This is a genomic window from Methylomonas koyamae, assembly GCF_019669905.1.
In the GTDB taxonomy this organism is placed as follows: domain Bacteria; phylum Pseudomonadota; class Gammaproteobacteria; order Methylococcales; family Methylomonadaceae; genus Methylomonas; species Methylomonas koyamae.
On the sequence record NZ_AP019777.1, the window covers coordinates 4298442 to 4356112 of the forward strand.

At 58.4% G+C, this 57671-nt stretch carries 52 protein-coding genes (2 of these 52 cut by a window edge); 17 read left to right on the forward strand and 35 right to left on the reverse strand.

Going from position 1 to position 57671, the window contains the following annotated elements; all coding sequences use genetic code 11:
* Positions 1-258 carry the 5' end (the start) of an agmatine deiminase family protein gene (locus MKFW12EY_RS19415; protein ID WP_054763530.1) on the reverse strand. The gene continues 774 nt to the left of window position 1, outside the view, so the window shows 258 of its 1032 coding nt (coding positions 1-258); it begins with the start codon at positions 256-258; the stop codon falls past the left edge of the window.
* 332 nt (positions 259-590) lie between these two features.
* Here MKFW12EY_RS19415 and MKFW12EY_RS19420 point away from each other — a divergent pair, with 332 nt between their 5' ends.
* The 5 genes from MKFW12EY_RS19420 (at position 591) to MKFW12EY_RS19440 (ending at position 8751) form a co-directional block, all read left to right on the forward strand.
* Positions 591-2627, forward strand: coding sequence for a TOL_0244 family TonB-dependent receptor (locus tag MKFW12EY_RS19420; protein WP_245006359.1), 2037 nt, complete (start codon positions 591-593; stop codon positions 2625-2627).
* A gap of 25 nt (positions 2628-2652) precedes the next feature.
* Positions 2653-3747, forward strand: coding sequence for a lipocalin family protein (locus MKFW12EY_RS19425; RefSeq protein ID WP_054763531.1), 1095 nt, complete (start codon positions 2653-2655; stop codon positions 3745-3747).
* Positions 3748-3938: 191 nt separating this feature from the next.
* Positions 3939-4823 (forward strand): YfiR family protein, encoded by an 885-nt coding sequence (locus MKFW12EY_RS19430; RefSeq protein WP_221053601.1) that lies wholly within the window; start codon positions 3939-3941, stop codon positions 4821-4823.
* Between the two features lie 4 nt (positions 4824-4827).
* The gene (locus tag MKFW12EY_RS19435) at positions 4828-7836 is read left to right on the forward strand and encodes a response regulator (protein ID WP_221053602.1); all 3009 of its coding nucleotides are present in this window, start codon (positions 4828-4830) and stop codon (positions 7834-7836) included.
* Between the two features lie 9 nt (positions 7837-7845).
* Positions 7846-8751: a diguanylate cyclase gene (locus MKFW12EY_RS19440; RefSeq protein ID WP_054763231.1), complete on the forward strand. Its 906-nt coding sequence runs from the start codon at positions 7846-7848 to the stop codon at positions 8749-8751.
* 45 nt (positions 8752-8796) lie between these two features.
* Here the strand turns inward: MKFW12EY_RS19440 and yccX are convergent, their stop codons facing one another.
* From yccX to gltA, 3 genes are all read right to left on the reverse strand, one after another.
* Positions 8797-9069, reverse strand: coding sequence for an acylphosphatase (gene yccX / locus MKFW12EY_RS19445; RefSeq protein WP_054763230.1), 273 nt, complete (start codon positions 9067-9069; stop codon positions 8797-8799).
* Positions 9066-11261, reverse strand: a complete 2196-nt coding sequence (gene rlmKL, locus MKFW12EY_RS19450; RefSeq protein WP_221053603.1) for a bifunctional 23S rRNA (guanine(2069)-N(7))-methyltransferase RlmK/23S rRNA (guanine(2445)-N(2))-methyltransferase RlmL — start codon at positions 11259-11261, stop codon at positions 9066-9068. The genes yccX and rlmKL overlap by 4 nt, the downstream gene beginning before the upstream one ends.
* Positions 11262-11377: 116 nt before the next feature.
* The gene (gltA, locus tag MKFW12EY_RS19455; RefSeq protein ID WP_064022903.1) at positions 11378-12673 is read right to left on the reverse strand and encodes a citrate synthase; all 1296 of its coding nucleotides are present in this window, start codon (positions 12671-12673) and stop codon (positions 11378-11380) included.
* 179 nt (positions 12674-12852) lie between these two features.
* Between gltA and MKFW12EY_RS19460 the strand changes: the two genes are divergently transcribed.
* Positions 12853-16842 (forward strand): hypothetical protein, encoded by a 3990-nt coding sequence (locus tag MKFW12EY_RS19460; protein WP_245006360.1) that lies wholly within the window; start codon positions 12853-12855, stop codon positions 16840-16842.
* Between the two features lie 21 nt (positions 16843-16863).
* On the opposite strand, the gene MKFW12EY_RS19465 is transcribed toward MKFW12EY_RS19460, so the two are convergent.
* The 6 genes from MKFW12EY_RS19465 to MKFW12EY_RS19490 all read right to left on the reverse strand — a co-directional run bounded on the left by MKFW12EY_RS19465 (position 16864) and on the right by MKFW12EY_RS19490 (position 24706).
* Positions 16864-18333 carry a methyl-accepting chemotaxis protein gene (locus tag MKFW12EY_RS19465; RefSeq protein WP_064022905.1) on the reverse strand — a complete coding sequence of 490 codons (1470 nt, stop codon included), beginning with the start codon at positions 18331-18333 and terminating at the stop codon, positions 16864-16866.
* 3 nt (positions 18334-18336) lie between these two features.
* Complete coding sequence (locus MKFW12EY_RS19470; protein ID WP_054762204.1) at positions 18337-18876, reverse strand: PAS domain-containing protein; 540 nt, start codon at positions 18874-18876, stop codon at positions 18337-18339.
* A 138-nt stretch (positions 18877-19014) separates the two neighbouring features.
* Positions 19015-19809: a response regulator gene (locus tag MKFW12EY_RS19475; protein ID WP_064022906.1), complete on the reverse strand. Its 795-nt coding sequence runs from the start codon at positions 19807-19809 to the stop codon at positions 19015-19017.
* A gap of 3 nt (positions 19810-19812) precedes the next feature.
* Positions 19813-21240, reverse strand: coding sequence for an HDOD domain-containing protein (locus MKFW12EY_RS19480; protein WP_221053605.1), 1428 nt, complete (start codon positions 21238-21240; stop codon positions 19813-19815).
* A gap of 4 nt (positions 21241-21244) precedes the next feature.
* Positions 21245-24052, reverse strand: a complete 2808-nt coding sequence (locus MKFW12EY_RS19485) for a valine--tRNA ligase (RefSeq protein ID WP_054762202.1) — start codon at positions 24050-24052, stop codon at positions 21245-21247.
* 225 nt (positions 24053-24277) lie between these two features.
* Positions 24278-24706 (reverse strand): host attachment protein, encoded by a 429-nt coding sequence (locus tag MKFW12EY_RS19490; RefSeq protein ID WP_054762209.1) that lies wholly within the window; start codon positions 24704-24706, stop codon positions 24278-24280.
* 435 nt (positions 24707-25141) lie between these two features.
* On the opposite strand from MKFW12EY_RS19490, the gene MKFW12EY_RS19495 reads away from it, so the two are divergent.
* Both MKFW12EY_RS19495 and MKFW12EY_RS19500 read left to right on the forward strand, forming a co-directional pair.
* Positions 25142-25495: a hypothetical protein gene (locus MKFW12EY_RS19495; RefSeq protein WP_054762200.1), complete on the forward strand. Its 354-nt coding sequence runs from the start codon at positions 25142-25144 to the stop codon at positions 25493-25495.
* A 53-nt stretch (positions 25496-25548) separates the two neighbouring features.
* Positions 25549-26100: an MOSC domain-containing protein gene (locus tag MKFW12EY_RS19500; RefSeq protein ID WP_221053606.1), complete on the forward strand. Its 552-nt coding sequence runs from the start codon at positions 25549-25551 to the stop codon at positions 26098-26100.
* Here the strand turns inward: MKFW12EY_RS19500 and MKFW12EY_RS19505 are convergent, their stop codons facing one another.
* From MKFW12EY_RS19505 to MKFW12EY_RS19520, 4 genes are all read right to left on the reverse strand, one after another.
* Positions 26101-26862 (reverse strand): hypothetical protein, encoded by a 762-nt coding sequence (locus tag MKFW12EY_RS19505; RefSeq protein WP_064022911.1) that lies wholly within the window; start codon positions 26860-26862, stop codon positions 26101-26103.
* A gap of 6 nt (positions 26863-26868) precedes the next feature.
* Positions 26869-27294, reverse strand: coding sequence for a YqaA family protein (locus MKFW12EY_RS19510; protein WP_054762196.1), 426 nt, complete (start codon positions 27292-27294; stop codon positions 26869-26871).
* A 60-nt stretch (positions 27295-27354) separates the two neighbouring features.
* On the reverse strand, positions 27355-28254 hold the full coding sequence (locus tag MKFW12EY_RS19515; RefSeq protein ID WP_064027663.1) for a cupredoxin domain-containing protein: 900 nt from the start codon (positions 28252-28254) through the stop codon (positions 27355-27357).
* 118 nt (positions 28255-28372) lie between these two features.
* The gene (locus MKFW12EY_RS19520; RefSeq protein ID WP_054762194.1) at positions 28373-28966 is read right to left on the reverse strand and encodes a hypothetical protein; all 594 of its coding nucleotides are present in this window, start codon (positions 28964-28966) and stop codon (positions 28373-28375) included.
* A 310-nt stretch (positions 28967-29276) separates the two neighbouring features.
* Here MKFW12EY_RS19520 and pgi point away from each other — a divergent pair, with 310 nt between their 5' ends.
* Entirely contained in the window at positions 29277-30914 is a 1638-nt protein-coding gene (gene pgi, locus MKFW12EY_RS19525; protein ID WP_054762192.1) for a glucose-6-phosphate isomerase, read from the forward strand.
* Positions 30915-31186: 272 nt separating this feature from the next.
* Positions 31187-31357 (forward strand): hypothetical protein, encoded by a 171-nt coding sequence (locus tag MKFW12EY_RS19530; protein WP_157199411.1) that lies wholly within the window; start codon positions 31187-31189, stop codon positions 31355-31357.
* Between the two features lie 91 nt (positions 31358-31448).
* Here MKFW12EY_RS19530 and MKFW12EY_RS19535 read toward each other — a convergent pair whose 3' ends face one another.
* The 5 genes from MKFW12EY_RS19535 to MKFW12EY_RS19555 all read right to left on the reverse strand — a co-directional run bounded on the left by MKFW12EY_RS19535 (position 31449) and on the right by MKFW12EY_RS19555 (position 34832).
* Complete coding sequence (locus MKFW12EY_RS19535) at positions 31449-32285, reverse strand: alpha/beta fold hydrolase (protein WP_221053607.1); 837 nt, start codon at positions 32283-32285, stop codon at positions 31449-31451.
* 114 nt (positions 32286-32399) lie between these two features.
* On the reverse strand, positions 32400-32708 hold the full coding sequence (locus MKFW12EY_RS19540; protein ID WP_064022917.1) for a hypothetical protein: 309 nt from the start codon (positions 32706-32708) through the stop codon (positions 32400-32402).
* A 40-nt stretch (positions 32709-32748) separates the two neighbouring features.
* Complete coding sequence (locus tag MKFW12EY_RS19545; RefSeq protein WP_054762189.1) at positions 32749-33309, reverse strand: hypothetical protein; 561 nt, start codon at positions 33307-33309, stop codon at positions 32749-32751.
* 43 nt (positions 33310-33352) lie between these two features.
* Positions 33353-34069, reverse strand: coding sequence for an Lcl domain-containing protein (locus MKFW12EY_RS19550; RefSeq protein WP_221053608.1), 717 nt, complete (start codon positions 34067-34069; stop codon positions 33353-33355).
* Positions 34070-34100: 31 nt separating this feature from the next.
* Positions 34101-34832 (reverse strand): Lcl C-terminal domain-containing protein, encoded by a 732-nt coding sequence (locus MKFW12EY_RS19555; RefSeq protein ID WP_054762182.1) that lies wholly within the window; start codon positions 34830-34832, stop codon positions 34101-34103.
* 332 nt (positions 34833-35164) lie between these two features.
* On the opposite strand from MKFW12EY_RS19555, the gene MKFW12EY_RS19560 reads away from it, so the two are divergent.
* Positions 35165-35806 carry a LuxR C-terminal-related transcriptional regulator gene (locus MKFW12EY_RS19560; protein ID WP_082409854.1) on the forward strand — a complete coding sequence of 214 codons (642 nt, stop codon included), beginning with the start codon at positions 35165-35167 and terminating at the stop codon, positions 35804-35806.
* On the forward strand, positions 35806-37623 hold the full coding sequence (locus MKFW12EY_RS19565) for a hybrid sensor histidine kinase/response regulator (RefSeq protein ID WP_221053609.1): 1818 nt from the start codon (positions 35806-35808) through the stop codon (positions 37621-37623). The genes MKFW12EY_RS19560 and MKFW12EY_RS19565 overlap by 1 nt, the downstream gene beginning before the upstream one ends.
* A 426-nt stretch (positions 37624-38049) precedes the next feature.
* Here MKFW12EY_RS19565 and MKFW12EY_RS19570 read toward each other — a convergent pair whose 3' ends face one another.
* From MKFW12EY_RS19570 to MKFW12EY_RS19585, 4 genes are all read right to left on the reverse strand, one after another.
* Entirely contained in the window at positions 38050-38490 is a 441-nt protein-coding gene (locus MKFW12EY_RS19570) for a hypothetical protein (RefSeq protein ID WP_221053610.1), read from the reverse strand.
* 89 nt (positions 38491-38579) lie between these two features.
* Positions 38580-39677, reverse strand: coding sequence for an IS5 family transposase (locus tag MKFW12EY_RS19575; protein WP_221053058.1), 1098 nt, complete (start codon positions 39675-39677; stop codon positions 38580-38582).
* An 82-nt stretch (positions 39678-39759) separates the two neighbouring features.
* Complete coding sequence (locus MKFW12EY_RS19580) at positions 39760-40290, reverse strand: hypothetical protein (RefSeq protein WP_221053611.1); 531 nt, start codon at positions 40288-40290, stop codon at positions 39760-39762.
* 11 nt (positions 40291-40301) lie between these two features.
* On the reverse strand, positions 40302-40496 hold the full coding sequence (locus MKFW12EY_RS19585) for a hypothetical protein (RefSeq protein ID WP_221053612.1): 195 nt from the start codon (positions 40494-40496) through the stop codon (positions 40302-40304).
* A gap of 280 nt (positions 40497-40776) precedes the next feature.
* Here MKFW12EY_RS19585 and MKFW12EY_RS19590 point away from each other — a divergent pair, with 280 nt between their 5' ends.
* Positions 40777-41874 (forward strand): IS5 family transposase, encoded by a 1098-nt coding sequence (locus tag MKFW12EY_RS19590; RefSeq protein ID WP_221053058.1) that lies wholly within the window; start codon positions 40777-40779, stop codon positions 41872-41874.
* 433 nt (positions 41875-42307) lie between these two features.
* Here MKFW12EY_RS19590 and MKFW12EY_RS19595 read toward each other — a convergent pair whose 3' ends face one another.
* From MKFW12EY_RS19595 to MKFW12EY_RS19620, 7 genes are all read right to left on the reverse strand, one after another.
* Positions 42308-42880: a DUF2452 domain-containing protein gene (locus MKFW12EY_RS19595; protein ID WP_054763329.1), complete on the reverse strand. Its 573-nt coding sequence runs from the start codon at positions 42878-42880 to the stop codon at positions 42308-42310.
* Positions 42881-43209: 329 nt separating this feature from the next.
* Positions 43210-44784 carry a cryptochrome/photolyase family protein gene (locus MKFW12EY_RS19600; protein ID WP_425334031.1) on the reverse strand — a complete coding sequence of 525 codons (1575 nt, stop codon included), beginning with the start codon at positions 44782-44784 and terminating at the stop codon, positions 43210-43212.
* Positions 44736-44885 (reverse strand): DUF2256 domain-containing protein, encoded by a 150-nt coding sequence (locus MKFW12EY_RS23330; RefSeq protein WP_425334032.1) that lies wholly within the window; start codon positions 44883-44885, stop codon positions 44736-44738. The genes MKFW12EY_RS19600 and MKFW12EY_RS23330 overlap by 49 nt, the downstream gene beginning before the upstream one ends.
* Positions 44885-46408 carry an FAD-binding domain-containing protein gene (locus tag MKFW12EY_RS19605; RefSeq protein ID WP_221053614.1) on the reverse strand — a complete coding sequence of 508 codons (1524 nt, stop codon included), beginning with the start codon at positions 46406-46408 and terminating at the stop codon, positions 44885-44887. Before MKFW12EY_RS19605 ends, MKFW12EY_RS23330 begins: the two co-directional genes overlap by 1 nt.
* A 3-nt stretch (positions 46409-46411) precedes the next feature.
* Positions 46412-46648 (reverse strand): TIGR02450 family Trp-rich protein, encoded by a 237-nt coding sequence (locus MKFW12EY_RS19610; RefSeq protein WP_054763330.1) that lies wholly within the window; start codon positions 46646-46648, stop codon positions 46412-46414.
* A 267-nt stretch (positions 46649-46915) separates the two neighbouring features.
* A complete protein-coding gene (locus MKFW12EY_RS19615; protein WP_221053615.1) occupies positions 46916-48049 on the reverse strand; it encodes a S1C family serine protease in 1134 nt (377 codons plus the stop codon).
* Positions 48050-48468: 419 nt separating this feature from the next.
* Positions 48469-48939, reverse strand: coding sequence for a hypothetical protein (locus tag MKFW12EY_RS19620; protein WP_054763331.1), 471 nt, complete (start codon positions 48937-48939; stop codon positions 48469-48471).
* 358 nt (positions 48940-49297) lie between these two features.
* Here MKFW12EY_RS19620 and MKFW12EY_RS19625 point away from each other — a divergent pair, with 358 nt between their 5' ends.
* The gene (locus MKFW12EY_RS19625) at positions 49298-49564 is read left to right on the forward strand and encodes a hypothetical protein (protein WP_054763332.1); all 267 of its coding nucleotides are present in this window, start codon (positions 49298-49300) and stop codon (positions 49562-49564) included.
* A 94-nt stretch (positions 49565-49658) separates the two neighbouring features.
* On the opposite strand, the gene tadA is transcribed toward MKFW12EY_RS19625, so the two are convergent.
* From tadA to MKFW12EY_RS19645, 4 genes are all read right to left on the reverse strand, one after another.
* A complete protein-coding gene (gene tadA, locus MKFW12EY_RS19630; RefSeq protein WP_054763333.1) occupies positions 49659-50126 on the reverse strand; it encodes a tRNA adenosine(34) deaminase TadA in 468 nt (155 codons plus the stop codon).
* A gap of 1 nt (position 50127) precedes the next feature.
* A complete protein-coding gene (locus tag MKFW12EY_RS19635; RefSeq protein WP_064042828.1) occupies positions 50128-51096 on the reverse strand; it encodes an L-threonylcarbamoyladenylate synthase in 969 nt (322 codons plus the stop codon).
* Positions 51097-51241: 145 nt separating this feature from the next.
* Complete coding sequence (gene oadA, locus MKFW12EY_RS19640; RefSeq protein WP_221053616.1) at positions 51242-53065, reverse strand: sodium-extruding oxaloacetate decarboxylase subunit alpha; 1824 nt, start codon at positions 53063-53065, stop codon at positions 51242-51244.
* A gap of 15 nt (positions 53066-53080) precedes the next feature.
* Positions 53081-54499, reverse strand: a complete 1419-nt coding sequence (locus MKFW12EY_RS19645) for an acetyl-CoA carboxylase biotin carboxylase subunit (protein ID WP_054763438.1) — start codon at positions 54497-54499, stop codon at positions 53081-53083.
* 366 nt (positions 54500-54865) lie between these two features.
* On the opposite strand from MKFW12EY_RS19645, the gene MKFW12EY_RS19650 reads away from it, so the two are divergent.
* The 3 genes from MKFW12EY_RS19650 (at position 54866) to MKFW12EY_RS19660 (ending at position 57595) form a co-directional block, all read left to right on the forward strand.
* Positions 54866-55273, forward strand: coding sequence for a hypothetical protein (locus MKFW12EY_RS19650; protein WP_054763437.1), 408 nt, complete (start codon positions 54866-54868; stop codon positions 55271-55273).
* 252 nt (positions 55274-55525) lie between these two features.
* On the forward strand, positions 55526-56620 hold the full coding sequence (locus MKFW12EY_RS19655) for a GNAT family N-acetyltransferase (protein ID WP_221053617.1): 1095 nt from the start codon (positions 55526-55528) through the stop codon (positions 56618-56620).
* 36 nt (positions 56621-56656) lie between these two features.
* Positions 56657-57595, forward strand: a complete 939-nt coding sequence (locus MKFW12EY_RS19660; RefSeq protein WP_054763435.1) for a glycosyltransferase family A protein — start codon at positions 56657-56659, stop codon at positions 57593-57595.
* An 18-nt stretch (positions 57596-57613) separates the two neighbouring features.
* Here MKFW12EY_RS19660 and MKFW12EY_RS19665 read toward each other — a convergent pair whose 3' ends face one another.
* Positions 57614-57671, reverse strand: partial view of an arylesterase gene (locus tag MKFW12EY_RS19665; RefSeq protein WP_054763434.1) — the end only. The gene runs 545 nt beyond the window's last position; the window shows 58 of its 603 coding nt (coding positions 546-603); its start codon lies beyond the right edge, outside the window; its stop codon occupies positions 57614-57616.

The window sequence follows — 57671 nt, forward strand, 5'->3', positions numbered from 1 at the left end:
CGTATCCCGCAACCAGATGTCGTTGTAGTCCGCTTGTACATAATGAATTTGCGGATTGTGCGGCAATTGCGTCTGGATGTGCTGCTGGTGCTCGCCGTCCTTGCACAAAATCACCAATGGCTGAAACCGGCTGATCGCGGTGGCGGCCGCGTGGTAGCAATCCTCGACCGCGGACAAATTGCTGAAATCGCCGCTGCGGTGCGGCCAAGCGATGATAACCGCCGCTTGCGGTTCCCATTCGGCAGGAAAGCGAATCATGGAGTACTCCCGGATAAATGACTGAAAAAACGCGGCATTGTACCAACAGGCGGCGGTTAAGACTTGTCCGGCATGTTTTTATTCGCGAGCCGAACAGGCTAGGTAGGCATAGAGCCGCAGCGGGAACCGCCAATTGCGCCCAGCCTTATCGGCCGCGGCGCTCTAGCCCGACCGAAAACCGAGCACTAACCCTTGCTTTTTAAAAATTCCCGCCATACTTAGTCCGGCCGGCTGCGTAGCGAGACGCGGCCGAGCTTTGACCGTAACGCCGCCACCTTAGACCAAGATACCGATGCCGATTCGCCGCCAGCCAGATTAAGCCACCCGCACACATGAAACCTTACCCGCCGTTTCCATTCCGCCAATTCGTGCCGGCGACGCCCGGTATGCGCCGCATTTTTTTCGGACTGGCTCTCGGCGTCAATTGCGCGACGGCAGCGGAGCCGCTACCGGCACTGGAAGACTTGTCGATCAACGAACTGATGCAAATGGAAGTGTCGTCGGCGTCCAGAAAAACCCAAACCGTATCCGACACGGCGGCGGCGGCTTTCGTCATCAGCCAGGACGACATTCGCCGCTCCGGCGTAACCTCGATTCCGGATGCGCTGCGCTTGGCGCCGGGTCTGGAAGTCGCGCAAATCAACGCCAGCCTGTGGTCGGTTACCGCACGCGGCTTCAACGGCCGCTACGCCAACAAACTGCTGGTGTTGATGGACGGCCGCTCGGTCTATACCCCGCTGTTCTCCGGCGTGTTCTGGGACTTGCAGGACACGATGATGGAAGACATCGAACGCATCGAAGTCATCCGCGGCCCCGGTGCCGTGATGTGGGGCGCCAACGCGGTGAACGGCGTGATCAACATCATCACCAAAAAAGCCAAGGACACCCAGGGCAACCTGTTCGTGGCCGGCGGCGGCAACCAGGAAACCGGCTTCGCCGGCTACCGCCACGGCGGCCGGGTCGGCGACGACGGCAGTTACCGGGTCTATGCCAGAACCTTCGAGCGCAACACCTTTGTCAACAACAGCGGCGAACGCCTGCACGACGACTGGCGCTCGGTCCAGGGCGGTTTCCGGATCGACAACCGCATCTCCAACGACCACCGCTACACCGTGCAAGGCGACGTCTACCGCAAAAACGTCGGCAATACGGTGCCGGCGCAAACCGTAGCACCGCCGTTCAACAGGCCGTTCGATACCGACGACCATGCCGAAGGCGCCAACTTGCTGGCGCGCTGGGAGGGCAATCTCAGCGACGGCTCCGAGTTTACGCTGCAAGCTTATTACGACCGGGTCAATTTCAGCGCGGCGACCTTGTCCGACAGCCAGGACATGTTCGACATCGATTTCCAGCACCGGCTGCACCCCAATGCCGACCATGACCTGATGTGGGGTGCCAGCTACCGCTTCATCCATAGCGCGACCAGCGGCAGCGCGGCAATCTCGTTCAACCCCACCAGCCTGGGCTACCACAACGGCAGCGCCTTCGTGCAGGACGACATCACGCTGATCGACGACACGCTGCGTTTGACCCTGGGCACAAAACTGGAAGAAAGCCACTTCGGCAACACCCAGGTTCAGCCCAATGCCCGCTTGATGTGGACGCCGGACCCGAAACATTCGGTCTGGGCCTCGGTGTCGCGGGCGGCACGCACGCCGTCGCGCGGCGAAACCCAGGCCAATATCGCCTTGGGCGGCGTTCCGACCGGCTTCCCGGCGCCCTTCGATCAGATTCAGGTCATGGCACAACCCAATCCCGATTTGCGAGCTGAAAAGGTGTTTGCCGCCGAAATCGGCTACAGAACGCAGTGGACCGACAAGTTCTCCACCGATATTACCGCGTTCAGCAACCATTACACCGACCTGATCATGTTCCGCCAAGGTTCGCTCAATTTCGCCACGCTGACCCAACCCCTGATCTGGTACAACAACAGCCGCGAAGTCACGACCCGCGGCATCGAGATTGCCGGCGAATGGCAAGCCCTGGATTGGATGCGCTTCACCGGCAATTACAGCCACCTGAAAATCGAACGGCCTTACGACAGCGACAATCCCGATATCGCCGGCCTCAGTCCGCGCCACCGCGGCTCGCTGCGCTGGCAGATGGACTTGCCGGAACGAGTCAAACTCGATCTGACTTTGCGCCACGTCGGCAAACTGGCCGCAGTCGGCCAGCAAGTGCCGGCTTACACCACGTTCGACGCCCGTCTGGCCTACGAACCGGTTTCAGGGCTGGAGCTGGCGTTCGTTGCCCAAAATCTGTTCTCGCCGCGGCATCCGGAATTCCAAGATTCGGCGGCCATTTCCCTGCCCGGAGCGGCGGCGGAAATCCCGCGCTCGATCTACGGCAAACTCAGTTGGCGTTTTTGATTTTCCCCCTATGCGAGTACCCACCATGCAAGCGTTCTTGAAAAAATACCTACCCTGGATCGTCGCCGGCATCGTATTGCTGGTGGGCTGGCTGTGGCCGAACTGGCTACCCTGGCTACTGTTGGCGTTGAGCATCGCCGCCTGGCTGTTTCTGCCCCGCCGCGGCTTGATCGGTCCGGTCGAATTGCCGGCCGACGACGCCTTTTTACCGACCGAACAGGTGCAATGGTGGTATTGGACCGGACATTTATTCAGCGAAGACGGCCGCCGTTTCGGTTTCGAGGTGGTGTTCTTCTCCTTCGACAGCCTGGTGATATTCCGCGACCAACTGGTACAGGCCGCCGTGACCGACGTCGACGGTCAAAAATTCAGTTTCGAAGAATTCGTCGAATTCCACTTACCGCAGCGCACGCCGAACGGCTTCAACCTGACCTCGGGCAAAGACAATAAAGTCACCGCGGTCGGCGGCGGCGGTAACGACCGCCTGCACGCCGAAGTCGACGGCTATGTGCTGGATCTGGAACTGAAATCGACGCAGGCGCCGGCCTTGCATTACGGCGGCGACGCCCACCCGTACCGTTTTGGCGGTTACACCTATTACTATTCGCGGCCGAAAATGGCGACCACCGGCACCATCAGCGTCGGCGGCCAGACCTTTAAGGTCAGCGGCAACAGCTGGTTCGACCGCCAATACGGCGAGCTTTACCAAGCCATTCAGCAAGGCTGGCAATGGTTCGCGATCGAACTGGCGGACAACCGGCAAATCATGCTGTTCGACTTCAAGGGCAGCGACAGCAACGTCGAAAAATCCGGCTCGATTACCGACGCTCAAGGCCAAACCGTGACCTTGGCCGCGCACGAATTCGAGGTCAAAGTGCTGGGCGAATGGACCAGTCCACACACCGGTTGCACCTACCCGTCCGGCTGGGAAGTCAGCGTGCGCGGCGAGACTTTTACGGTGGAACCGCTGGTCAAGGACCAGGAACTGCGCGCCCAGCACAAGCTGTGGGTAGGTCCGGTCTATTGGGAAGGCGCCTGCGCCGTCACCGGCACCAGCGCTGGCCAAGCCTATGTGGAATTGAACGGCTTTTGCCGCTGCCCCAACAAAGGCCTGGGGTAAAAACAGCCGCCGCACACCGCGGCGGCTAGTTCAACGCTCCGGCAGACCGCACCAGAGAATATGGCGACCGCGGCGACAAGCTGTTACCTTAGCCAGCGGAATAACAACCATTCGAGCCTGGATGGCCGTTGACCGAGCCCAGCTCGGCGCCCGCCGCCGGCACACCGATCCCCCGTTGCACAATACGATACATGACGCCAACCGCTCCTGACGCACCGTCGACCTCGGCCGCCCGTACTTTGCGCGGCCGGGCGCTTTGCCGTCTGCGAGCCGGCCTGGCCGACGCGGCGACGCTGGTTTCGGCAGTGCCGCGGTTGGCGCCGATTCACCCGCTCCGTTGGCTGGAGGCGACTGCGAACACGTCGCTTCCACGCGCCGTGCTCAAGCTATGCCGGCGGCGGAACGCTCCGCCCCGGCTTCGCCCAGAACCAGCCGCGGCGCCGCATCGCCGCTGGCCCTACCCGCGCCAACCCGCCATCTGCCTGCGCCGCCAACCGGACAAATCCATCCGACCGTTAACGGAACGGGCCAGCATTCGCCACCAGTTTTTCGCCGCACTTTATCTAATCGCCTTATTCGCGGCAGCCGGCCGGCAAGCCCAGGCCGCCGACGGCCTGTCCGAAGCCCAGATCAAGGCCGCCTATCTGTACAACTTCGCCAAATTCGTGGAATGGCCGGATACCGCCGCGCCGGCATCGACCGCTATCAATCTGTGCGTGATCGGCAACAACGTATTGGACGGCGCGCTACAAGCCCTGGACGGGCGCAAGGCCGGCGAGCGCAGCCTGAAAGTCACGCCGCACAGCCCTGCCGACACGTCGTTGGCTGAGTGCCATTTGCTCTACGTCGGCGTTTCCGAACAACAGCGGATGGTGCCGATACTGAAAAACCTGGGCAATGCGCCGGTACTGACACTATCGGATATCGCCGATTTCGCCGAAAAAGGCGGCGGCATCGCCTTGCTGTTCCGCGACAACAAAGTCGTGTTCGAAGTCAATCTGGAATCGATCCGCAATGCCGGCCTGCGGCTTCCCGGCCAGTTGTTGAACATCGCCACCCATGTCTACGGGAGATAGACCGATGCGCGTTTTACCCGACTTTCCGAATTGGTCTTTACGCCGCAAACTGCTCTCTATCATCATGCTGAGCTGCGCGGCCTGCCTGTTGGTCAGCTTGTCGGCGATGGCGGTCAGCTCGGCGGTCAGCCGCTACCGCAACGCCTTGCAGGACATCATCGGCCTGGCCGACGTGCTGGCCGAAAACGGCCAGGCCGCGCTGGTCTTCTCCGACCAAAACGAAGCCCGCCGCCTGCTGAACTCGCTGCAAGAACACCAGGAAATCGCCGCGGCCTGGATGGTCGCGGCCGACGGCTCGGTACTGGCCAACTGGAACCGCAACGGCCGGCCGTCAGCACCGCCGCGCGATTCGCGTTCACCGGTACGGGAACTGCGCACCGATTTCTGGCGGCGCAGCGCCGAGCTGTACGCGCCGGTAATCCGCAACACCGAATACGTCGGTTACGTGCTGATGCAAGCCGATTTCACCGATCACTGGAACAGCCAACTCGCCGATCTCGGCAAAGGCCTCGCCGCCGCCGCCCTGGCCTTGACCGTGGTATCGCTGCTGGCATTGCGCCTGCAACGCATCGTCTCCGGCCCGGTCGAGCAATTGGCGGCCACCGCGCGTCTGATCGCTCACGAGCAGAATTACGCGTTGCGCGTACCGCAACGCCATCGCGACGAAATCGGCGAGCTGGTCAACGCCTTCAACAGCATGCTGGAAGAGATTCAGCGCCGCGACCAAACCCTGACCGGACACCGCGACCGGCTGGAGCACGAAGTGGCGCAGCGCACCGCCGAGCTACTGCAAGCCAAGGAGCTGGCGGAGGCGGCCTCCCGCTCCAAAGGCCTGTTCCTGGCCAACATGAGCCATGAAATCCGCACGCCGATGAACGCGATCATCGGCCTGTCGGACTTGGCCTTGAACAGCAACCCGCCGGCCAAACTGCGCGATTATTTGCGCAAGATCCACACCTCCTCGCTGGCGTTGCTGGCGATTACCAACGACATTCTGGACTACTCGAAAATCGAAGCCGGCCGCATGGCCTTGATCGCGGAAACGTTCAATCTGGAGGAAGTACTGGAAAACGTACTGAATCTATTCATCGTCCGCGCCGAGGAAAAGCAACTGGAGGTCGTGCTGGAACTGGACCCGGCCGTGCCGCTGCTGTTGGAAGGCGACGCCTTGCGCTTGAGCCAGATTCTGAACAACCTGGTTGGCAACGCCGTCAAGTTCACCCAACGCGGCGAAATCCACATCAAAGTCGCGCTGCGCGCCAAACAGGACGGCCTGGCCGAGCTGCTGTTTTCAGTGCGCGACACCGGCATCGGCATGACCGCCGAACAAGTCGCCAACCTGTTTCAGGCCTTCACCCAGGCCGACGGCTCCATCACCCGCCGTTTCGGCGGCACCGGCCTGGGTTTGACCATCAGCAAGCGCCTGGTGGAAATGATGGGCGGCGACCTGCATGTGGAAAGCGCAATCGGCCAGGGCAGCCTGTTCGAATTCGGCTTGCAGCTGCCGTTTGCGGTTGAAAAGCAAAGCCGGCAACGGCCGGAGCAACTGGCCGGCATGCGGGTACTGGTGGTCGACGACCTGGACATCTCCCGGCAAATGCTACGCGACATTCTGCAAAACTGGGGCTTCGAAGTGGCCGAGGCCGCCAACGGCGCCGACGCGTTGGCCCTGCTCAGCCGAGCCAACCAAGCCGGCCAGGACTTCGAACTGGTCTTGCTGGACTGGAAAATGCCGGGGCTGGACGGCATTCAAGTCACTCGCGCCATCAAAGACATGGTGCGGCAGGCGGAAATCCGCCACGCGCCGGTCGTGATCATGGTCACCGCCTTCAGCCGGGAAAGTTTGCTTCACGCCGCCGGCGACACCCCGCCCGACGACGTGCTGGTCAAACCGGTGCTGCCGTCGATGCTGCTGGATTCTGTCACCCGGCTGCAGGGCGGCATGCCCAGCGCCGCGGCCGAACCCAGCCGGCCGCAACTGGCGGAAATGGCCGCGCCGATCCGCGGCGCCCGCATCCTGCTGGTGGAGGACAACGAAATCAACCAGATGGTGACCTGCGAATATCTGACCAACGCCGGCTTGAACGTGAGCGTGGCCAACAACGGCCGCGAGGGTCTGGAGGCCATGCGCCGCGAACGTTTCGACGCCGTATTGATGGACCTGCAAATGCCGGAAATGAGCGGCATTGAGGCGACGCGGCTGATTCGGACCGAGAAAAGCCGCGACGAGCTGCCGATCATCGCCATGACCGCAGCGGTGCAGGAACCCGACCGCAACCAATGTTACGCCGCCGGCATGAACGACCACGTCGGCAAGCCGGTTCTGCCGCAAACCTTGCTTGCCGCCTTGGTGCGCTGCATCCGGCCCCACGAATCGCAGCCGCCGGCCGCTTTGCCGCCAGCCTTCGCTATCGGCGCCGGGCCTAACGCGCTGCCCGGATTCGATTGGGACTACATCGCCGCCGCGATTGCCGATGCCGGTAAACTGCAGTTATTGCTCGACCGCTTTGCCGAAAAGTTTACCGATGCCGACGCCAAGCTGCGTCGCCATCTGTTGGCCGGCGAACTGCAACCCGGCGCGCAATGGCTGCACTACCTGAAAGGCGCCGCCGGCGCGATCGGCGCGGCGGAACTGAGCGGCATCGCCGGCCGCCTGGAGGCGGAGTTGCTGCAAGGCACTTGGTCGTCGGCCGATTTGGAAGCCTTGAGCGGGAAGCTGGCACAAACCCTGCACGCCATCGCCGCCTACAGCCGGCCGTTGCCAGGCACCGGCGAAACCGAAGCGGCCGATTGGCCGGCTGCCGCGAGCTTGGCCGAGCAATTGGCGGCGCTGTTGGACGGCAGCGACTACGTGCCGCGCGAAATAACCGAACAATTGCGTCAGGCGGTAGCGGGAGCCGATGCGCGGCGGCTGGTGCAATTGATCGAAAAATATGTCGGCGATATCAATTATCGCCAAGCGCGCGTGACACTGCAGGAACTGGAAACTACCATCAAACGCCACTTGCCTTGAACCGCCGCCATGAAGACCGATCCGCCGAAACCGCTGATATTGATCGTCGACGATACGCCCACCAACATTCAAGTCTTGGCGGAAAATCTGATCCGGGATTACCGGATCAAAGTCGCCGCCAGCGGTGCGGCGGCGCTGGAGGCTATTGCCGCGCAAGGCGCGCCGGATTTGATCCTGTTGGACGTGATGATGCCGGAAATGGACGGCTACGAAGTCTGCCGCCACCTGAAAGCCGATCCGCAAACCAGCTCGATTCCGGTGATCTTCGTCACCGCGCTGAACGATGCCAGCGACGAGGAACGCGGCCTGAACCTGGGAGCGCTGGATTACATCACCAAACCGTTTTATCTGCCGGTGGTCAAGGCCCGCATCCGCAACCACATCCGCTTGAAACAGGCCACCGACATGCTGGAAGCGATGGCCTGGATCGACGCCTTAACCGGCATTCCCAACCGGCGCCGTTTCGACCAAACGCTGGATAGCGAATGGAAGCGGGCGCAACGCAACCAAACCCCGCTGGCTGCGATTTTGGCCGACATCGATTATTTCAAGGCTTACAACGACCGCCACGGCCACGGCGCCGGCGACGAATGCCTGAAACGAGTCGCCGGCCACATGGCCGCCGCGGCCAGCCGGCCGGGCGATTTGGCTGCCCGATACGGCGGCGAGGAATTCGTCATCCTGCTGCCGGAAACCGACACCGCCGGCGCTCTAAGCATCGCCGAGCAACTGCGCGCCAATATCGAAGCCCAACACATCCCGCACCGCAATTCCACCGTGTCGGACTCGATCACGGTCAGCCTGGGCGCAGCGGCCTTGGTCCCACAGCCCGGCCAAGCCTCGACGGAACTGCTCGATGCGGCCGACCGGCAGTTATATTCGGCCAAAGGCGCCGGCCGCAACTGCGCCAGATGAGCCGCGGTCTGCCGCGGCCGGGTGCGTTAGCGACCGCGCGCAGCCTCAACGAATTTCGAAACCGGCAAAATGCTCATCGGTATGGTGCGCGGTAACCGCTACGTCGCTGACTTTGGCCAGCACCGGCCCCTTGTGGCACCAGGCTACCAGTTTTTGCAAATCTTCCGGGTGGCCGCCGGCGACGATTTCGACCGTGCCGTCAGGCAAATTGCGGACGAAGCCGGACAGATTCAGTTTGACGGCCTGTTTTTGGGTGTAGGCGCGAAAATACACGCCCTGCACCCGGCCCTTGACGATGATGTGCAGGCATTCCTTCATCGCGTGATTCTCCAGCAATAATGAATTTTCTGGTCGCGGGCGAAGTCCTCGGGGATGGTCGCCGCGCTAATGTCTTCGAAATTCAAGCCGACCAAGGCTTCGCGGTCCAATTTGAAGCGGCGGAAGTTGGTCGAGAAATACAGCACGCCGCCCGGCGCCAGTAACGCGGCGGCATTTTTCAACAAAACCACGTGATCGCTTTGAATGTCGAAGGCCTCGTCCATTTTCTTGGAATTGGAAAACGTCGGCGGATCCAGAAAGATCAGGTCGAATTGCGGCTTGTTTTTCAACGCCGCCTGCTCGGCCAGCCATTTCGGGCAGTCGGCGCGCACCAGTTTGTGATCGCCGCGGATGCCGTTGAGTTCGAAATTGCGCTTGGCCCAGTCCAGATAGGTGTTGGACATATCGACGGTAACCGACGAGGCCGCGCCGCCGACCGCCGCGTGCACCGTCACGCTACCGGTGTAGGCAAACAGATTCAGAAAGCGCTTGCCCCTGGCTTCTTGCTGAATGCGTAAGCGCATCGGCCGATGATCCAGAAACAGGCCGGTATCCAGATAGTCCTCGAAATTGACCCAGAACTTGCAGTCGCCTTCCTCGATCACGTGGAAGCGGCCGGAGTCGCCTTGCTTTTCGTATTGGTCGGCCGCTTTTTGCTTGCGGCGGATTTTCAGAAACACTTGGTTGGCCGGAGTTTCCAACACTTTTGGTATCTCCGCCATCGCTCCGGCCAGGCGTTGATTGGCCTTGGCCGGGTCTATGGTTTTCGGCGATTCGTATTCCTGGACGTTGACCCAGGTTTTCTCGCCTTGGTAAACATCGACCGCGACCGCGTATTCCGGCAGGTCGGCGTCGTACAGCCGGTAACAATGCACGTCATTTTGTTTGGCCCATTTGGCCAGTTTCTTCAGATTCTTGCGCAAGCGGTTGCCGAACATCTCGGCTTGCGGGTCGACTTGTTCGGCTTGGGCGCGGCGCCAGATCGATTCGGCACGCTCCTGTTGCGACTTGGCCTTGGGCTCGAAGAAGGCCTTTTCCTCGATGTTAAAACGCAGCAATTTGCATTCCAACGCGCCGTTGAACAAGGTGATCGGCTTCTGCGAACGGATGCCCAATCTAAAACCCAGCTCGGGGTCGCTGATGATCATCGCCGCCTGCCAACCGGCGAAGCGCTGTTTCAACACCTCGCCGAAGCGCCGGTACAGCGCGGCGGTTTCTTGCTCGTCGCCCAGGCGTTCGCCGTAGGGTGGGTTACAGGCAATCAAACCTTTCGGCCAGCTTTCCGCCGCCGACGCGTCGGCGATGTCGCGTTTTTCGACATGAATCTTGCCGGAAAATCCGGCGTTTTCGACGTGCTGCACGGCGGTGGCGACGGTGCGCCGGTCCTGGTCGAAACCGACGATAACCGGCATTTTGTTTAGCCCGGCTTCCCGGCGTTGGTGGGCCTCGTCGAGCAAACTTTGCCACAAACCGGCATCGTGTTTTTTCCAGCCCAGAAAGCCGAAATAATCGCGCTGCAAGCCCGGTGCGATGTCGGCGGCGATCAACGCGCCTTCCAACAGCATCGTCCCCGAACCGCACATCGGATCGAGCAAACTGCCGCCTTGCTCGGCGATCTTGGGCCAGCCGGCGCGCAACAATATCGCCGCCGCCAGGTTTTCCTTGATCGGCGCGGCGATGCTGACGTCGCGGAAGCCGCGTTTGTGCAAACTCTCGCCGGACAAATCGAGACTGAGTTGCGCCAGGTCGTTATGCAGATAAACGTTGACGCGGATGCTGGGCCGTTCGGTGTCGACGCTGGGGCGCTTGTTGAACTTGGCGCGCATCTGATCGACGATGGCGTCCTTGACCTTTTGCGCGCCGAAATGGGTGTTGTTGACGGCCGGACTGTTCTTGCTGCTGAACGACACCGCCAGACTGGCGTCGGGCTGGATGTGCTCGAACCAGTTGATGCGTTTGACGCCGTCGTATAAATCCTGCTGGGATTTGACCTCGAAACTGCTCAAGGGTAGAAACACCCGGTTGGCGACCCTGGACCACAAACACACCCGGTAGGCCAGCGCCAGATCGCCGTCGAAGGCCACGCCAGCCAGTTTTTCCTTGACGTTTTGGCCGCCGAGGCCGCGGATTTCGTTGGCGAGGATGCCTTCCAGCGCCTTGGGCGCGGTGGCGTAAAGAGGGTATTGCGTCATGATGGGCGACCGAAACAAGTTGGCCGGCTAGGATACTAAAACTGCCGCCGCCGCGGCGGCATTTTTTAGCCGAACGGCGATCCGCCGCGGGCGAATCGCCGAGCTGGGTAAAGGGCTTATCGGGCGGAGATCGGTTTGACGTCGCGCGTGGTCACGCCGCGGTAAAGCTGGCGCGGCCGGCCGATCTTCAGTTCCGGGTCGGAGATCATTTCGTCCCATTGCGCGATCCAGCCCACCGAACGGGCCAGCGCGAAAATCGCCGTGAACATTTCGGTCGGAATCCCCAGCGCCCGCAACACGATGCCGGAGTAAAAATCCACGTTCGGATACAGTTTCTTCTCGACGAAATACGAGTCTTCCAGCGCGATCCGCTCCAATTCCATCGCCAACTTGAACAAACGGTCGTCGTTCAGGTTCAACTCGTCCAGCACTTCGTGGCAGGTTTGCCGCATCAACTTGGCGCGCGGATCGTAGTTTTTGTAGACCCGATGGCCGAAGCCCATCAGGCGGAACGGATCGTTTTTATCCTTGGCTTTGGCCACATACTCGCCGATGCGCGATACGTCGCCGATTTCTTCCAGCATGTTCAGCACCGCTTCGTTGGCGCCGCCGTGCGCCGCGCCCCAGAGGCAGGCGATGCCGGCCGCGACACAAGCATAAGGATTGGCGCCGCTGGAACCGGCCAGACGTACCGTCGAGGTCGAAGCGTTCTGTTCGTGGTCGGCGTGCAGAATCAGAATCCGGTCCAGCGCCCGCATCAGTACCGGGTTGGCCAGATAATCCTCGCCAGGGTCGCCGTGCATCATGCGCATGAAGTTTTCGGCGTAGCCCAGTTTGCGTTTGGGGTAAATGAACGGCATGCCGATGCTGTACTTGTAACACATCGCTACCATGGTCGGCATTTTGGCAATCAGCCGAATCGCCGAGATATAGCGGTCTTCCTTGCAGGTGATATCCATCACGTCGTGGTAGAACGCCGACAGCGCCCCGACCACACCCACCAATACCGCCATCGGGTGGGCGTCGCGGCGAAATCCGCTATAAAATTTGGCCAACTGCTCGTGGACCATCACGTGCTGGCTGATGGTCGTGACGAAACCCTTCATTTCCGCACCGTTGGGCAGGTCGCCGTTCAGCAGCAGATAACACACTTCCAGAAAATCGCATTTTTCGGCCAGTTGTTCGATAGGATAGCCGCGGTAGAGCAGCACGCCGGCATCGCCGTCGATGAAGGTGATTTTAGAGGTACAACTGGCGGTGGAAGTAAAGCCGGGGTCGTAAGTAAAGCAGCCGGTTTGCGCATACAAGGAGCGGATGTCGATGACCGACGGCCCCATGGTGCCAGCAGTAACCGGCAGTTCGACGGCCTGTTCCTGGCCATCGCGTTTTAACGTCACTTTTTGATCAGTCATGTCAAAGTTCTCCGGTGATAACTAGCGTTTGAGACGGGGATATGAGGCCTATTCTATTGCAAACAGCGAATAAACACAGCCTAAGATCGGGATTGTTTACAAATCGATTTCGATATTAGGAGTTACCGATTTACTAAAGCCGGACCGATTCCGGGGAGGACACCATGGCGCGTTGGATAATGATGGTTATGCTTTTGGCTTGGCACGGCTGGCAACCAGCCTCGGCCTGGGAACTCGAGGACGCGCCGGAAGCGCTAAAACCCTGGCTGGGCTGGGTGCTGCACGACCAGCCGCAACACGGCTGCCCGTTTTATTTCAACGACTTTCAGAACAAGCAGTGCGCCTGGCCCGGTGCATTAGTGCTGAATTTGCAAGACAACCGCGGCAATTTCGAGAGCGAATGGACGCTGTACCGCAAAGGTTGGATCGAGCTGCCAGGCGACGAACGTCAGTGGCCGCAAGCCGTGACGGTGGACAAACAAGCCTATCCGGTTGCGTTGAAAAACGGCAAACCGGCGCTGGAACTAGCGGCGGGGCATTACCGGATCGGCGGCCAATTTTCCTGGGAGCGGTTGCCGGAGCAACTGGCGCTGCCGCAGGCCTCGGGCTTGGTTCGGCTGACGATCGACGGCCGGCCGGTGACTTATCCGCGCATCGAACAAAACGCGGTCTGGCTGGCCGACCGGACTGCGGCCAACGCCGGCGACCGCGAGAACCGGCTCGAATTGCAAGTGTTTCGCCAAATCATCGACGAATCGCCGCTACAGGTCGTCACCCGTCTGGAGCTTGAGGTCTCCGGTACGGCGCGCGAAGCCGAGTTGACCCACGCCCTATTGCCGGGCTTTATCCCGGTGAATCTGGATAGCCCGCTGCCGGCCCGATTGGACGGCGCCGGCCGCTTATTGGTCCAGGTCCGCCCCGGCCATTGGCTGATCGAGGTCCATGGCCGCCATCCGCAGTATTTGACGCAACTGGACCTGGCAATAAAAGACGCCGACTGGCCGCAGGAAGAACTGTGGACATTTCAAGCCGTGCCCAACCTGCGTCTGGTGGAAATCGGCAAGCCGGCGGCGATCGACGGCAGCCAAACCAATCTGCCCGACGAATGGCGGCAGTTGCCGGCTTACCGTTTGCAACAAGGCGACAGCATGGTTTTCAACGTGATCCGCCGCGGCGATCCGGAACCGGAACCGAACCGACTGGCGCTGACCCGCACCTTGTGGCTGGACTTCGCCGGTACCGGCTATACGGTCAACGACCGGATCAGCGGTAGCATGCGCCGCGACTGGCGGCTGAATGCGGCGCCGGAATTGCAACTCGGCCAAGTTCAACTGAACGGCCAAAGCCAACTCATCACCCAAGCGGCCGACCGCAGCCAGGGCGTCGAAATCCGCAGCGGCAATCTGCAACTGAACGCCGACAGCCGGATCGAGAGCGGTATTTCCGCATTGTCCGCCAGCGGTTGGCAGCAGCGTTTCCAACAGGTGCGGGCCGAACTGAAAACGCCGCCCGGCTGGCGCCTGCTGGCGCTGGCCGGAGTAGACAACGCAGCGGACACCTGGTTGAACCGCTGGACCTTGCTGGATTTGTTTCTGGTGCTGATCGGCGGCTTAGCGGCCGGACGGCTGTGGTCGCCGCAATGGGGCGGCATCGCCCTGCTTGGTTTGAGCCTGATCTGGCACGAACACGATGCGCCGCGCCTGATTTGGTTGCTGACCCTGGCAACGCTGGCCTTGCTGCGGGTATTGCCGGAAGGCAGAGCCCGGCACTGGCTGGCCGCTGGCCGCAACCTGTGCTGGCTGGCGCTCGTGGCACTGGCGATTCCGTTCGTGATCGAACAAATCCGCATCGGCATTTATCCGCAACTGGAGCTGCCGGAGCAAATCGAGCCGAGCACCGCCTATAGCAGCGCTCCCGCCGCACCGGAAGCGTTAATGAGCGATGCCGCGGATGCCGAACTCAGTGCCGCTGCCGTGCTGCCCGAGGCAAGAGCATTCAAACGCAGTTATGCAGCAAAATCCGAATCCGGCGCCGGCAGTGCCGCTAATCTGGAACGGGCCGATCCCGACGCCAATCTGCAAACCGGCCCCGGCCTGCCGCGCTGGCAATGGCGTAGCGTGCACCTGGCCTGGAACGGCGGCGTGGACAGCCAGCAACAAGTCCGGCTCTGGTACCTGCCGCCCTGGGCGATGATGTTGCTGCATTTCCTGCAGGCGGCGATCACAATCGCCTTGGTATTGCGGCTCACCGGAATATCCGCAGCCGGCTGGCGCCGGGTTGCGCCGCATGCCGCCTGCCTGCTGCTGGCCCCGTTGCTGGTTACGCCGGGGCGGCCGGCCTATGCCGACCTGCCCGATCCGCAACTGCTAGCCGAACTGAAGGCCCGCCTGCTGCAAGCGCCGACTTGCCTGCCGGACTGCGCGCAGATCGTCGAAATGCAGGTAATCGCAAAACCGGAGCTGCTGCGCCTGGAATTGCAAGTCCATGCCCAACAGGCCGTGGCGCTGCCGGTGCCGGCGCAGGGCGAGCAATGGCTGCCGGAGACGGTGGAAATCGACGGTGCGCCGGGGCAGGCCCTGTTCCGCAGCGAGGCCGGCGAAGTCTGGCTGGCGCTGCCGCGCGGTGTGCACAGCGTAGCGCTGCAAGGCCGCTACCGGGAACCGATCAAATTCACGCTGCCGCTGCCGCTAATCCCGCAACGCGCCAGCTTCGCCGCCGACGGCTGGCGTATCGACGGCGGCTACGAAGACGGCAAAGTCGGCCCGCAACTGGAATTCAGCCGGCTGCAAACCGAAACGCCGGCCGGCAAAGCCCTGCCGCAAACGGCATTGCCGGCTTTCGTCCGAGTCAGCCGCACCCTGCATCTGGGCCTGGATTGGCGCATCACCACCCAAGTCGAATCGTTGGCCGAGTCCGGCAATCCGATCATGTTCGAGTTGCCGCTGTTACAAGGCGAAGCGGTAACCACGCCGCAAGTGCGGGTCAAGGACGGCAAAGTATTGGTCAACATCGCCGCCAGCGAGGGCAGTGCGCAATGGGAATCGGTGCTGGCAAAATCCGGACAAATCGATCTGCTGGCCGATGCCGGCGGCCAATGGTACGAAGTATGGCGGGCCGAGGTCAGTCCGATCTGGCGCCTGCATAGCCAGGGCCTGGACCCGATTTACCGGGAAAACACGCAGGGCCCGTGGCTACCGGAATGGCGGCCGTGGCCCGGCGAACGCTTGTCGTTGACGTTGGAACGGCCGGCCGCAGTTGCCGGCGCCACGCTGACGATAGACGCCAGCGAGTTGCTGGTCCAACCCGGCGCGCGCAACCAGACCGCCGAACTGAAACTGGACATCCGCAGCTCGAAAGGCGGCCGGCATAAGGTCACGCTGCCGGATGGCGCCCAATTGCAGGAAGTGGCGATAGACGGCATCAGCCAACCGATACGCCAGCAAGGCAGCGGCGTCAGCCTGCCGCTGCGGCCCGGCAACCAGCAAGCGGTTTTAAAATGGCACATGCCGCAGCCGCTCGGCTTCGTCACGGCAACGCCCAGCGCCAATCTTGGCAGCGCCAGCGTCAACAGCCGGATTAGATTAATCATGCCGCAAAACCGCTGGCTGTTGTGGACCGCCGGTCCCGACTTCGGCCCGGCAGCGTTGATCTGGGGTTTATTGTTGGTGCTGGCGCTAATCGCCTTCGGCCTGGGCAAAACCGGAACCACGCCGCTGAAGCACTGGGAATGGTTTTTACTGCTGTCCGGCTTGAGCCAATTGCACGTCGCCGCCGGTATTTTCGTGGCCGGCTGGCTGTTTGCGCTGCACTGGCGAGCTAAGCAGCCGGCCGCCGGGGTACGCCGTTTCAATTTGCTGCAAATCGGCTTGGCGGCGTCTACGCTATTGGCGTTGCTGATTTTGGCGCTGGCGGTGGAGCAAGGCCTGCTCGGCAGTCCGGAGATGCAAATCGCCGGCAACCAATCGACGGCCTACCAGTTGAATTGGTACCAGGACCGCAACGGCGCGCAATTGCCCAGCGCAACTGTCGCCAGCCTGCCGCTGGCGGCGTACCGGGGCTTGATGCTGGCCTGGGCGGTGTGGCTGGCAGCCGCCTTGTTGAATTGGCTGCGCTGGGGCTGGGCCTGTTTTGCGGCCGGCGGCATCTGGCGCAAATCCGCCAAAACCTGATCGGTCCGACCGCCGGGAGCGTCAAAGCTTGTTATGTTTTTCCTCGACCATGGCGTCGATCATTTGCATAACGTCGGCGCTGGCATTCTCGGCCAACTGCATCTGGTGGATGATTTCGTTGAGCATGGCTTGGTCTTCCACCCATTTGCCGCGCGAGATTTCGTAAGCGTGCTGGGTCGCGGTGTGGACGTCGGCGTGCGGACGGTTCAGTTTGGCGTAGGCGTCGGTATTGCGGAATTTTTGGTACCCCAAGCCTTCGTAATACCATTTGCCCAGGCGGCAGTTGTGGTTATCGACCATGATGGCCTGGCGTTGCGGGCAATCGGTGGGAGTCTCGATCGAGATGTAGCCGTTTTGTTTGTAGACGATATGGTCCAGCTTGGTCAACAAGCCGAAGGACTTATCCTTGGCATAGGCGATAAAATCCAGCGAGGCTTTGGCCGACTGCGACAGATTGGAAAACTGCTGCCGGAACGAACTGACTTGCGCCATGATTTCCTGGGAAATCGCCGCCGAATTCTCGGCTTCCTCGTGCATTTGTTCGACGCGCTTGTTGAAGGCCTTCAACGTCTTCGATACCTCCATCGCCGCGTCCTTGGTGTGCTCGGACAGGTTTTTCACCTCGTCGGCGACCACGGCGAAACCGCGGCCGTGTTCGCCGGCCCGCGCCGCCTCGATCGAAGCGTTCAGCGCCAACAGATTGGTTTGGTCGGCGATACCGGTAATCATCGATAGCGACTCGGTGATCTTTTTGCTGTCGTTGATCAACGCGCCGATCACGTCGGATACCGAATGTACATTGGAGTTGATGCCGGTCAACGAGTTGCTGATCGTCTCCACGGTGGCCAGACTGTCGTCGGCATTGCGCCCGGTTTCGGTGGCGATATTCTCCACTTTCTGCATCTGCTCGGTGATGTTGATCAGATCGTTCTGATTGCCTTTCAAATTGCTCAGCAAGTTGGACGTATTCAGCGCGTGCAGACCGGCCGACAAGCGGTTTTTGATCATTAGCTTGTCGTTGTCGTCCATCAGTTTGATCGCCGCGTTCATGTTTTTCGCGGACTGTTTCAGCAAGCCCGGCAAACCGTCGACCAAGGCGTAACGCTCGTGGTTGCCCTCCGAGGCATGGCGAAAGCAGGTGCTGATTTCTTTGAAATAACATTCCATGATGTCCAGCGTCTCGTTCAATTCCCAGGCCACCTTGCCGATTTCGCCCATGCCGGGGGTGCCGGTTACCCGGTGGTAGAGTTCGCCCTTAATCGTGTACTTCAGCACGTCCTCGATCCGCTCCAACACTGTCAAGCTTTGTTTGCCGGTCTGCCACGACACCAGCGCTACCAGCGGCAACGGCAATAACAGCAGCAGCATGATCCAGGAAAAGCCGAAGGCGATAACGGAATAGGCAAAGGCCGCCGCTACCGAGACCAGTATCGTCGCCACCGCGTAATTCAGCTTGGTTCTTAAAAACGGGATATTGGCATTGGAATTCATCGCTTAAACTCCGTTGGGTTTATAAAGGCTCAACACCAGGCTGTTGTAGTTCTTGGCGCCGGCCTGCCTGACTTGGTCCAACAGATACTCCAGGGATTTATCCGGCGCCTCTTTGGTGGAACTGCGCTTCTCGATGGCCAGCATTTCCCGGTAAATCGGGATCAGCACTTCCAGGGCCGAACGGGGCGGATTGCGCCGTACCGAGTAATAGCCCTGCAGCTTACCCTTACTGTCGTAATCGGGAGTGATGTTGGCAAACACCCAGTAATAACCGCCGTCGGCACACAGGTTTTTGGCAAAACCGAAAAATTCGTCCCCGGCCTTCAACGTATCCCACATAAAACGAAACACGCCGCGCGGCATGTCCGGATGGCGAATGATGTTGTGCTGCACGCCAAGCAGTTCGTGCTCCGGGTAACCGGCTATCTCCATGAAAATCCGGTTGGCGTAAGTAATGCGGCCGGAGGTATCGGTTTTGGAAACGATGAAATCCTCGTCATCCAGTTTTTTTTCGTTATTGTTGGGAGTAATACCGGGTTTCATTGGGTCACCATTCGGGAAATAACATTATAAAATCTAGCCGAATTTCGGTTTTTTGGCGCATCTTCCACGTCGCTTTTGCGGCGGATTCCTTGAAATATCGGTGTGCCGTGCCGGCGCGGCGCGCAGTTTGAACCGGCGCTAATTCAGCAGATTTAACAACAGGCGTTTGATAGAGGTGGGTTCGAAGGGCTTATCGAGAATGGCCGACACGTCCGATTTTTCGATTGCGGCCAAGCGGCTCTGGTTTTGTTCGCTGGTCACCATCAGAATCGGCGTGGAACCGCGTTCCGGGTGGTTGCGGATATGTTCGACCAATTGCAGACCGTCCATTTCCGGCATGTTGTAATCGGTTACGACCAAATCGAAGTAATGCTGACTGAATAGCTGCAAGCCTTGCCTACCGTCGTGGGCGACGGCCAACTGGTCGATGCCGATGTTGTTGAACACTTTGATCAAGTACTTCAACGAGAACTCGCTGTCGTCGACCAGCAGTACCCGCAAGTCCTCGATATCGATATGTTCCAACCCGAGTTTTTCCGGATGCACGTATTCCAGCGTGGATTGCAAAGCGGTGTGCATCGCCTCGCGGGTGAACGGCTTCGGCAGAATCGCAATCGCCCCGGCTTGGCGGATCGGCTCCAGGTATTTGATGTTGGTTTCGCTGGAAATCAACAGAAACGCCATCTCGTACGATGCGCCGTCCTTGCGCAAAGCGTGCACCAGTTCCACGCCGGTCATGTCCGGCAGATACATGGCGCTGACCACCAAATCCGGCCGGCTGTGCTGCAAACGCTCGAACAATTCGCCGCCGGTGGCGACGCAGCCGATATCGCTGATACCGAAGCTTTGCAGATATTGGATGATGATGAGCTGCTGGGTGTGGGACGGCTCTACCAGAAACACTTGGAGATTCGACAGCTCGCGATCGGTCATGGATTAATGGCTCTTCATGCAATAAAGGGTCAAGCCGATGTGGGCTTGCTTGGCGAAATGGTTGGCTGCGATAAAATCGTCGCGGGTTAAAGGTAGCCCATGAATGGAGTGGTCGCAATAGATCAAGCCGACGACCTTATTCTCGGCCCGAATCGGAAAGATGAAGCACTCGTGCCGGCCGATCTGTTGCACGATTTGCGGCGTATAAAGGGCGGGATGCTGCTCAGGAAATTGCCAGACGCCTTCGGTTTGGCGCAGCGCATTGAAAAACAGATTTGCGGAATTTTCCGAATTCAAAATCCGCAACTTCTGTTCCGGAACCGGCTTGCGCCAACCCAACGAAAACTTTTCGTTCAGCGCCTGTTTGTCCGGGCTCAACAGCATGAACAGAGTCCGGTCCATTTCCACGCCGCGGTGGATGCCCTCCAACACCATTTCGAACAATTGATTCAGATTGATCTGGCTGCTTATATGGCTGCTGATATCCTGCAGGATTTGGAACTGCAATTGTTTCTTGTCGAACGGTTCGTCGGCCGGCATATCTTCGCCGACAGCGTCTTTTTTGATGAAGCGCGACGCGTCGTCGGCACCGAATTGGCGGGCGATCAGCGCCGCCTCCTCGGTATTTTTCTCGATCCTGGCGCGAATTTCCGGCAACGGCAACTTGGAAAGTTCATTGAACTTGGCCAGGCAAGCGGTCATCAATGCCGAGTCCGGGCCGGCTTGTAACGCCTGGCAAATGTCGTGACCCAATTTGACCAATTGCACCCGCTTGTCCGCGGAATCCGGTTTGGCGATCGCCTCTTCGATCAAGCCGCCCAGGCTCCATGACTTGCTGAGCTTTTTACCCAAATCGCGCAACGAAAAGCCGAGGATTTTTTTCTCGGCCTCCGCGCTGTCCAAACCGGATTTTTCGATTGCGGCATGCGCCTTTTTCGAGTGCGGATCGGCGGAACACCAGAACGCGACGTGGCCGAGATTATGCAGCAAGGCGGCGACGAACACCTCTTCCGGCGAAACGTCGCCGACGGTCAGCGCGATATTCTTGGCCTGGACTGCGGCGTGCAAGGCTTTGGCAATCTCCCGGTTGGCCCGGTTTTTGTCGTTGGACGACAAAATCGCTTCGAAAAACGAGCAGGCCAGTGTCAATTCGCGGATGATTTCGGCGCCCAACACGACGATGGCCCGCGAAACGGTGCTCATCTTTTGTTTCGACGGATTGTAATAAGGGCTGCTGCCGACTTTCAGCACCTTGGCGGTCAGATTCGGATCCTGCAAAATCACCGTCGCCAATTCCATCGCCCCTTTTTTGCGGTCGTCCAACGCGGCGTAAATATTGTGCGCGGTGTTGGAGAAAATCGGCATTTCTTGGGCGCGCAACAGCTCCGTCCAATCTTCCAGGGTTTCGGGAGCTTTTTGCGATCCGCCCATAGGCTTACAAGGCTTTGATTTTGGCGTACTGTTCCTGCAGATTGGCCAGCGACGACTGTAGCCCGGCCAGTTTTTCCCGTTCCTTGGCGATAACGTCGGCCGGAGCTTTGTCGACGAAGGCGGCATTGCCGAGCTTGCCTTCGATGCGCGGCAGCTCTTTTTCGATGCGTTGAATTTCCTTGTCCAGCCGCGCCAGTTCGGCGTCCTTGTCGATCAAGCCGGCCATCGGGATCAGGATTTTCATGTCGCCGACCAGCGCAATCGCCGATTCCGGCGCGTCATCGCCGGCGTTCAGCCAGGTAATGCTTTCCAGGCGGCCCAGTTTCAGCAAATAGCTTTCCAGCTGTTTGAGATTGGCTTGGTCATTGGCAGAGCCGTTTTGCAGCAAGACGTTCAATGGCTTGCCCGGCGCGATGTTCATTTCGCCGCGAATCCGGCGGATGCCGAGGATGAAATCCATCGCCCACTTCACTTGCGTTTCGGCGGCGGCGTCGATAGCGCTTGCGTCGCTTGCCGGGTAAGGCTGCAACATGATGGTCGCCGCCGTCACGCCGGCCAACGGTCCGACACGTTGCCAGATTTCCTCGGTGATGAACGGCATGATCGGATGCGCCAGTCTCAGTACGGTTTCCAGCACCCGCAACAGGGTTTGGCGGGTGCCGCGCTGCAACAAGGCGTCGTCGCTTTGCAGCGAAATTTTCGCCAGTTCCAGATACCAGTCGCAGTACTCGTTCCAGGTGAATTCGTAAATCGCCTGCGCGGCCAAATCGAAGCGGTAGCTGTCGATCGCGCTGCTGGTTTCGGCGATGGTGCGGTTCAGTCTGGACAAAATCCACAGATCGGCCGGACTATAGCTACATTCGGCGCAATCGACGCCGTTGTCCTGGCCTTCGGTGTTCATCAGCACGTAGCGCGCCGCGTTCCACAATTTGTTGCAGAAGTTGCGGTAGCCTTCGGTGCGCTGCAAATCGAAGCGAATGTCGCGGCCGGTCGACGCCAGCGATGCGAAGGTAAAGCGCAGTGCGTCGGTGCCATAGGACGGAATGCCGTCCGGGAATTGCTTGCGGGTGGCTTGTTCGATTTTCTTGGCCAAGTGCGGCTGCATCATGCCGGACACGCGTTTTTCGACCAGCGCATCCAGTTCGATACCGTCGATGATGTCGATCGGATCGAGCACGTTGCCCTTGGATTTGGACATCTTCTGGCCTTCGGCGTCGCGCACCAGGCCGTGGATGTAAACTTCCTTGAACGGCACCTCGCCCTGGAATTTCAGGCCCATCATAATCATCCGCGCCACCCAGAAGAAAATGATGTCGAAACCTGTGACCAACACGCTGGTTGGGTAATGCGCGGCCAGTTCCGGAGTCTTTTCCGGCCAGCCCAGCGTCGAGAACGGCCACAGCGCCGACGAGAACCAGGTATCCAGCACGTCTTCGTCTTGATGCAGCGGATAATCGGCAGCCAAACCGTGTTGCTCGCGCACTTCCTGCTCGGAATGGGCGACGTAGGTGTTGCCCTTGTCGTCGTACCAAGCCGGGATGCGGTGGCCCCACCAGATTTGCCGGGAGATGCACCAATCCTGAATATTGCGCATCCATTCGAAATAGGTGTTCTTCCAGTTGTCCGGCACGAACTTGATCGCGCCGGTTTCGACCGCTTCGATGGCAGGCTTGGCTAATGGCGCGATCTTGACGTACCACTGGTTGGTCAGGAACGGTTCGATCACCGCGCCGGTGCGGTCGCCGCGCGGCACCATCAGTTTGTGGTCGGCGATTTTTTCCAAAAGACCTTGAGCGTCCAGGTCGGCGACGATCCGTTTGCGGGCCTCGAAGCGGTCCAGGCCAATATAGGCTTGCGGAATGATTTCAAAACCGTCGTCGTTGGCCCGTATCGCCGCATCGACGGTGAAGATGTTGATCAAGCCGCCGTGGGGCTGGTCGGCTATCACGTTCATGTGTTTGTGGCGACCCCAGACTTCGTAGTCGTTGAAGTCATGGGCAGGGGTGATCTTGACGCAACCGGTGCCGAATTCCGGATCGACATACTCGTCGGCGATGATCGGAATCAAGCGGCCGGTGAGCGGCAGTTCCACCAATTCGCCGATCAGGTGTTTGTAACGCTCGTCGTCCGGATGCACCGCCACCGCCGCATCGCCGAGCATGGTTTCCGGCCGTGTCGTCGCGACGACCAAATGACCGGTGCCGTTGGACAACGGGTAACGCATATGCCACATCGAGCCGGCTTCTTCTTCCGACAATACTTCCAAGTCGGACACGGCGGTGTGCAACACCGGATCCCAGTTCACCAAACGCTTACCGCGATAGATCAAGCCTTCTTCGTACAACTTGATAAACACTTCCTGCACGGCGGCGGACATGCCCTCATCCATCGTGAAGCGCTCTTTATCCCAGTCCAGCGAAGAACCCATTCGGCGCAACTGGCGGGTAATCGTGCCGCCGGATTGTTCCTTCCATTCCCAGACTTTTTGGATAAAGGCGTCGCGGCCGTAGTCGTGGCGAGTCTTGCCGTCGGCGTTGATGATGCGCTCCACCACCATTTGCGTGGCGATGCCGGCATGGTCGGTGCCCGGCTGCCACAAGGCGTTGCAACCTTTCATCCGGTGATAGCGAGTCAGCGCATCCATGATGGTGTCCTGAAACGCATGCCCCATGTGCAGGCTGCCGGTGACGTTGGGCGGCGGAATCATGATGCAATACGATGCGCCTTCGCGGTTGGCGGCGAAGTAGCCGCTTTGTTCCCAAAGTTGATACCAGCGTTGTTCGATAGCGTGCGGGGAATAGGTCTTGTCCATGTTTTGTGTCGGTAGAGCTTGCGTTATACGAAGCCTCATTTTACCCGTAAAACGTAGCCGGGCCAGATTTTCGGTGGATAGTCAGGTATTTAACGGGATGGCGCGGCTCGATCAAGCGCTATGCGGCAAAATCGGCGCGGTTCCGGATGCGGCAGGCGGGCGCCAGCGACGAACCCGGCCGCGCCGGAGCGAGACCGGGTTTCGTGCGAAGGGCGGGCAAAGGCCTTACAAAATGTGGTCGCGGATGGCCGCTTCGTCGGCGACAACCAGGTTTTTGTCCAACGAATGTTCCACCAGATCTTGCAAATGGTTATTCAGTGCTTGGCGGAGCGCCCCTAAAAACGCCGGCGGCGCCACCAAAACCAACTTGTCAAACTCGTGGTTAACCCGCCCTTGTTCCAGCCGGTCGGCAATCTGTCTGGCGAATACCTCGGCTTCGTGATGTTTCAGATCGGTGGGCGCTTCGAAGGTATGGTCGCCTTCGCCATGCCCGCCGGCAATGCCGCCTTGGCGGTCGCTAACCTCTTCCTGGCCGCGCATCCGGCCTTCGGCATGGGTCAAACCGTCCAATTCGAGCATCGGCTCGATGCGGCTGGTTAAGTTGAAAAAACGTGCTCTGCTGCTATCGGCAACTATGACTCGGGTGACTGGCATAACAACCTCCTCGATGGTACTTGACCGGAAGATTTTGCCGGGCGATTGCTCCGGCATTGCCCCGGATTGTATGCCTCCGCCGCAGCGCTGTCTAAATCGGGATTGCCCGCAAATTTGATCCCGATCAACAATTATGCGATTTGCCAATCCGCTTCGACCACGACCCCGGTTCGGCTAGAAACCGGCCGGCGCGCGGCTAGGCCCCGCGCTGGTTCGGAGTCGGGCAGTATCGGCGCAACACTATATGGCCTTACAATCGGCAGCCTGTATCGAACCAAGCGTGGCGGCCGGAGTCCTTTTATCGATTAGGCTGTATTTTGCGCGAACTCCGCCAACCCGGCGAATACAGCCGACGCAAAGCGGATAGCGGCACAGCAACCCTAAAGCTGCCGCTACAGAAACTAAAATAACTAAAGCAAACACAGGGGAACCACAATGAAGCTATTGCTATTTTCTTTCACCGCCGGCCTCGCTCTGCTCTACTTCATGAATTTGGCGCTGCTGAAATCGGCAATACCGAATATGGAATGGAGCATTCACGCCGGCGCCCGGTTTTTGATAGGCTTTTTCGTGCTCGGCGTCAGTTGTTTTTATTTCAAAAAATTGACGTTCAAACATGCCGTCCAATTAACCCTGGCCGCGGTCGTGCTCGACTATTTGTACGATTATTACGTCGAAGCCTATCGGCTGAACTTCGAGATCATTTTGCACGGCATTTACATGCTGGTCTGGGGCGCGCTGATGGGGTATTTGACCTGGCGTTACAAGAACCAAGCGAATTCGGAATGATAACCTTGCTTACCGGACCCAATCGCAATTTTGCCCCCTTCAGTTAAGCGAACATGGACCTGCGGCAGCTCTGCCAAGGCTTCGCAAGCACCGGCCGGATCGAAGCCATCGTTTTGCGCCCGGCGCGCGACGAACCGGCGGTTTCGGTCAACGCAGCCGTTGCCGAACCGGGTCGCGGCTTGATCGGCGACCGCCGTGCGGCCGGCAAACAGTCCGGCCGGCAATCGCCGAAACGAGAGATTACGTTGTTTCAAGCCGAACACCTGCCGCTGGTCGCCGGCTGGTGCGGACTCGACTATCTGGATCCGCTCCGGCTACGGCGCAATCTGCTGATTTCCGGTTTGAACTTGGTTGGCATGCGTTCGCCGTTTCCGGACGCGCAATTGGAATGGGCCGTCGGCCACGAGGTGAGAATTCGGATTACCGGCCCGTGCGACCCGTGCTCGAAAATGGCGGCCGAATTAGGCGCGGGCAGCTACAACGCGTTGCGCGGCCACGGCGGCATGACGGCCGCCATAGTGGCCGGCGGCGTGATCCGAGTCGGCGACTGCGTCAGCTTGCATGCGATAACAACGCGGCCGGGCAAAACCTCGGCCGCGGATTGATCAGGCCCGTTGCCGTTGCAGCACCAGAGCGGTTTTACTCAAAAATTGCAAAAGCGGCCCTGCCCCGGCAATCGCCACCGCGTCGACCAGGCAGTACCAGGCAGCGACACCGCTGGGCGGGTTGCCTTGCGGCAGGTGCGAGGCCGGATCGATCTCGGCCCAGGCCCAGGTACCGGCACTGGTGCCGACGATTTCCAACCATGAGGTGATGAAAAACGCGCCCAGATAGACCATCGGCGAACGGCCTTTGAACAGGTAGCCCAAGAACACAACAAACAATACCGCGCCTATCACGTCGAGCCGAGCGTAACCGCTCAAACCCCAGGCAACCCAACTGCCGCAAGCAGCGACAACAAATAGCGCGATCCGCCGCGCGTGGCGCTGGAACAGGCCGGAGCGACCCAATGCAACGGCGGTCAGATACACCAAACCATGGCCGGCCGGCACATAGGCCGGAACATTGCCGAAGCGGTAGATGTAGCCCTTCATGTATACCGACGCAAAATATTCGCCGATTAGCGCAAACGTCACCGCAACGGCAACCTGGGTGCGGACGTATTTACATTCGCCGCGCAGCCAGGCGAACAGAAATAGCCAGCCGAACAGGGCCAGCACGTATTGCATGAATTGCGGCGCGAAACCATCCATCGTCAAACAAATCGTCGTCGTCACAAAGGTGAAGCCGGCGATTTGGTAATCGCGGCGGCGGTGCTCGGCCGCGTTATCGACCGGCGGGAAATGGGGTAGCGAAAAAAAACTCATAGGCAATCAGATAAAAGCGTAAGCCACGGCAATATAGCGCAAGACTTTACCGAAAAAGATCGCGCACAGCGAGGAAACCCAGGACACACGCAACCACCCCGCCGCGAAGCACAAGCCGTCGCCCACCAACGGCAACCAGGAAAACAACAACGCCCAACTGCCCCAGCGGCGCACGGCGCGCAACGACCGCTGCCGCTCGCCGGCCAACAGGTTATCGGCCGGATATTTGGCGGCCGCCCACAATCCGAGCCACCAAGTGGTCAAGGCTCCCAAAGTGTTGCCCAGCGTTGCGACGGCAACCAGCGAGACTACCGGTATCTGATGCTGGTTAACCAGATAAGCCAACACCGCTTCGGAACCGCCGGGCGCGACCGTCGAAGAAATAAACGCGCTGGCGAACAAGCCCAACAGGCCCCAGGATTCGAATTGCATTGGTTTGTCCCATAAAAAAGCCCCTGAAACCTAAGTTTCAGGGGCTTTTGCCAATTTGGCTTATTTGTCCGGCAAGGCGATGGCGTTTTTACCGGAAACCATTTTCACCAGCTTGCCCAGCAGTTGCACAACCAAGCCGACCCAATGCGCCGCCTGCTCCAGTATCGTGGCAACGATTTCCCCGGCACTCATGCCGGCAAAACGCTTGGCCAACCAAGGAGCGGCGACGAAGCCTATCGCCAAACCGATCACGGTGACGCCGGAGACAATGGAATCGTCAGGCTGAGCCGGCGCCGGAGCGGCTTTGGCCGCCGCAGGCTGCGCCGCTACCGGCGCAGGAGTTACCGGAGCGTCGACCTTCGGATCGTAAGGCTTGCCGCTGTAGTCGTCGGGAAAAATGCTCGCGGTGACGCCGGGAATACTCGGCAAATCTTCGCCGCCTTTACCGACCTTCAACTGGCCTTTCATGCCTTTTTCCATGTGCTGGGCGATATCGCAGTGAACCAAATAGGTTTTATCGCCCGGCGGCAAGATCAGAGTGCCGGACACTTTGCCGGGGCCGCTGACTTCGAGATGGAACATGCCTTTCGGGTACAGGTACTTGGGCAGGCCGTGCATCATCCACTGGTGGCGTATTTCGTCTTCGTTGATGAAATGTACGGTCAGTTTGGTGCAAGGCTCGAACTGGTATTCCTGCTGGTCGAACGCGAACATCGTACCGGGGAATTTTTCGGAATACTTGTGCCCTGCGCGTACCGTGATTTCCTTGGTCGCGGCGATTTTGTCGCAACCGCCCGGCAGCGTGTCGGTATTCTGGCCCATCACCATCGCGCCGTCCATGTCCATCATGTGCCCGTCGCCGTGGTTCATCATCTGGTTGTGTTCCTGGATCTCTTTTGCGGACACTGCCGAGACCGACAAAGCACAGACTAATGAGGCAAGTGAGAAAAATTTAACCATGGCGCGAATACCTGTGAGGCGGATGTGAATCATGAATCTACCGTAAACTGCGGATTTTACTAATGGGTTGCAGCATTGCGCCCTTTGCCGGCTTTGGCCGGCAAAGGGCGATCCAACATTAAAGCTCTTTGGCTTTACCTAGCATGCCGTCAACTTTACTTTTGAAGCCGGCGTTGGACAGATAAAAAATGTAAAGACCGGCGAACAGAACCAATGCATACAGGCCATAGCTAGATTTGCTGGTCGGTTGGCCGCCACCGGCTTTGAAGCTCATGTGAGCGTCCAAACGCTCACCGTTGTCTTGCAGCAGCGTGATGTGGATCAGGTATTTACCTACTTCGGGCACGCCCTCAGGCAGGTTCAACACCACAGTACCGGATTTGTGTTTTTCGGCCCCCTGGAAAAATACCCGTTTGCCTTCCGGTTCTTTCGTCACTTCGAATTCCACCGCCATACCTCGATAACGTTGGTCTTGGTAATCGAACACCAACTGGGTCAACGAGCCGGTATCGGGAATGTTGCCGCAAAACTCTTCCGCCGGATAGGCTTTGGGCTGATAGGCGGTGTAGTGTATCCAGTGGTCCTTTTCCAGTTCGAATTTGCATTGGTCGGTGTCCGTGCCGGCAGCACCGCCGTGCGCCGATACCGCGGCCGAAAAAACCAGGCCCAGCAAGCCTAGGAAACCGTTTCTTATCATGCGAGAGCTTTTCATAAATCCCCTTCCCGTGTTAATAAATGCTTTAGTTTTTATTATCTTTCATGTGGTTATGCATGAAACCTGTTTTCGTCACCGGCGAATGTAACTGCCTGATTTGGATCGAAACAATTGCTAACTCTAGCACATCGCCCTAGGCAAAGAAAGGCTGGCGTTCCAGACTTGGCCGGCACTATTCGCTGCTTAATTTTTTTTGTCAGTAGCCAAAGACAATCCTTATAATGAGGTTATGAACCGTTCCCCCAAACGCCTCCGCCCGTTCTTTTCCACCGAACTAACCTCTCTGGTCAATTAACATCCAAACAATATGTCCAAATTAGTAGACTCTGCCGAATGGAACGCCGTCAAGCAACACCACCGCGAGATTGCCGGCAAATTTTGCATGAAGGACGCGTTCGACAAAGATCCCAAGCGATTCGACAAATTTTCGGTCACGTTCAACGACCTGTTGTTCGACTACTCGAAAAATCTGATCACCGAGCGCACCCTGCCGCTACTGATCGAACTGGCCAACCGAGCTCAGCTCTCGGCAAAAACCGAAGCCATGTTCTCCGGTTCCATCATTAATACCACGGAAAAACGCGCCGTGTTGCATACCGCACTGCGTAACCGCAGCAACAAGCCGATTTATTTCCGCGGCGAAGACGTCATGCCGGAAATCAATAAAGTGCTGGCCAGAATGCGGGTGTTTACCGAACAAGTCCGCTCCGGCGCCTGGACCGGCTACACCGGAAAAACCATCACCGACATCGTCAACATCGGTATCGGCGGCTCCGATCTCGGGCCGAAAATGGTCGACACCGCATTGACCCCTTACGGCAAAGAAGGCCTGAAGGCCCATTTCGTGTCCAACGTCGACCAGACCGACATCGTCGAGACACTGAAGCCGTTGAATCCGGAAACCACGCTGTTCTTGATTTCCTCGAAAACCTTCACGACCCAGGAAACCATGACCAACGCCCGTTCGGCCCGCGACTGGTTTTTGAAAGCGGCGCAAGAGCAGGGACACATGTCCAAGCACTTTGTCGCGATTTCCACCAACGAAGCCAAAGTCAAGGAATTCGGCATCGACCTGGAAAACATGTACGAGTTCTGGGACTGGGTCGGCGGCCGCTATTCCTTGTGGTCGGTGATCGGCATGTCCATCGCGCTGTACATCGGCATGGACAATTTCGAAGAACTGCTGATGGGCGCGCATTTGGCCGACGAACACTTCCGCAGCGCTCCGTTCGAACAAAACATCCCGGTCATCATGGGATTGCTCGGCATCTGGTACAACAATTTCTTCGACGCCGAAACCTACGCGATCCTGCCCTACGCCCAGTCGCTGAAATATTTCGCCGATTATTTCCAGCAAGGCGACATGGAAAGCAACGGCAAAAGCGCAACGATCAACGGCGATAAAGTGGACTACAACACCGGGCCGATCATTTGGGGCCAACCGGGCACCAACGGCCAGCACGCCTTTTTCCAGTTGATCCACCAGGGCACCAAACTGATCCCCGGCGATTTTCTGGCGGCGGCGCAGAGCCATTACGACCTGCCCGACCACCACGACATCTTGATCTCCAACTTCCTGGCCCAGGCCGAGGCGTTGATGCGCGGCAAAACCGAAGCCGAAGTGCGCCAGGATTTGAGCCACGAGCCCAACCTGGACGACGCCTTGATCGCTTCGAAGATCTTCGAAGGCAACAAACCCTCCAACGCGTTCCTATTCAAAAAACTGACGCCAAGAACCCTGGGGACGTTGATCGCGTTTTACGAACATAAAATCTTCGTCCAGGGCGTGATCTGGAACATCAACTCCTTCGACCAGATGGGCGTGGAATTGGGTAAAGTACTAGCCAAGGCCATTTTGCCGCAATTGAAAAACGAAGAACCCGTCTCCGACCACGACAGTTCGACCAACGGCCTGATCAACGCCTACAAACGCTTGCGCAAGTAAGTCCGGCCCGGCAAACGCCGCCGATTTCCGCCGGCAGCCGGACCGCGCCACACACCGCTACCTAAGCGGCCGAAAAACGACGACTCGCCGTTTTTCGGCCCGCTCTACCGCCCGCCAACCCCAGCCAAGTCCCGACCGAGTGGAGTTTTTACTGCGTAGCCGAACCGGCGGCGCTAGAGTTCAACACGCCGCCGAATTGCGCCGTTGCGGCACCGCCCGGCTTGGGCCGCCCCCCCCTGGAGAGCTTGTTTGGCGAAGGTTAGTATGGTCAAGTGCTCGAGCGATTCATCAGCCGGCGCGAGGACTGCTTGCTGAGCCGGCTGTCGCAACTGTGCGCCAATCAGGCAGGGGTCTACCGCAGCGAAGCGGTGGCGCCGATGCAGCAGGAAGTGGCGCAATGCGTTGCGGAAGGCTGTCCTACGACCATAGTGCCAAGCGACTAAACATCAAACTGACCACGGTCAAAGACCACATCGGCAAAATTTACACTAAACGCGACATCGGCCGGCGCGAAAGGCCGGTTAAGGATCGGAGCTATTCCTGCTCACGACGAAGAAGGCCAGCCTCGGATCGGACCGCATCCAGCACGTCTCGGATTGCGGCAACCACCGCTTCCGGCCGTTCCAAGGGTATGGCGTGACCGCTGTCCACCCAGATTTGTATCGATCCCGGATACAACCGAGCAAGGTCTTGGCGTTTTCGATTGGCGTCGTCCGCCAGTTCCGAGCGGTCGGCCAAGGGTTGCGCCGCGCTCAGCACAATTACCGGTCCGCTACGATAGGCGGAAGCCGCCAGCACTTCGTCGCCGGTCCGATCCAGCGCGGCCAGTTCCCGTTCGGCGGTAACCGGCAACCACAAATCGAACAACCAACGCAGCCAGAACGGCCAATTCTCGATGGCGCCCCGGCCTTTGAGTTGGGCCGGATGGGTCGAATCGACCAGAATCAAAGCCGCGACCTCTTGCGGATAGTACCGGGCATACCATTGCATATACAAACCGCCCAGCGAATGCCCGACCAGAATATAAGGCGGCGCCAGCCCTTGGTCGACCAACAATTCGCGCAGTTCCTGCACGACGTGGCGACCGTCGCGGACCGAGGCCACCGCTTCGCTGGCGCCGACCCCGGCACGGTTATAGGCCAACGCGGTCGCCGATGCGGCAATTGGCGGATACACCTCCCGCCACCAAGCCAAAGTTCCGCCCAAGCCGGTTTCGAACACCACCGGCCGGGTATCGTGCCGGCTCAAGGCAAACTCCACTTGCCGGCGCCCGATTTCGGCAATCTTGACGTTCGGAATCGTCTCGGCGCAGCCGCTCAATAGGCCGAGCAGTAACGCAAAGATCGCCGTTATCGCACAGCGGCATTTCATTGCGATGTCACTCCGGCTCGGCGCTATGCCGTTAAGTTGAGCCGCTCGCGGTGAGCTTGTCGAACCATGAGCGGCTTAGCCGTAGCACGGCACCCCAAACTGATCGAAACCCGGTCATTGGCCTAACAACGGATTTCTGGCCGGCTCGCCCTTTTTGCTGCAGATAGCTTCCGAAACCATCCGCCCCAGCACCGAGATCGAGCCGCCGACGTAGCAATTGTATTGTTGGCCACTGTCGGTCTTGACCGAATAGCGCGTCGTGACACCGTCGTCGACCCGGTTTTCGATCTTGAATTGGTTCTTTTCCAGGCCCAACGCGTGGGCGGTGCGGTCTACCAATGCGTCTTGGGTGACGGCCCAGGCGGCACAGCCGCCGAGCGATAAGGACAAGCCGGCCGCCAGCCAGGATTTACGGTTTATCATCGATTTTTTCCTTGATTGAAGTATTGATCGGCCGCCGGATTCAGCGGTTGTTGCGGCGCCGGCCATAACCCAGCAACCCCGCCAGGCCACCGCCGAACAGCCAGGCCGCGCCCGGCAGCGGTACGGCTGCCGGCGAATAGGTCAGGTTGTCGATGACGATGCCGTCCGAAGTCCCGTAGAAGAAAATCTTGTCGACCAAGCCGGCATAGCCCGATGCCAGCCAATACAAGCCGCTCGGCTGGTTGAAAGGATCGAGCGGCGCGCTGTAAACCAATTGGCCTTGGTAATACAGCTCGTAACTCACCTGGCTGTTGGTACCCCAAAATTGGTAATAAGTCCCCTCGAACACCACCGGCCCCTGTTCGAAACTCAGTTCGCCGCCCCAGCCGTGCACCTGGTAATCGCCCAAACCCAGATCGCGTCCGAACGGATAATCGGCAAGCCGGCCGAACGAATCCCAACCCGAGATGCCGCCGTAGCTGTCGCCGAGCTGGCCGCCGGGACCGATATCCTCGAACGTCAAAACGATTTGCGAGGAGTGAGCCGGAGCGGCTCCGGCCAATAACGCGGCAAATGCGCCGCTCAATAATTGCAGTTTCATAGATTTTCCTTGATTTGGCGGCCCGCCCACGCGGCCCGCAACGTTAGTTCGATTTACGGCGATTCGCGAACAAACCACCAAACACAGCACTAGCGAACAGCCAGACCGCGCCCGGTAGCGGTACCGCCGCTATGTCGCCATCGCGCACAGCCCAGACATACATATCCGAGCCCAGGTTTTTCTTGTACCAAGTTTGTTGGCTGCCGAGCGCGGTATCGAAAAACCAAGCCTCGCCGGTGCGGGTTGGCACTTCGTTGCCGGACCAATAATTGAAGGACTGCAGATTTTTCACCAAACCGACATCGGTTTGGCCGCCGGTGCGGCCGTCGCGGTAAATCCCGAAGTTAGGATTGTCGCTACCGTCCGGGAATTGAAACGCCGTCAAACCCAGGTTGACGAAATACATATAACCCAGCTCGGAGTTGGGGCTGCTGACGTTCCAGGCGTAATCGGTCGAACCGTCGTCGGAAAAGTTTTCGTTATAGGCAATGCCGTTGACCGGCTTGATGCCGGCCAACCGCCAGTCGCTGAAGCCGCCGAACTCCAATTGATCCGCCCAGGCCACGGCCGCGTGCCAGTCCATCTTGCCGTCGGCGTCGTAGCCGCTGGTCTTGGCGTAATTGGCATCCTGCAACCAAGTCACGTTCAATACCGTGTCGTAGAGCATGCCGCCGCCGCGGTCCAGCAATGCCGCCTGGGCGGTGGGGAGATGGGTCAGAGCCGCCGCGCCGGCGGCAAGCAGAGTGCGTTTCAATTTCATAGATATTTTCCTTGCAGATGGGGATATTTGGTCAGGCTAACGCCGGGAAGGCGGCCGCTTTTCGGCGGCGAATCGAGCCGGCCATCGCGGCCAGTCCGGATAAAAACAAGATGTAGCTTGCCGGGTCCGGCACTGCCGTCACGTCGCCGTCGCGCACGGCCCAGACGTAAAAATTGTTGCCTTTGCTGATGTAGTTCTGCATACCGGTCGCGGTGCTGAAATACCAGGCTTTGTTCGAGTCGCCGGGGTAACTGCTGCCCAACCAATAGCTGAAAGATTGAATATTGCCGAACAGGCTTTCGTCGGCGGCGGTGGCCGGATCGTCGACCAATCCGTAACCCGGCTGTTGTAGGCCGCGCGAATCGACGAAACCAATATTGGCGAAGTCGCCGTAAAACAGATGAGCCAATTCCGAGCTGGCGGTCGAGACGTTGAAGCCGCAGTCGGTGTTGCTGTAGCCGTAGTCGCAACCCGCCGCCCCCAGGTCATTAAAGCTCGGCAACCGCCAATCGCTGTAATTGACGCCACGCACGCTATCCGAGTAAATCAGGCCATCCACCCAAGCCACGGCGTTTTGCCAACTCATTTTGCCTTCGGCATCGAAACCGCTGGTTTTGGCATAGTTGGCGTCGGCCAGCCAGGTGATGTTTTGTACGCTGTCGTAAATCAAACCGCCGCCGCGGTCGAACAATTGGGCCTGTGCGGCCGGTGCCGCGACCATGCCGAGCGCGGCGACGGCGCCATAAATCGGTTTAAAGTTCATAAACTCGCTCCGGTTGGAAAAATAGGAAAAACGTTTTGTTTTGGCGACATTATCGGGAAGGGAATTTGGCGGTGGAACCCCCACTCCAGTGGGGGTAGGATAGGCGTTGGAATCTGGTAACATGCAAATCATTTGCATGTATTTGGCAGCCAATGGATTTTCAGGACCAGCCTCGGCCAAACCGCCGGCTACCGCGTTTTTTAACGCAGGTCCCGATTACCGCTAGCCTTTATCCCGAGGCGCCATCACTTCGCATGGTCATGGCACAACTCGGCCCCGCAGCGGCGCCGTAAAACGCAGGCTCAGGTTAACCAATGCAAGGGAGCATTTACGTGAAAAATCCGGATTGGGCGGCGGTGGTAGACGACCATCCGCTGGTGGCGCACGGCATCGCCGATTTTTTAGTGACGCATTGCGGCTTCGACCGCGCGCAGCCGGTATCGGCCGTCGCCGAGTTTTGGCCGCTGCTGGATAGCGACGCGCCGCCGGCACTGGCGGTAGTCGATTTTTGGCTGCCGGACGGCGTCTCGCTGCCGCTACTGGCGCAAATCAAACAACGCCGCCCGGCACTGAAGGTGCTGGCGATCAGTGCCGACGACGACCGGGCTATCGCCGAAAAAGTCGCCGCGGCCGGCGCCGACGGCTTTATCCATAAACAGGCGGCGCCGAACGTGTTCGCCGAGGCCGTGGCCGCACTCATGGCCGGCGAGGCCTGGTTCCAAGGCCAGCCCGCCGCGGTATTGGCGTCGACTCGAGAGCTACCGGTCACGGCCGCCGAATTGGGCCTGACTCCGCGCCAAGGCCAGGTGCTGGCGATGATGCTGAAAGGCTTGCCGAACAAACGCATCGCGCTGAACCTGTCCCTGTCGGAACACACCGTCAAGGAGCACGTCACCGGCATCCTGGAACGCCTGGGCGCGAAAAACCGGATCGAAGTCATCACCAAACTGCGCGGCCGCAGCCTGGAATACTGATGGCCGCCGCTGCCGATCCGATCGAAGCCGCAGACGACGATTTGCGTTTCGAAGACTTGAGCGCGGAAGGCCAGGCCCGACTGCTGGACATGACCCACAACCGGCTGGTCTACGGCATCACCATTATCCCCTTCGTCGCCATGCCCTTCGTCTACTGGAAACATCAGTTGGACCAAAACGCGTTGGGTCTGGCGGTGTGGACGTTGGCTTACTTTGCGGCGCTGGCGGCGGTCCGCCTGCAATTTCGCCAATACCGGCAAGACCGGGCGCGGCTTTGCCCGAGCGAAGCGATAGCCCGATGGATGCCGGTGATCTTGCGCATGGCCCTGGGCCACGGCCTGGGTCTGGCCGGCTTGGTGGCCGTGATCGCCGGCCGGGTGCCGTTCGAGTTCGCCCTGTTGCTGTACATGAGTCTGGCCGCGATCATGGCCGCCAACGCCACCCACCAGTCGCCGGTATTCCGAGCCTTCAAACGTTTTTTCAATGCCGCCTGGGGCGGCTGCACGCTACTGACGCCTTGGGCCTTCCCCGACCACTGGCATCTGGTCATGCCGCTGTGCATCAGCTATATCCTGTCCATCCACCGCCATTCGTCGATTGCCCATCGCTTCTTCCTGCAACAGGTCAAACTGGAACAAGACAGCAAGCGTCTGGCCGAGGATTACCGGCGCGCCAAGGAACAAGCCGAAGCGGCGCTGTACGCCAAGAACCGCTTTCTGACCACGGCCGCCCACGACCTGCGCCAGCCGGTGCACGCAATGGGCTTTCTGATCGAATCCATTTCCCGTCGCAATCAAGACCCCGCCTTGCGCCCGGCCTTGCAGGACTTGCGGCAAAGCGTGCAGTCGGTGACGCAGATGTTCAACTCCCTGCTCGACTTGTCCAAGATCGAACTCGGCGCCCAGCCGGTGAAGTTGCAGCCGGTGGCGCTGGACCCGCTGATGGCCGACATCGCCACCTTGTTTCGGGAAGAAGCCCTGGCCCGCAATATCGCGTTGCGGGTACGCGGCAGCCGCGGCAAAGCCTTGGTCAGTGCCGACCCGTTACTGCTCAGGCAGTCGATGGTCAATCTGATGCAGAACGCTTTGCGCTACACCCAGCGCGGCGGCGTGCTGATGGCGGTGCGGCGCCGGGGCGGGCAATGGCAGTTCGAGGTTTGGGATACCGGGGTCGGTATTGCCGAAGCCGACCAACAGCGGGTGTATTCGCCCTTCTTCCGCCCGGAGCACGCCTGGCGCATCGACAATGCCGGCCATGGCCTGGGTCTGGCGGTGGTGGCGCGCTGCGCCGATTTGATGGGCGCCAGCCAGGGCTTGAATTCGCGCGAGGGCCTGGGTTCCCGTTTCTGGCTGCGGCTACCGGCAGCCGAGATCGGCGAGCGCCGTTCCGCGGTGCGCGACAGCGTGGCCTTGACGGTGGGCGGCGATACCCTGCTGCACGGCAGCTGCCTGGTGGTGGACGACGAGCCGCAAGTGCGCAGCGCCTGGGAAGCCCTGCTCTGCGCCTGGGGTATTGGCGCCGTGTGCGTGGCTTCGGCCAGCGAAGCGTTTGCCGCGCTGGACTCGGGATTCGAACCGGACGCGATCTTTTGCGACCAACGTCTGCGCTCCGGCGAAAGCGGCTTCGAATTGCTGCAAGCGCTATTGGAACGCTGCCCGCAGGCGGCCGGGGCGATGATCAGCGGCGAATTCGACTCGCCGGCCCTGGCCCAAGCCGAGCAGGAAGGCTATCTGGTTTTGCACAAACCGCTCGATCCGAAGGCATTGTTTACCTTGCTATCCTGCTTGCTGCCCGCATCCGGTCGAGATGCGGTTTAAGAGGCGGGAAATATGCGTGCTTTGAGGTCTACTTATGGCATACCTCTCGTTTGACATCTTCAACCCTTACACTGAAACCGGAGCTTGCCATGCCTATTCCTAGGCTTGAGCCGCCTTACCGTTGACCGGACTGCTAGGGCCAAAAGCAGACAGATGGTTTTTCTGACGAAGGTCTGCTGATAGATCTACAGCCACCAGCCGTAATCCCAAAAAGGTGCGACTGCTTATAGGTTGTGCCGAGCCATGCGAGGCGCAACAATCGCGAACGGTGCGCCTGACGGCAGCACCCTATAATCTGCGCACCTTATGGCCTTTTGAGGTCTACTAATGGCGTACCTCTCGTTTGACATCTTCAACCCACAGACTGAAACCGGAGTTTGTCATGCCAATTCCTAAGCTTGGGCCGGCTTGCTGTTAACCGAATTGCTAGCGGCCAATTGCTGGCCATCGAGAATGAAATCTGGACAATATCAGACTTGGATTGTGTTTGCGCTGAAACTCTTCATAGATAGATTCAGAAAAATGTGTCGCGCTTATTATCTTATCTTGTCTCAAAACAAGAGATACATCTTCTGATATTTCTTTGTACTTTGTTGTAAGCACTAAATTCAACGAGTCTTTGTCTCTATAACCGCTTGCGTATGGTGTTATCGTTATCTCTTGATCCATACCTTCTGTTTCGTTTGGCTCTCCTAAGCTAATAACACGGCCTATATAAACCTTACGATCATCCATCGTAAGCATTACAAAAAAGCCATCTATCACATAAGACTTTAGAAATAAGGCGTCTATCAGGCTGGTGAAAAACCCACTGATATTTCCCCTTACCCACGGTTTCCGTGATTTTTTCGTGTTGAAATCGGTCATGACATCGAGTTTCAACCGTTTTGCCCCTGTTTCAAGGGCTTTTTATTCGCCTGAAGCCGTCTGTGGACGGTTTTCAGGCGCACTTCGCCCTAGGTGGGCGCACTCCACGCCGGTTTCGGCGTGAACACCAATAGGTTGAGCAAGCGCGTCAGGTTGTAGGCGGCAAAGCAAAACAAGGCCTGACCTGCGACTTTGGCTAAGCCGATGTGGCGGGTTTTACGCAGGCCCCCGACGGTCTTGATCCAGCCGAAGGCTTCTTCGACGATTTTGCGGCGCTTGAGGCTTTGAGCGTACGCTTTGCCGCGCGCGGTGCGGCCATCGACGGCACTGCCGGTCTTTTTGCGAGCAACATGGGCTTTGATGTCTTGCGTCTTGAGTTTGTTGACGAACGCCGGTTGGTCATAGCCTTTGTCGGCACCGACGCTGCCGCCTTTGGGAACACGGCGTTTGATCATTGTTTGCGCGGCTTCGATTTCAGCGGTGCCGGTGGCTTGGGTGGTTTCGACATCGACAATCAGGCCGTTACGATTCTCGGATAGGGCATGGGTGATGTAACGCAGTTTGGCCTCGGTGTATTCGCCTTTCTTGTAAAGCCGCGCTTCGGGGTCTGTCGTGCTCTGATGCGTGGCATTGCTGCGCTTTTCGCCGCTGAAGTCGACCTCGGGATTGCGGCCGGCGGGTTTATCAGGACCGCTGCCGTCTTTCTTCACGAAGCTTTTGTGCGAGGCCCAGGCTTCGATCAGGCTGCCGTCGACACTGAAGTGTTCGTCGGACACCAGGTTTTGCCATTCGGCAATGGCCAAGACCCGCTCAAAAAACTCGCGACTCAGTGCTTCGGACAGCAGGCGCTCGCGGTTGGCGCTGAACACGCTGCGTTCCCAGACAGCATCGTCGATACCCAAACCGACAAACCAGCGAAACAGCAGGTTGTAGTCCAGCTGTTCCATCAACTGGCGTTCGCTACGAACGGTGTACAGCACTTGCAATAGCAAGGCGCGCAGCAGTTTTTCGGGCGCAATCGACGGGCGGCCAGTATGGGAGTAGCATTCGGCAAAGACCGCATCCATAGAGGCCAATACGCCATCGACGAGTAGCCGTAAACGACGCAACGGATGCTGTTTGGGAATACGGTCTTCCAGGCTAACGTAGCTGAACCAGCTATTTTGAATGGCATCGTGTCCGCGCATGGGGGGCTTCTCCAATTTAGATGCGCTATTTTACTTGTTTGCTGAGGCTATGCGCCTTGATGACTGCAGCTTTGGGAGTTTTTCACCAGCCTGCTATGGGGCTATCTTTTAATACTGACGCCATTAGAATTATTTTAGCTCTTTCATTGTAAGAAAGGAGTGATTCATCCTGTCGTGACAACCATTTTCCTCGCTTAATTGATGCCTTAATACGCCTCAAAGATAGGGCATCAGTTACGTCAAACGCTTTGATAAACAATCGAATTTTTGCAGAAAAAACGTATAGCTTACTAATTACCAGGGAGCCAACAGTGATAATGATTATCCACGTCAAAGAATCAGAGTCATGATAAATTTCTTTTAATAAAGAATTAATTCCCCTGTAAATATCGAGCGATATTTCAAAATTAAGGAAATTAATTGAAGATGGAACAAACGAATTCAATAAAGTAGTAAATGTTGCACTTACTAAAGTACATCCAAGACCAAGTCTAACGCTTTCTAAGTAAAGAAGCTGCCCTTCATATCGGTGCAGTCTATAGTAATGATATGGATTCTGGGTGAAAGCGCTATAGCCAGAAACTAAAATAGGAAGGATAAGTAATAGAAACACTCATATTCCTATCAGCCAATAAGCTCATCCATTTTTGCAATAAATGCTTTTGACTTCTTGGTTGACCGAGCTTCTTTAGCGCTCATAGTAAGCGTACCTCTACCTACAACACGCATAGAAGACGATTCTTTTTTCCGAAGATGTTTTAGAAGTTCACGCTCATCCGCTGTAGGAACAAGACCAAAAAATCTTAATAAAGTTGTCATACATTAGCCTCTCTGCAGCAACCGCTGCCATATTGTCTGATTATCTTGCAATTGGCAGGACTTTGTCTAGCAACAACATCTACATTCACTTGCAAGCCAAGAAACAATAGACTCAAATATAGGACTAACAAGAAACCTAGCGGCACGGTGTATTGATCATAAAACAGAGAATTGCCAATAATCCTATCAGGCTGGTGAAAAACTCCCAAAGCTGCAGTCATCAAGGCGCATAGCCTCAGCAAACAAGTAAAATAGCGCATCTAAATTGGAGAAGCCCCCCATGCGCGGACACGATGCCATTCAAAATAGCTGGTTCAGCTACGTTAGCCTGGAAGACCGTATTCCCAAACAGCATCCGTTGCGTCGTTTACGGCTACTCGTCGATGGCGTATTGGCCTCTATGGATGCGGTCTTTGCCGAATGCTACTCCCATACTGGCCGCCCGTCGATTGCGCCCGAAAAACTGCTGCGCGCCTTGCTATTGCAAGTGCTGTACACCGTTCGTAGCGAACGCCAGTTGATGGAACAGCTGGACTACAACCTGCTGTTTCGCTGGTTTGTCGGTTTGGGTATCGACGATGCTGTCTGGGAACGCAGCGTGTTCAGCGCCAACCGCGAGCGCCTGCTGTCCGAAGCACTGAGTCGCGAGTTTTTTGAGCGGGTCTTGGCCATTGCCGAATGGCAAAACCTGGTGTCCGACGAACACTTCAGTGTCGACGGCAGCCTGATCGAAGCCTGGGCCTCGCACAAAAGCTTCGTGAAGAAAGACGGCAGCGGTCCTGATAAACCCGCCGGCCGCAATCCCGAGGTCGACTTCAGCGGCGAAAAGCGCAGCAATGCCACGCATCAGAGCACGACAGACCCCGAAGCGCGGCTTTACAAGAAAGGCGAATACACCGAGGCCAAACTGCGTTACATCACCCATGCCCTATCCGAGAATCGTAACGGCCTGATTGTCGATGTCGAAACCACCCAAGCCACCGGCACCGCTGAAATCGAAGCCGCGCAAACAATGATCAAACGCCGTGTTCCCAAAGGCGGCAGCGTCGGTGCCGACAAAGGCTATGACCAACCGGCGTTCGTCAACAAACTCAAGACGCAAGACATCAAAGCCCATGTTGCTCGCAAAAAGACCGGCAGTGCCGTCGATGGCCGCACCGCGCGCGGCAAAGCGTACGCTCAAAGCCTCAAGCGCCGCAAAATCGTCGAAGAAGCCTTCGGCTGGATCAAGACCGTCGGGGGCCTGCGTAAAACCCGCCACATCGGCTTAGCCAAAGTCGCAGGTCAGGCCTTGTTTTGCTTTGCCGCCTACAACCTGACGCGCTTGCTCAACCTATTGGTGTTCACGCCGAAACCGGCGTGGAGTGCGCCCACCTAGGGCGAAGTGCGCCTGAAAACCGTCCACAGACGGCTTCAGGCGAATAAAAAGCCCTTGAAACAGGGGCAAAACGGTTGAAACTCGATGTCATGACCGATTTCAACACGAAAAAATCACGGAAACCGTGGGTAAGGGGAAATATCAGTGGGTTTTTCACCAGCCTGCTATAGCCCACTATGGCCATTCCTCGCCTATACCGTCAAGCATCTGGAGCTATGACTGGTTAAAAATAAAATTGCCGACGCTCAATCAGATAGAGTGACCGTCTGCTTAGAGTCGGCTCAATACCTTCAGTGCTAGTGCTTAATTGCGTTAATTGGTGATAACTAAAATCGGTTAATAATCAAAATGTTAGAATTGATTTCCATATCGCTTATTTATGCAATTAAACACTAGATTAAGCGCTACGGCTCCGACTTGTCTAGCAGATGAATTATTCCGCCGCCCCAATCAGCAGCCTTTCCGCCTGCCGATAACTCAAGCCGGAAATACCCGATTTCTGCATCGATTGTTTCAGCGAATAGGCCAATGCCGAGGCGAGGATGCGGGAGTAATACGGCAGGGTTTCCAGGTAGACCGGCAAGGCATCGTCGATGGTTTCGGCTTGCTGCAGTTTTTGTTCGAGTTGCCGGCGGCGGTCGGCGATTTCTTGGAGGAATGCGCGATCAGCGGCGCAATCTGCCGATAACGCCAAGGTCCAGGTTAAATCGGATTGTAATTGGCAAGCGCCGATATAGCGACCGGACCGGGCTGGCGACCATTGTTCCGGGGCAATTAACGACAAGCGATACTGTCCATCCTTGCAATACAGCCAATAACTTTGCCCGGCGGTCGGTTTGAAGCGAATCTGGCTGTTTAACACGAACAGCGAAGTAAACAAGTCGCTGCCGATTTGTTGAATGTTCTTGGCGGGGGCGACCAGTTGCTGCTTGGCGTGTTGCAAACTATCCAGTATCGAGACGGCGCCCTTTCCCTGCGGATTTGCCGGTTTAATCGTTAAGTTCATAGTCCAAGTATCGGCTAAGTTTGCAAAAAAGTGTCCGGAAGATTCTATCAACGCCGTCAATCTGGAGAGTTGTCGTGCGTGGCTTTGCTTTCCTCAACCCAGTCCTCTCCTTTATGCCCCAGCCGTTAAATTAAAGATTGGGGGGACCGGCTTGTTCAAATCCCGTAGGAGCAGGCCATGCCTGCGACCAAAGGCGATTGGTCGCGGGCATCGCCCGCTCTTACCATCATTAACTTAACGACATTGCTTTATGCTCTCCGGGTGCGACGGAGGAGGTTTTTTTTCAGCGATTGATGGCTGTCCGATTACCACGGCTAGCGCCAAACGCCTCAAAGCCTATCCAAATCCGCCAAAACCGCTTCGGCTCGGCGAACGATAGCATCGCGTTCGGCCGGCGCAAATCGGTCCAGATTGCGGTAAACCATACTCACGCGCGGATTGCGCTGGAGCTTGTCGCGATGGCGGCTGAAGAAATGCCAGTACAGCGCATTGAACGGACAGGCCCGGTCGCCGCTGCGGGCTTTTTTATCGTAGCGGCAGCCTTTGCAGTAGTCGCTCATTCGGTCGATGTAGGCCGCGCTGGACACGTAAGGCTTGGTAGCCAGCAAGCCGCCGTCGGCGAATTGGCTCATGCCCAGGGTGTTGGGCAATTCCACCCATTCGAAGGCGTCGATATACACCCCCAGATACCAGCGATGCACCGCCTCCGCCGCCAGGCCGGCCAATAAGGCGAAATTGCCGATCACCATCAAACGCTGGATATGGTGGGCGTAAGCGTATCGCAGCGATTGGCCGATGCTGGCGGCCAGGCAGTTCATTTGGGTTTCGCCGGTCCAGAACCAGGCCGGCAGCGGCCGGTCGTGGCCGAAATGGTTTTGCGACAAATACGCCGGCATTTTTGCCCAGTACACCCCGCGCACATACTCGCGCCAACCGATAATCTGCCGGACAAAACCCTCGACGGCCGCCAACGGTGCCTGTCCTTGGCGATGAGCGGCTTCGGCTCGCTCGACCACCTCGCGCGGATTGAGCATTTTGCTGTTCAACGCAAACGACAACAGCGAATGAAACAGCCGCCAACTGCGCCGGCTCATCGCGTCTTGAAACGCGCCGAAAAGCGGCAAGCCGTCGGCGATAAACGCATCGAGTTGCTGTAAGGCTTGGGCGCGATTCAAAGGCCAGCGAAAGTCGTCGGCGCCCGCTTCACCAAAACTATTCACACCTGCTGCGACGATGTCTTGCCACAGCTCGGCATGGTCATGGCGCAGCCGATTGTCGTATGGCGCCGCCGGTACGCCCGGCCAGGCCTTGCGGTTGTCGTGGTCGAAATTCCATTGCCCGCCCAGCGGGCGTTGGTTGGCATCCAACAACACGCAGTATTTGACCCGCATCCTGCGGTAAAAATTTTCCATCAGCCAATGCGGCTGGTTGCCGAACAACTCCCCGGCGTCCTTGCGTTGGGTGTAGAAATGCTCACTGTCGCAGGCTTGGTTGGAGACAGCCAGATTTTGGCAATACTGCCGCAACTGTTGGTCCAGCCGCCATTCGTCGGGCAGTTGGTATTCGAAACGTTGCGCTTGGTAGCGTTCGATCAAACAATCCAGATTGGCCGGTAGCGATTGTCGATTGTCGGCATCGTCGATTTTCAGGTAATGCACCCGATGGCCTTGAGCGGCCAAATGTCGGGCAAAATCGCGCATCGCCGCGAAAATGCCGATGACTTTTTGGGCGTGATGCAGCACGTAATCGGTTTCCTGGCGGATTTCCATCAGCGTGTAGACCACGTTGTTATCGGTTTGCGCAAACCAGCTATGCAACGGGTTGAGCTGGTCGCCCAGAATCAGGCGCAACGTGGTCATGTTTCCGCTGCCGATGAGCGTTGGTTGCGGCAGCGTGTCGAACAATATTTCACCGCATCCCAGTCCTTGGCCCATTTCTTCCGCCAGGCAAACGGCCGGCTGCATACCGGGCAGATTTTCGATGGCAACGACAGCTTGCGGTGCATCAAAACTCCAGCTCGGTTTGTACCCAAGCGCCGGCGATGGGTTTGGCTGGGCGGCGGGGCATGGGCCGCTTGCGCGAGCCGTGTTTCTCGACAATCGCCGCCTTGGCGGCTTTGACCTCGGACCGGCCGCGAATTGCATAGACACGGGCTTTGGCTCGGTGGGTGGCGGTTTCCAGATCGACTAGCGGCTGGGCAATATCGACGCCGACTTTAACCCCACATTGTTGCTGCAATTTTGCCGGCATCCGCCACGGTTCGAACAGCCAGTTGTCCGGCACCCGGCGCAGTGCCGGCAGCCATTGCCTGACAAAATGGCCGTGCGGATCGTGGTCGCGGGCTTGCTTGATCGGGTTATAGACGCGGGAGGCATTGATGCCGGTGGTTCCAGCCTGCATTTGCATCTGGCTCCAATGAATGCCGGGTTCGTAATCCAGAAACTGCCGGGCCAGCCACGTCCCGACCGGTTGCCAGTGCAACCACAACGGATAAGCGGCCACCGACACCAGCATCGCTCGCATCCGGAAATTCAACCAGCCGGTGTGGTTCAGCATGGCCACGCAGGCATCGACCAGCGGCCAACCGCTGCGGCCTTCGCTCAGGGCTTGAAAATGCGCCGGATTCCAATCCGCTTCGCGCAGACCGTCGTAACCGCGATGCATATTCCTAAATTCCAGCTCCGGCTCGCTTTCCAATTTCTGGATGAAATGGCAATGCCAATACAAGCGGCTGACGAAAGCGGTCAGGCCGGCGCGGCGGGCATCGCCGGTTGGCAGAGCATCGATCTGGCGGCGGCTGGCTTGCACCACTTCACGCAGACTCAAACAACCGAAGGCCAGATACGCCGACAAACGCGAGCAAGCGCTCGGCGCCGACAGCGGCGAGGAGATTCCTCCCCGGTAACGGCCGCTGCGCTCGAACAAGAAATCGCGCAAGGTTGCTATGGCTGGCCGGCGGCCGCCGCGCTGGCGTTGCGGCGGATCGGCCTGGGTCAGGCCCAGGCTTTGCGGTTCGGGCAACGTCAGCGGTGAAGGCGCGTTGATCCAGCGGCAGCTGGGCACCTCAAGGCACGGGGCGGCCATCAATGCTTCCCAATGAGCTTGCCAATGGTCGCGACTTGATAGGCACCGCACCACGCCGAACTGGGCAAATTCACGCCACGGCAAACCGCGTTTCCGGCACCAGCGCTGCACGGCCAAATCGCGTTGAAAGCTCAGCCAGTTGCCGGTTTCCTGATGCGAATACAGCGCCGCAAACGGGGCTTCGTGCCAGAGCCGATCCAGAACATCGACCACTTCCCCAACTTCGATGCGCAAACCGCCGCCGCGCTTGCGTAACGCACTATCAAGATCGATTAGGCTTTCCCGCAGAAATTGGTAATGCTGGGTCGCGGCATCGACCGCCTGCCACAGGCTGGGCTCGATAATGTACAGACATAACACCGGCCCGTGCCGGCTGGCGTGCCACAATGCCGCATGGTCGTGCAGGCGCAGATCGCGCTTGAACCAGACCAGGTGGTAACTCATCGCTTAATGCCAGCCCTGGCGCCAGACTTGAACGTCCAGCAAATCCCGCCACGGCAGCACTTGCAGGCGTTTGCTGTACACCGCCTCCAGTTCGATCCATTCCAGCGGCGCGGCCGGATCGTCCGGCCACAGCACCTTGCTGACGATGAAATGCTTTTCTTTACGCTGCGGCGCCACGGCGGTCCACTTGCTGAGCAGCAGTTTGCGCGGATTGAGCTTGGGAGGTTTGGTTGTGGTCATGGCGGACTGGGCGCAGATTGTTTTTCTGCGAGCTTACCAGCCGATCGCAAAATGGCGAGTGTATGCCGCATAGCAAAACCGGCCGGCAAGTCAATTCGGTTAAGCGGTTCGATTTTCACTCCCCTCTTTGAAAAAGAGGGGGCGGGGGAGATTTTTCAAATCGCCCTCGATCCCCCTTTTCCAAAGGGGGAGGCTGGCTTAACTTAACGGCATTGGTTTGCAATCAGGCTCACGCTATCGCGAGAGTCTGGGTCGTCACTGGGTACATCAATTCCCCGGCTGCAAGGCCACTTCCACTTCGCGGGTCTGGCCATTATTGACCACCCGAACTTTGACGACATCGCCGACTTTTTGGTCGTCCAGGCGGGCGAATAATTTCGACAGCGTATCCACTTCCTTGCCGTTAATGGCGACGATGATGTCGCCCGGCATGATGCCGTTCGGCGAGACTTCAACGCCGCGCAGGCCGGCTTTATCGGCTGCCGAACCGGGTTGTACCCGCAACACCGCGACGCCGGCCGTGCCGGTCAATTCGGCCAATCGCTGATTCATTTGCTGGTCGATTTCGATACCCAGCGCCGGGCGAATGTATTTGCCCTGTTTAATCAATTCCGGCACTACCCGCATCACGGTATCGACCGGCACCGCAAAGCCGATGCCGGCCGAGGCGCCGCTGGGGCTGTAAATCGCGGTATTGATGCCGATCAGGCGGCCGGCGGAATCCAGCAACGGCCCGCCGGAGTTGCCGGGATTGATCGCCGCGTCGGTCTGGATCAAATGCTCGACCGCCGGGCCGTCCTGGCCGCCCAGCGAACGGTCCAGCGCCGAGACGATGCCGCTGGTCAAGGTCCAGTCCAAACCGAACGGATTGCCAATGGCAAACACCTTTTGCCCGACCTTGAGGTCGTTGCTGGTGCCGACCGGCACCGGCGGCGGCCGTTTGAAGCCGACACCGATTTTCAATACCGCGATGTCGTGCACCTGGCTGGCGCCGACCAGCGCCGCTTTATAATCGCGGCCGTCGGCTAGTTTGACGGTGGCTTCGTTGGCGCCGGCGATGACGTGGAAATTGGTGACCACGTGGCCGGCCTCGTCCCAGATAAAGCCCGAGCCGGAGCCCTTGGGCACCGAGAATACGTTGCGGGTCCAGGCGTCGCGCACCAGCGAGGCGGTGGTGATGTAAACCACCGAGTCGCGGGATTTCTCGAACAGCTCGATGGTGCTTTTCTCGTCGGCCGCCAAATCGCCGCGCGCGGCCACGGTTCTGGGCGTTGCCGGCTGGTTGGTGGTCGGCGCCGGCAGCCAGTGCCACAGCAGCATCAAAGCCGCCGCCACCGCGCCGAGCGCAAACACCCGTTTGACGAACAGATCGGGAGAATGGGGTTGATTGGGGTAGCGCATAGTGGCCTCCGGCTGCTTGGTTCTGATGCCGGCAACATGGTAGCGCGTTTAGCGGTTTTCAAGCGCGGCTTGTGCGAAACAGCCGCCCTATTCCCATTAGCTTACGGTTCTCACTGCAATTTGCAACACACCGAGTCTTCATCGTATTGCCGAAAACCTCGCTTCGCACACATCTACAATCCCGCCCAGTGGAAATTACCGGCCATAAAGCCGATCTGCAAAGCAGCCGCCATTTTTCCGGCCGGGAAAAGCCGACGGCCCGGTCCCAGTGTTTGCCGAACAGCGGCTTGAACCCAAGCCCGCCCAGCATAAAGCAGGCAGTTCCGGCGCTCAAAAAAGCAGGCATTGTCATCGCGTGTCTTCTGAACGGTTGGCCGGCAGCGTTCCGGCGCCGCCGCAATGGCGCCTCGGCCGATTGGCTAATAATAGACCAGCGAAGCGGTGCAGTTCAGGTCCACATATCTCGACGCATTGACCACGCCTTTGGCCGGTTCGCCGCTAAACGGCGTGGCAACCCGAGTCAGAACCAATTGGCTGGAGAAGGCTTGCGGGGCGTCGCCCAGGGCGAATTGCGGGATCACCAGCGTTGCGTGCTCGATACGCAAATCCGGGATATGTTCCAAAGTGACTTCCCACAACTCGCCGATCAAGGTTGATTCCCGCGTAATATCGGCTTCCTTGAACGAGTATTTTTTCCGGCCCAGTTCCAAGTTCAGCACGGTCGCAGCCGGCAGGATGCCGACTTGCGCTTTGCTGCCGATGCTCAGCGTCAGATCGGCGCCACGGCCGGAACATTGGTAAAAGTTAGGTTGTTGTATCGCATTTGCGGTACCGGCTAATGCCGCCGATAACAAAACACCGGCGATCATCGTTGCGTATTTCGATTTCATGGCCTACTCCAAAATTTCAAGCGTTAAAAATCCGGATGCCGTTACAGCGCTGCGCCGTTAGCGAGCGAAAGTCGCCGGCGTCTAGCGAACCTTCTCGGTGGAGCCACAATAACGCCAAACCCTATCCGGCAACATCCTCCGCAAGTAGGGTAAATTGCAGCGAGCTGGTTTGAGAGTAACTGCGGCCATTCGAGCGTGTGCCGGTGCCGGCCGCGACAAGGTCCGCAACCACTAGCGACGCGTCTTTGGCCGCAGCGCGCAACACAGGCGGCAAGCGCCGATTGCCGGGAACTAAATCCCTAGCGCCCCAGTCGGCCATTGCGCCCGATACTGCTGCAGACAAACAGAGGTGACTACGATGAAAACCAATAACAACACACTGAAAATCATGGGCTTGGCTGTCTTGTTCGGACTCTGGCTGACGCCGGTCCGGGCCGAGCACGGCGAACATGCGGCGGCAAAAACGCCGCCCCCGCCCGAAGAAGAAGTCGAATACGAGTTCTACGATTACCATGCCGGCATCACCTACACCGGCACCTTACAGAATTATTTATTCCGCCATTCGGAAAAAACCCAGCATCCGCAGGAGCAGACCTATCCGGAGCTGGAGTACCATGACCGGTAACGGGCAACTACAGCCGCGCTGCGGCATGAGGGAGGCTGATGCTATCTTGGGTTAACCTTTCCCGCGGCGGTTTCGGGCACCGCTCGTACAAGGCTTAGCTGGATTTTTTAGCGCGTTCGCGGCGAGCCTTGAAGAAATCGCCGAGCAAGGCGGCACAATCGGCTTGCAGTACGCCGCCGGTCCATTCCACTTTATGGTTTAAAAAGGCGGCATCGCTCAGTTGCAGCGCATGGCAGACCGCGCCGCGCTTGGGATCGTAGGCACCGAACACCAAGCGTTTGATGCGGGCATGGGCTATCGCACCCATGCACATCACGCAGGGCTCCAAGGTCACATAGAGCGTGGTGTCGATCAGCCGATAGTTGTGCAAGACTTGGCCGGCCTTGCGCAACGCGACGATTTCGGCGTGGGCGCTGGGGTCGTGGGTTTGAATCGGCTGGTTCCAAGCTTCGGCGATGCAGCGGCCTTCGAGTACCAGCAATGCCCCAACCGGCACTTCCCCCTGATCCTCGGCGCGCTGGGCCAAACGGATGGCGTGGCGCATCCATTCCGCGTCGGTCATCTCAAACCGTGGCTTTGTTCAAGCGGTCGTTGACCGCGGCCCAGGCTTCGGTCTCGGGCGGCTGTTCGATCAGAATGGTGTCCAGTTCCAGATTGTCCAGCGCCCGCAGCGAGCTATACAGGGCCGGTTCATAAAGCTCGGCATCGGCCGGCAGCCGGAGAATATGCAGGCAAGGAATTTCGGCAATCTCGGCGCTGAATGCCAATATGCCGATATGTTGGCCTTTGGCGCAGAGATCGTCGGCCATCGCAATCAAGGTATCGGCCGGACAGAGAAAGGCCATCGTGTTCGGCGCGTAGTGCACCGCCATCATGCCCGGCGCGCGTATCTTGGTTTGCGGCGACAGCCGAATATCGGCATGCAACACCGCCTTGAGCTGGCTGCGGGTGATACGGCCAGGCCGAAGAATGGTCGGCACGTCGTCACTAAGATCGATGATGGTCGATTCGACTCCCACCGCACAGGGACCGCCGTCCAGAATGCAGGCCACACTGTCGTCCAGTTCTTCGGCGACGTGCAGGGCTTCGGTAGGGCTGATGCGGCCGAACCGGTTGGCGGACGGCGCGGCAACGCCGCCACCGAACGCCTGCAGCAACCGTAACGCCACCGGGTTGGCCGGCACCCGCAAACCGACCGTGTCCTGGCCGCCGGTGACTGCCAGCGTTACCGAGTCGCGTTTTTTCAAAATCATCGTCAGCGGGCCGGGCCAAAACTTTTCCGCCAAGCGCCAAGCAGCCTCGGGCACCTGATCGGCCCAATCGGCAATTTGCCCGGCGCCGGCAATATGCACAATCAACGGGTGGTCGGCCGGCCGGCCCTTGGCCGCGAAAATTTTCGCCACCGCCTCCGGATTGGACGCATCCGCGCCCAGGCCGTAAACGGTTTCAGTCGGAAAGGCGACGAGCTGACCGCCGCGCAGTAAGTCGGCGGCGTGCTGGATGGATGCTTCGGTGACGGGGGTTGGTTTCACGGATAGAGCCGGACGAAAGGTCGAATTCAAAAAAGAGGGCTGGCCAATCGCTTACCTTGGCCGACGCGCTGCACACCTCGCCGATAAAGTTTATCGGCGATTCGGCAAAGCGCGTTATTTTACCTTTCGTCTTGCCGCTTTTCTCTCAATTTATTTCCACCAACACCTCGTTGGGGTTAACCGCATCGCCTTTGGCGACGTAAATGGCTTTAACCACGCCGGCAATCGGCGCGGTGATTTCGGTCTCCATTTTCATCGCTTCGGTGACCAGCAAGGCCTGACCGGCGTTGACTTTCTGGCCTTCCTTGACCAGCACGTCGATGATGTTGCACGGCATGCTGGTCACCACATCGCCCGGCTCGCTGGGCCGGCGGCGCTTGCTGGCGATTGCGCTTTGCACCGCGCCATGGGCGCCGCCGTCCAGTACGATTTCGTCCAAGGTCTCGATGACGATTTCTTCCGGCATGCCGTCCACGGTGAAGTAAAAATGCCGCAGGCTTTGGTTTTTCGGGCCGGCGCCGGTAACTTTGACGTGGTATTGCTCGCCGTGCAGCGCCACGTTGAATTCGGTCGGGGCTTTTTTGACCTCGCCCGGTTTAGGCGCAGCCTCCAATTCCAACGGCTCCGGCACTAGATTATCGTTCGAACGCAATTCCAGGAATTGTTTGCCGATTTCCGGAAACATCGCGTAACTCAGTACGTCCTCGTCGTTCAACGCCAGATGGGCGATTTCGCCACGAAGATGCTCGAACTCGGGCTTGAGCAAATCGGCCGGCCGGCATTCGATGATTTCCTCTTTACCGACCGCCTTGGCCAGCAATTGCGGATTAACCGGCGCCGGCGCCTTGCCGTAGCCGCCGTGCAGGTAGCGTTTAACCTCGTTGCTGATGGTCTCGTAACGCTTGCCGATCAGCACGTTCAACACCGCCTGGGTGCCGACGATTTGCGAGGTCGGCGTCACCAGCGGCGGATAACCCAAGTCTTTGCGCACTTCCGGGATTTCCCGATAAACCTCGTCGATCCGATCCAAGGCGTTGCGCTCTTTTAGCTGGTTGGCCAGATTGGAGATCATGCCGCCCGGCACTTGAAAGATATGCACGCGGGTGTCGATGCCGGTGAAGGCGCTTTCGAAGCGTTGGTATTTTTTGCGGACTTCGGCGAAATAATCGTTTGCCGCCTGCAATTTATCCAAGTCCAAACCGGTGTCGTATTCGGTACCGCGCAATGCGGTGACCAGGCTTTCGGTCGGCGGATGGCTGGTGCCGCCGGCCCACGACGACAGCGCGGTATCGACGTGCTCGCAACCGGCTTCGATAGCCTTGATCTGGCACATCTCCGCCAAGCCGGCCGTGGCATGGCAATGCAGATGCAACGGCAAATCGACGGCGTCTTTCAGAGCTTTGACCAGTTCGCCGGCAATATAAGGCGTCAACAAACCGGCCATGTCCTTGATCGCAATCGAATTACAGCCCAGGTTGGCCAAACCTTTACCCAATTTAATGAAACTGGCGATGTCGTGTACCGGACTGGTGGTATAGCAAATCGTGCCCTGGGCGTGTTTGCCTGCTGCGCGGGTGGCTTCGATGGCGGTTTCCAGATTACGGATGTCGTTCAGGGCGTCGAAGATGCGGAATACGTCCATGCCGTTGCGGGCGGCGGTCTCGACGAACTTACGCACCACGTCGTCGGAATAGTGCCGATAACCGAGCAGGTTTTGGCCGCGCAGCAGCATCTGCAATTTGGTATTGGGTAGGGCTGCTTTCAGTTTGCTCAAGCGCTCCCAAGGGTCTTCTTTCAAGAAGCGCAAGCAGGCGTCGAAGGTGGCGCCGCCCCAGCATTCCAACGACCAATAGCCGATGTCGTCCAGCATCGCGCAAGCCGGCAACATGTCTTCGGTGCGCATCCGGGTGGCGATCAGCGACTGGTGGGCGTCGCGCAGAATAACGTCGGTTACATACACTTTGCTCATGAGAGTTTCCTTGGCTTAGAGGCCGGTATGGGAAGCGACAACGGCCGCCAGCACGCTGGCCAGAATTTCCGGGCGCGGTTTGTTGGAGTAATTGATCAAATCGGGATTGGCTTCGACGAAACCGGTGTTGAAGCGGCCGCGGCGGAAATCGGGGTGCGCCAGTATCCGCAGGTAATAGGGAATCGTGGTTTTGATGCCGAACAAACCCATGTCCTTCAAGGCCCGCTCGCCGCGATTGATCGCATCTTCCCAGGTCATCGCGCTGACGATGACTTTGGCCAGCATCGAATCGTAAAACGGCGGCACTTCGTAGCCGGTATAAATCGCGGTGTCGGTACGCACGCCGGGGCCGCCGGGTGCGTAGTAACGGGAAATGTGGCCGAAGCTGGGCAGGAAATTGTTTTTCGGGTCCTCGGCGTTGACCCGAAACTGGATTGCATAACCGCGTCTGACGATTTCTTCCTGCTTGAAACGTAGCGGCAGACCGGCGGCGACCCGAATCTGTTCTTCGACGATGTCGACGCCGGTAATCGTTTCGGTGATCGTGTGTTCGACCTGCACGCGGGTATTCATTTCCATGAAATAAAAGCGGCCGTTGCTGTCCAGCAAAAACTCGACAGTACCAGCGTTGGTGTAACCGACCGCTTTGGCCGCCATCACCGCCAGACCGCCCAGGTACTGGCGCTGAGCTTCGTCCAGTTGCGGCGACGGGGCGATTTCGATCAGTTTCTGGTTGCGGCGCTGTACCGAACAATCGCGCTCGAATAAATGGATAGTGTTGCCGAATTGGTCGGCCAACACTTGCACCTCAATATGAATCGGATTGACGACGCATTTTTCCAGGAACACGTCGGCACTACCGAAGGCCTTGGTCGCTTCGGAAATGACGCGTTGATAATTTTGCCGCAACTCGTCGGGGTTATCGCAACGGCGGATGCCACGGCCGCCGCCGCCGGAGGTGGCTTTCAACATGATCGGGTAGCCGATCTGCTCGGCCACCTGCAAGGCCTGCTCGACATTTTCGAGGTTGCCGTCGGAACCGGGCGTCACCGGCAGCCCGGCGGCTTTCATCGCCGCCCGCGCTTCGGTCTTGTCGCCCATGCGCTGGATGACTTCCGCCGACGGCCCGATAAAGACTAATCCGCGCTCCTGACAGGCTTTGGCAAATTGGGCGTTTTCCGACAGGAAGCCGTAGCCCGGATGAATCGCATCGCAACCGGTGCGCAACGCCAAGTCGACCAAGCCGTAGATATTCAGGTAACCCGCCAACGGCTCGCTGCCGATGTAATAAGACTCGTCGGCCTTTTTGACGTGCAGGGCAAAGCGGTCGGCTTCGGAATAGATCGCTGCGGAACGGATGCCCATTTCGGCGCAGGCGCGAATGATGCGGACGGCAATCTCGCCGCGATTGGCGATCAGGATTTTGCGTAACATGATTTTTCCAATGCGGTTCCGGGACTGGATACTACTCTAACAACTTATCGATATCTTTCAACCTTAAAACCGCCGGGCGGCCCGACTTGACTGCGCTCCGCCAATCCGGCGGAAATCGGCGGGAAATGCCCCGGCATTTCGCCGAAAACAGGCATCGCCGAGCAGGTAACTTGCTGCGTTAGCGACAATTTGTCAGCAGTGCGTGTCGATATCCGGACAGTAACGCCGGACAGGCTTGGAAAATCCATCCGAATCAAACTATTGCAATTGGCATATATAATGCTATCCTGATATTGCACAGGATGCCTGAGCCTAGCGCTCAGGGTTGTCACCTCTAAATTAATCACCGATTTTCGAGGTTTTATTATGGAAAAACACAAAGCGCTATTTCTCGTTTTGCTATCGCTCTGCCTGTCCGGACTTGCGGTTTTATCATCGCAAGCTGTCGCAGCAACCGCCGAACACCGATCCGATCCGGCCGCTAATCCCGCTCTGCAATTACCGGCAGCGTTCTCTTGGCGCGAGACCGTACTGAGCCTTGCCGAGCACGCCGAACGCGGCGCCAGTGCCGCAGTCCGCGAAACCTTGACCGGCCTACAACACTGGCTGGATTTCGGCATGCAGGCCGGATTTTTCGGCTGGATCGGCGCACCTTCGTTGCTCGAAGCGTTGCCGCTGCAAAATCCGGAAACCGCGTTGCCCGGTGCGGTGTGGCTGCTACTGGGCGGCCTGTTAGGCGTTTTAAGCCGAAAAAAACGCCGCTTGGTTGCTTAAATTTCTGCCCTTCTCCCGTTACCGGCCGGATAACTTCCGCCGGTAACGAATCTTTTCGGTGGCTTCCGCCCCAACCCGGATCAGACAAGTCCACCACCGGCGCCACACCGCCCAACGCGCGTTAGCCGACCTCAAAATTAATCGCCATCACCAATTTGGCAGGCGTCGCATTTTGGCTAATAATTGCCGGAAGCTATTGCAGCCGGTTTGCGTTTAGAACGGCTTGTTTGCCATAAACTTCAGGAATCGCCCATGCCAGAGACCGTAACCGATACTGCAGACCCATTTCAATTTCGCACCCTGCAACCGGAGGACATCGGCGAATGCATTCGGATCGCAATCGCGAATTTCGACGAATTTCGCGACCACCCGCAATACATAAGCCAATGGTTCGAGCGGCGCATCGTGCATAACCCCTGGCAAAGCTCGCTGCCCGGCCCGGGCGTCGGCGTCTGGCACGGTTCGCGCCTAATAGGTTTTAGAGCCATGTTTGCTCAGCCTTGGTGGTTGAACGGAAAATCCACCGTAATTGCCTTCTGCGCGAACACCAGTGTCGATCAGCAATATCGAGGAAAGGGACTGGCAACGCAATTAATTTCCGAAACCAAAAATTTTTCGGCGATTACCGGCAGCGTAACCGCGGGCGACATTACCCAAAAAGCTTACCGGAAATTGGATTACCTGCCGATCGGCGGCGAGAGCAACGACTTCTTTCGCCTGCGCATCGGTTATCGCGGCTCCTGGGAAAAACGGGTCGGCAAAACGATGGGCCGCATTCTGGGCGGCGCCTTCGATCTCGGTTTAAGCTGGCGCGACCGGAAATTGTACCGCCACGAATTCGTTTTGGAAGAGACAGGTCATTGCGGAGCCGAGTTCGATTCGCTTTGGGATAGTGCAAAAGCGGCTTACCCGTCGTGCCTGGAGCGAAGCAGTCGCTACCTGAACTGGCGCCTGTTCGAATTCCCAACCTGCCCGTTACAATTACTGGCGCTACGCGACAGTAACGGAGAGTTGCGCGCTTATGCCATCTGGCACCGGCAAAGCTTTGCCGACTCGGTCAGCATGGCAGTGCTGCGCGACGTATTTTATCTGCCGCAAGACGAGCCGGCCATCCGCGGCTTGCTGTACCATGTCTTCGCTTACTGGCGAAAAAACGGCATCAGTTGGGGGAACTTGGAAGTGGCTACACCGCGTTTAACCGCGTTGTTCAAAGAATTAGGCTACGAAGCGCTGGGCTCTCACGGCAACCGCTACCAAATATACAGCAACCCGCCGTTGCCCGACGCGGTGTTATCCGAGTGGTACCGGAGCGGCATCGACGGCGACTATTTCGACCATCCGTTATAGCCCGCTGCGACTGCCGCCTAACCTGTCTGGAAATATATGTTGAACGCTTCCGTCATTATCAGTACGCGCAACCGGGCGCACATCCTGCCGCGCTTATTCGATGCGCTTGCCGACATGCGTTTAGCTGCGAATACAAGCTGGGAGTTGCTGCTGATCGACAATGGCAGCACCGACGACACTGCGCAAGTGGTCGCAGACGAAGCGGCGGCCGGCCGTTTGCCGTTGATGATGCTGTCGGAACCCATTCCCGGTAAATCCAGAGCGTTAAACCGGGCCATGCGCGCAGCCCGCGGCGAGCTGCTGGTGTTTACCGACGACGATGTCGAACCTAGCCCTGCCTGGCTGCAGGCCTATATCGATGCAGCAGCACAGCATCCCGAATTTGACGGTTTTGCCGGAAAAGTTTTACCGAAATGGTTGGGACAGATTCCGGATTGGCTGCATACCGAAGGGCCTTTTGCGCTACCGCGCGGCATCACCAACACGCGGGATTTTGGCGACGCTCAAGGCGTGTTGGCTATTGACGTGATTCCGGGCGGCGTCAACACGGCCCTCCGGTCCGGCGCGGCCGCCAGAAACGGTTGGTTTCGAGAAGACCTGGGGCCCGGTACAACGATTCCGTTTACCGAAGATACCGACTACATGCGCCGTTACCGCGCAGGCGGCGGCACTTTTTGGTATGTGCCGGACGCTTTATTATTCCATTGCAACATTCCTGAGCGGATGACCAAAGACTATGTCCGACACTGGATGCACGAGGTTGCCCGCTGTCAGATTCTCGCCTTCGGCAAGAAACCGGCCGGCAAATGCTTGGCCGGAGTACCGCTGTATTTGTGGCGGCAATGGATCGCTCGCGGCCTGTGCAGTTGCCTGGAACCTAGACCGGACCAAAGGCTGCAATTGCAAATGAAATGGCGCTTTACGGCCGGAGAGATTCGCGGATACCGGGAGTTACAGGCTATCGGCAACAAATAAACTGCCGCCCGGACGCACTCACTTCAACTGAAACTGCAAGTGCTTCCACATCTTGTCGGCGAGAATCGGCTGCGCC

Coding starts and splice junctions, on each gene's coding strand:
- MKFW12EY_RS19420 (WP_245006359.1), top strand. CDS start 591: ATGAAACCTTACCCGCCGTTTCCATTCCGCCAATTCGTGCCGGCGACG.
- MKFW12EY_RS19425 (WP_054763531.1), top strand. CDS start 2,653: ATGCAAGCGTTCTTGAAAAAATACCTACCCTGGATCGTCGCCGGCATC.
- MKFW12EY_RS19430 (WP_221053601.1), top strand. CDS start 3,939: ATGACGCCAACCGCTCCTGACGCACCGTCGACCTCGGCCGCCCGTACT.
- MKFW12EY_RS19435 (WP_221053602.1), top strand. CDS start 4,828: ATGCGCGTTTTACCCGACTTTCCGAATTGGTCTTTACGCCGCAAACTG.
- MKFW12EY_RS19440 (WP_054763231.1), top strand. CDS start 7,846: ATGAAGACCGATCCGCCGAAACCGCTGATATTGATCGTCGACGATACG.
- yccX (WP_054763230.1), bottom strand. CDS start 9,069: ATGAAGGAATGCCTGCACATCATCGTCAAGGGCCGGGTGCAGGGCGTG.
- rlmKL (WP_221053603.1), bottom strand. CDS start 11,261: ATGACGCAATACCCTCTTTACGCCACCGCGCCCAAGGCGCTGGAAGGC.
- gltA (WP_064022903.1), bottom strand. CDS start 12,673: ATGACTGATCAAAAAGTGACGTTAAAACGCGATGGCCAGGAACAGGCC.
- MKFW12EY_RS19460 (WP_245006360.1), top strand. CDS start 12,853: ATGATGGTTATGCTTTTGGCTTGGCACGGCTGGCAACCAGCCTCGGCC.
- MKFW12EY_RS19465 (WP_064022905.1), bottom strand. CDS start 18,333: ATGAATTCCAATGCCAATATCCCGTTTTTAAGAACCAAGCTGAATTAC.
- MKFW12EY_RS19470 (WP_054762204.1), bottom strand. CDS start 18,876: ATGAAACCCGGTATTACTCCCAACAATAACGAAAAAAAACTGGATGAC.
- MKFW12EY_RS19475 (WP_064022906.1), bottom strand. CDS start 19,809: ATGACCGATCGCGAGCTGTCGAATCTCCAAGTGTTTCTGGTAGAGCCG.
- MKFW12EY_RS19480 (WP_221053605.1), bottom strand. CDS start 21,240: ATGGGCGGATCGCAAAAAGCTCCCGAAACCCTGGAAGATTGGACGGAG.
- MKFW12EY_RS19485 (WP_054762202.1), bottom strand. CDS start 24,052: ATGGACAAGACCTATTCCCCGCACGCTATCGAACAACGCTGGTATCAA.
- MKFW12EY_RS19490 (WP_054762209.1), bottom strand. CDS start 24,706: ATGCCAGTCACCCGAGTCATAGTTGCCGATAGCAGCAGAGCACGTTTT.
- MKFW12EY_RS19495 (WP_054762200.1), top strand. CDS start 25,142: ATGAAGCTATTGCTATTTTCTTTCACCGCCGGCCTCGCTCTGCTCTAC.
- MKFW12EY_RS19500 (WP_221053606.1), top strand. CDS start 25,549: ATGGACCTGCGGCAGCTCTGCCAAGGCTTCGCAAGCACCGGCCGGATC.
- MKFW12EY_RS19505 (WP_064022911.1), bottom strand. CDS start 26,862: ATGAGTTTTTTTTCGCTACCCCATTTCCCGCCGGTCGATAACGCGGCC.
- MKFW12EY_RS19510 (WP_054762196.1), bottom strand. CDS start 27,294: ATGCAATTCGAATCCTGGGGCCTGTTGGGCTTGTTCGCCAGCGCGTTT.
- MKFW12EY_RS19515 (WP_064027663.1), bottom strand. CDS start 28,254: ATGGTTAAATTTTTCTCACTTGCCTCATTAGTCTGTGCTTTGTCGGTC.
- MKFW12EY_RS19520 (WP_054762194.1), bottom strand. CDS start 28,966: ATGAAAAGCTCTCGCATGATAAGAAACGGTTTCCTAGGCTTGCTGGGC.
- pgi (WP_054762192.1), top strand. CDS start 29,277: ATGTCCAAATTAGTAGACTCTGCCGAATGGAACGCCGTCAAGCAACAC.
- MKFW12EY_RS19535 (WP_221053607.1), bottom strand. CDS start 32,285: ATGAAATGCCGCTGTGCGATAACGGCGATCTTTGCGTTACTGCTCGGC.
- MKFW12EY_RS19540 (WP_064022917.1), bottom strand. CDS start 32,708: ATGATAAACCGTAAATCCTGGCTGGCGGCCGGCTTGTCCTTATCGCTC.
- MKFW12EY_RS19545 (WP_054762189.1), bottom strand. CDS start 33,309: ATGAAACTGCAATTATTGAGCGGCGCATTTGCCGCGTTATTGGCCGGA.
- MKFW12EY_RS19550 (WP_221053608.1), bottom strand. CDS start 34,069: ATGAAATTGAAACGCACTCTGCTTGCCGCCGGCGCGGCGGCTCTGACC.
- MKFW12EY_RS19555 (WP_054762182.1), bottom strand. CDS start 34,832: ATGAACTTTAAACCGATTTATGGCGCCGTCGCCGCGCTCGGCATGGTC.
- MKFW12EY_RS19565 (WP_221053609.1), top strand. CDS start 35,806: ATGGCCGCCGCTGCCGATCCGATCGAAGCCGCAGACGACGATTTGCGT.
- MKFW12EY_RS19570 (WP_221053610.1), bottom strand. CDS start 38,490: ATGACCGATTTCAACACGAAAAAATCACGGAAACCGTGGGTAAGGGGA.
- MKFW12EY_RS19575 (WP_221053058.1), bottom strand. CDS start 39,677: ATGCGCGGACACGATGCCATTCAAAATAGCTGGTTCAGCTACGTTAGC.
- MKFW12EY_RS19585 (WP_221053612.1), bottom strand. CDS start 40,496: ATGACAACTTTATTAAGATTTTTTGGTCTTGTTCCTACAGCGGATGAG.
- MKFW12EY_RS19590 (WP_221053058.1), top strand. CDS start 40,777: ATGCGCGGACACGATGCCATTCAAAATAGCTGGTTCAGCTACGTTAGC.
- MKFW12EY_RS19595 (WP_054763329.1), bottom strand. CDS start 42,880: ATGAACTTAACGATTAAACCGGCAAATCCGCAGGGAAAGGGCGCCGTC.
- MKFW12EY_RS23330 (WP_425334032.1), bottom strand. CDS start 44,885: ATGCACCGCAAGCTGTCGTTGCCATCGAAAATCTGCCCGGTATGCAGC.
- MKFW12EY_RS19605 (WP_221053614.1), bottom strand. CDS start 46,408: ATGAGTTACCACCTGGTCTGGTTCAAGCGCGATCTGCGCCTGCACGAC.
- MKFW12EY_RS19610 (WP_054763330.1), bottom strand. CDS start 46,648: ATGACCACAACCAAACCTCCCAAGCTCAATCCGCGCAAACTGCTGCTC.
- MKFW12EY_RS19615 (WP_221053615.1), bottom strand. CDS start 48,049: ATGCGCTACCCCAATCAACCCCATTCTCCCGATCTGTTCGTCAAACGG.
- MKFW12EY_RS19620 (WP_054763331.1), bottom strand. CDS start 48,939: ATGAAATCGAAATACGCAACGATGATCGCCGGTGTTTTGTTATCGGCG.
- MKFW12EY_RS19625 (WP_054763332.1), top strand. CDS start 49,298: ATGAAAACCAATAACAACACACTGAAAATCATGGGCTTGGCTGTCTTG.
- tadA (WP_054763333.1), bottom strand. CDS start 50,126: ATGACCGACGCGGAATGGATGCGCCACGCCATCCGTTTGGCCCAGCGC.
- oadA (WP_221053616.1), bottom strand. CDS start 53,065: ATGAGCAAAGTGTATGTAACCGACGTTATTCTGCGCGACGCCCACCAG.
- MKFW12EY_RS19645 (WP_054763438.1), bottom strand. CDS start 54,499: ATGTTACGCAAAATCCTGATCGCCAATCGCGGCGAGATTGCCGTCCGC.
- MKFW12EY_RS19650 (WP_054763437.1), top strand. CDS start 54,866: ATGGAAAAACACAAAGCGCTATTTCTCGTTTTGCTATCGCTCTGCCTG.
- MKFW12EY_RS19655 (WP_221053617.1), top strand. CDS start 55,526: ATGCCAGAGACCGTAACCGATACTGCAGACCCATTTCAATTTCGCACC.
- MKFW12EY_RS19660 (WP_054763435.1), top strand. CDS start 56,657: ATGTTGAACGCTTCCGTCATTATCAGTACGCGCAACCGGGCGCACATC.